Origin of the sequence: Vibrio sp. 10N.286.51.E5, assembly GCF_041469125.1 — a bacterium.
Lineage (GTDB): Bacteria > Pseudomonadota > Gammaproteobacteria > Enterobacterales > Vibrionaceae > Vibrio > Vibrio crassostreae_C.
Genome location: NZ_JBFRJZ010000019.1, coordinates 1 through 57,671 on the forward strand (window position 1 = coordinate 1; position 57,671 = coordinate 57,671).

Sequence of the window (57,671 nt, forward strand, 5' to 3'; positions counted from 1 at the left end):
GACATCGCCAGGCTTTAAATATCGTTACCTGTGTATACATGTAACAACATCTACAGTGTACTAATCTGTTGATGACAATTTTTTGGAGGGATGGCTGAGTGGTCGAAAGCACCGGTCTTGAAAACCGGCAACCGTTAATAGCGGTTCTAGGGTTCAAATCCCTATCCCTCCACCACCATTAGAAAGCCCGCTGAGAAATCAGCGGGCTTTTTTCTTATCTGCGATATACATAAATAAAAGGGGAAGGGCACTGACGTGCTCTTCCCTTTTTTGTATTTAAAACAATGACGACTAGTCCGCTAAATATTTCCCTTCTGCAACTTGCCAGAACGCTCGAATTAGAGGGTTATCTAGCTGTGCTCGCTTACAACATACGCCTAACTCAAATAGCTTGATAGGTTCTATCTTTAAGCGGCTAACTTTATCTCTTACTGGACTGTTGTTTATGACCACATCAGGTGCGATGCCAACTCCACATCCTAGTGCCACCATACTTACAATCGCCTCATGGCCAGAAACTTGCGCGTATATGTTGGGTTTTATCTTCATCTTTTTAAACCATGCATTGGCTCGTTCACGCGCTGTTCCTGCTTCTGGGATGATAAAGGGCACTTCATTCCAGTTTGGCTTATCGGATTGCAGTTGTTGGCTAAAGCTACTCACACCAGATGGAATGATGACTGACAGTGGAATATCGCTGATGGTTTCGAATTCTAACCTTGAAGGAAGGATGTCTGGCTTTGCTGAAATCGCGATATCCGCTTCATCGTTTAAGATCTTGTCGATGGATTGAGCTGGATCACCAGTAGAGAGCTTAAATTCAATATACGGATGAATAGCCCTAAATTCGGTTATGAGTTCAGGTAGGTGACTGTAGCTAGCCGTTACTGAACAAAATATACGGATCTCACCTTTAAGTTCTTGCTCTCCGCCCTTCAGGTGAAGGTTATATTGCTGCCACTCTCCCACGATGCTCAATGCTACAGGCAATAGGTGTTTTCCTGCTGGGGTAAGATCAACACTGCGGTTGTCTCTGATTAGCAGTTCTTGTCCTGTTTCCTCTTCAAGCTTTTGTATCTGACGGCTCAGCGCTGAAGGACTGACGTGCATAGCAGCAGCGGTTTTGCTGAAACTCTTGCTGTCGCATAAATGTATAAATAATTGTAGAGATTTTATGTTCATGTTCTGCGATCGTTTCCATGTTGCATTTATTGCAATAACTAATTGTGAATATATCACTTTCAGCAACGGAGTGTCTGTTTTAGTATGAAGTCATTCGATAGAGAGATATCGACCTTACGGACTTATTTTTAAAGGAGTGCCCTAGAATGGCTAACTATTTCAATACATTAAACCTTCGTGAACAACTAGACCAATTAGGTCGTTGCCGCTTTATGGATCGTGAAGAATTCGCGACAGAAGCTGAATACCTTGAAGGTAAGAAAATCGTAATTGTTGGTTGTGGTGCTCAAGGCCTAAACCAAGGTCTAAATATGCGTGATTCTGGTCTAGACGTATCTTACGCTCTACGCCAAGCGGCAATTGATGAAAAGCGTCAATCATTCAAAAATGCTGATGAAAACGGCTTTGTTGTGGGTAGCTACGAAACGCTAATCCCTCAAGCAGACCTAGTAATCAACCTTACTCCTGATAAGCAACACACGAACGTTGTTGAAACAGTAATGCCTCTAATGAAGCAAGGCGCTGCTCTTGGTTACTCTCACGGCTTCAACGTTGTGGAAGAAGGCATGCAATTACGTGCTGACCTTACTGTAGTAATGGTTGCACCTAAGTGTCCAGGCTCTGAAGTTCGCGAAGAGTACAAACGTGGCTTCGGTGTACCAACACTTATCGCTGTTCACCCAGAAAACGACCCTAAAGGCGAAGGTTGGGATATCGCTAAAGCTTGGGCTGCAGGTACTGGTGGTCACCGTGCAGGTTGCCTAGAGTCTTCTTTCGTAGCAGAAGTTAAATCTGACCTGATGGGTGAGCAAACTATCCTTTGTGGCATGCTACAAGCGGGTTCTATCGTATCTTACGAGAAGATGATTGCTGATGGCATCGAACCTGGCTACGCAGGCAAGCTTCTACAATACGGTTGGGAAACGATTACTGAAGCACTTAAGTTTGGTGGCGTAACTCACATGATGGATCGCCTATCTAACCCGGCTAAAGTTAAAGCGTTTGAGCTTTCTGAAGAGCTTAAAGACCTAATGCGTCCGCTTTACAACAAGCACATGGATGACATCATCTCTGGTCACTTCTCTAGCACAATGATGGCTGACTGGGCGAACGATGACGTGAACCTACTAGGCTGGCGTGAAGAGACAGGCGAAACTGCATTCGAAAACTACCCAGCTTCTGACGTAGAAATCTCAGAGCAAGAGTACTTCGACAACGGTATCCTAATGGTTGCTATGGTTCGTGCCGGTGTTGAGCTAGCATTCGAAGCTATGACGGCATCAGGTATCATTGATGAGTCTGCTTACTACGAATCTCTACATGAGCTTCCACTAATCGCAAACACAGTTGCTCGTAAGCGTCTTTACGAAATGAACGTTGTAATCTCTGATACTGCTGAGTACGGTAACTACTTATTCGCTAACGTAGCAACACCGCTACTACGTGAGAAGTTCATGCCTTCAGTAGCAACGGACGTCATCGGCCGTGGTCTAGGTGAGACATCTAACCAAGTTGATAACGCTAAGCTAATTGAAGTAAACGAAGCTATCCGTAACCACCCTGTAGAATACATTGGTGAAGAGCTACGTAGCTACATGAGCGACATGAAGCGTATCGCTGTTGGCGGTTAATCTTCCAGTTCATCACTGAATAAAAATAGCCCTGAACATTTGTTCGGGGCTTTTTTATGCTTGCAACTATTTTACCGGTGAAGGCTTGATAGATTGAGGAAAAAATAAAGGCTTACCCGAAGGTAAGCCTTTATTCGAACTTGAACTGATTGAAAAAAATGACTATTTGTCTGAAAGCTTTGCTTCTAGTTCAGCCAGTTTTTGTTCCATTTCAGTGAGCTTCTGGCGAGTGCGAAGCAGTACTTGTGTTTGAACATCAAACTCTTCACGGCTCACAACGTCTAGCTTGTTGAGTTGGCCTTGGATAACTTGGCGAACTTTTTGGTCTACGTCTGAACCAAGCTCTTTTACTGGTTGAGGCATAGAATCGTGGATCTGCTTAGCAATTTGCTCTAGTTTTTTTGGATCAAACATATCAATTAAAACTCCTGAATATTTATCACTATTCTATTTAATCACATCAAAGATGTCGCCTATGGCGTACAAAAAAAGGCCACCGAAGTAGCCTTTTTATTGTTAATACGACAGGGAAATTACTTATTGTTAGCTAATTCTCTGTGCGCCGCTTTTGCTTCATCAACACGGGCCAGCTTCTCGAGATCTTTATCTTCGAGGAAAACTGGAATTGGTTTATGTTTTTCGGCTAAGTAGCTATAAATAACCGGCAGAACAAACAGCGTAAACAGCGTACCAATCGCCAGACCAGCAACGATAACAATACCGATACTAAAGCGCTGAGCTGCACCTGCACCCGTGGCGTACATCAATGGGATCAGGCCTGCAATCATCGCCGCTGTTGTCATTAGGATTGGACGTAGACGTACCCTTGCCGCCTCCATAACCGCCTCTTTGCGTGATAATTTATTATGCAGCTGCTCTTCTTTTGCTACCTCACAGATCAAGATACCGTGCTTGGTAATCAGACCAACCAAGGTAATCAGCCCCACTTGCGAGTAGATGTTCATCGTCGCTGCGCCCCAAGCGAGCGCAATCAATGCACCACATATTGCGAGTGGCACCGACACCATGATAACCAATGGATCTTTTAACGACTCAAATTGAATCGCCAGAACCAAGAAGATGATCGCCAGTGCTAAACCGAACGTCACATACAGTGCGCTGCCTTCTGTTACAAACTGACGCGACTCACCCATGTAGTCATGGTTATAGCCTGCAGGTAATTTGGTTTGGGCAATGTTTTCAAACCAGTTTACCGCATCACCCATCGCCGCGCCCGGCATAGGAACCGCACCGACCGTCGCTGAGTTCAACTGGTTGAAGTGAGGAAGAGAGCGAGGCTCTGCCACCACATCAATTGTTACCAAGCTACCGAGAGGAACAGCATCACCATTGCTGGCTCGAACGTAGTAATGATTCATTGACTCTGGGTTTAAGCGGAACTTACGCTCAACCTGAGGGATCACTTCATAAGAACGACCGTTGAGGTCAATACGGTTAACGTAACCATCCGACATCATGGTGCTTAGGGTGACACCGATATCTTGCATCGTTACCCCATAAGCGCCCGCCATATCTTTATCAATTTGAATCTTCATCGTTGCTGAATCGTAGTTCAAATCAAGGTCAGAGTAGACAAAGAGAGGGCTATCTTTCACATCCGTTAAAATATCGGTTGCGATAGCGAATAAGCTCTCAAAGCTGCTTGGTGTGGTAATCACAAACTGGAGTGGTAGACCAGAACCGGCACCCGGCAACTCTGGCATTTGGAACGCGGTTACTGCCATGCCTGGGATATCTTGTAGCAATCCACTGATACGGTTCGTTACCTCAGATTGGCTAGCCGTGCGCTCACTCCATGGCACCATTGAGGCAATACCAAATGCTTGGTTTGAGTTTGGTACACCAGTGAAGGATTGAGCGTATTGGATTTCAGGCTGGGTCACCAAGATACCGCTCACGTCATCCATCGTGTTACTTAGGTAGTCTAGGTTAGCCGTTGATTGACCAGTACCAATCATCATCACCACCCCTTTATCTTCTGCAGGGGCAAGTTCACTTGGGATGAATTTAAACAGCATCGGCAAGCTTAAAAATACAATGACCGCAAAGCCAATGATAACCGGACGATGATCCATGATCGCATGCAGCATCTTAGAGTAACGGCCTGTCATACGATCAAGTACGCTGTGTACCTTCAGTTCAAACTTACTCGGCTGTGCATTTTCTTTTAGCAGCTTTGAACACATCATTGGAGACAGTGTTAAAGCGATGATTCCAGAAACAAATACCGCGCCAGCGAGGGTTAATGCGAACTCTTTAAACAGCGAGCCTGTGATACCACCCATCATTGCGATAGGGGCATAAACCGCGCCCAATGTCAGTGTCATTGCAATAACCGGTACTGCAATTTCACGGGTACCAATGATGGCAGCCCTGAAAGGAGATTCCCCCAATTTGACGTGTCGATCGACGTTTTCCAGTACTACGATTGCATCATCAACCACTAGACCGATTGCTAATACCATCGCCAGTAGCGTCATTAAGTTCCATGAGAAACCCATGACTTGCATCACCATCGCAACACCAACCAGCGATAAAGGGATGGTTACGATAGGAATGATAACCGCACGCAATGAGCCTAAGAATAGCGTGATAACCACTAATACAATCAGCGCGGCTTCAACAATCGTGTGTATAACCTCTTGAATGGATTCATTAATCGCAATGGTTGAGTCATACATGATATTCATGCTGATATTGCTTGGTAGGTTTCGCTCCAACTCAGGATACAGCTGCATAACATCAGCAGCAATGTTGATCGGGTTAGCACTTGGCGCTGCATTGATGGCGGTTACAACCGTTTGTTTGCCATTAGCACTTGCGCGAACCACATCGTGGCTTTTTTCTAGTGAAACCTTAGCAATATCACCTAAGCGAACAATAGAACCGCCATTTTGACTGGTTTTGACCACCAACCTTTCTAATTCATCGGTATTGGTTACTTGGGTATTGGCACTGCCGTTGTACAGCATAAACTCACCAATTGCTTGGCCAGTTGCTGATTGGTAGTTGTTTGCATTAAGCACCGTCATCACGTCAGTGGCTGTCAGGTTTAATGCTGCCATTTTGGAAGGATCAAGCCATACACGTAATGCGTATTTGATCCCGCCGTACAAGTCGACCTTTGATACGCCATTAACGGTAAACAGTTGTGGGTTAACCACTCGCTCAAGGTAGTCGGTAATTTGGCTTGCAGAGAGTTCATCACTCGTAAAACCAATGTAGAGTACCGCCGTTGTTGAACCGGTAGACATAGTTACGGTTGGATCTTCGGCTTCTTTAGGAAGCTGAGAACGTACCGAGTTAGTCTTGGCCAGTATGTCAGACAGCGCGGCATTCGGGTCGGTATTGAGCTTCATATTGACCGTAATAGTCGAGCTACCGAGTACGGACTGCGACGTCATATAATCAATATTATCGGCTTGAGCGATCGCTTGTTCTAATGGCTGAGTTATAAAGCCTTGGATCAGATCGGCACTGGCACCGTAATAGCTCGTCGTGACCGTCACGATCGTATTTGTCATGTCTGGGTATTCACGAACCTGCATTTTGAAGATTGCTTGGAAGCCAAGCAATGCGATCAAAAAGCTGATTGAAATAGCCAGAACTGGACGTTTAATAAAAACATCAGTAAAGCGCATGATTCCTCCAATTACAGCATTGGTGTTTCAGCTGGCGGCGTCGTTGCATCACTTTCTACAACTCGAACTTTAGCATTGTTACTTAAACGAACTTGACCCGTTGTCACGACAACATCGCCAGGCTCTACGCCTTCCAGTATGTGAGCAATACTTTCTGTACGTTCACCTACTTTCACCACTTGTTGTTTCACACGCTGCACACCATCTTCTTCACGTAAAATATAAACATTGTCACCGTAAAGTGTGAAAGTGATGGCCGTCTGAGGCAGTGTCACTTGGTTTGCTAGTTTAGGTAGAATGATGTTAGCGCGCGCAAACATACCGCTACGTAACTTACCATCGTTGTTTGGGATATCGGCTTGTACTTGGATAAGACCACTTTGGATGCTAACCGCAGGCTCAATGGCACTAATAGAACCTTTAAACGGTTTTTCTGGGTATGCATCAACGAAGATGTCGATCGCCTGACCAACCTCAATACGAGAGATGTCATTTTGAGAAATAGTGAAGCGTAGGCGCATAACACTGGTGTCTTCTAGGCGAACGATGTCAGTGCCAGATTGTAGGTATTGGCCTAGATACACATTACGAATACCGACAGTGCCGTCAAACGGAGCGCGGATCTCGCGACGGGCAATCGATGCTTTAAGGCTTTCAATATCAGCCGCTAACGATAAGAAATTAGCTTCTGCTTCATCGAAGGCTTCCTTAGAGATAGAGCCTTTCTTGAATAGCCCTTGGTAGCGCTTGTATTTAGCTTCAGCAGCCGGTAAGCGTGCCTCAGAGCTTTTTAGATTGGCTTTCTCTACATCAGAATCAAGGCGGATCAGTTGTTGGTCATTTTTAACCTCAGTACCTGATTCGAAAGAAATTTGATCGATAACACCGCTGGTTTCGTTCGCTAGTGTCACACCTTGGTTAGGTTCGATGAAGCCGATAGCTTCAATCACTGGCACCCAGTCGATCGGCTGAACTTCAGTTACCGTTACTGGAAACTCTGGTTCAGGGCGGTTGGCCATATACTCAGCAATTTTTTGTTGTTTGAACATGTTAAACCCAATAACGCTGCCGAAAAGTAGTACAGCGATGAGTAACATGAAGAAAGTCCACTTTTTCATTATGGTCAAAACTCCGATCTAGTGTTTAATTATTGCGTCCCAACTGGCTTCGATTGCAGATTCTAGTTCTGCCTCATCAAGTTGGTAAAATCCTAAAGAATGCTTGCGTGCTAGAGAAACACTAGCCGCCAAGCTCAATCCACCTAATACTTCATTGTTAAGTGGTTTAAACAATCCTTGTTCTTTCCCCTCATTAAATAGCAGCTCAACTTGGGCAAACATTTTACGTTCTAGTTCCCTGAAGTTTAGGCTATTTGTGATGGGTAGAGAGTCATACTGAACCCGATTTTTTATTGCGGCTAAATTCGTTCCTGCTAAGTTCCATATGTTCAACCACATAGTACGGTAGCGTTGTTTAATTGGATCCGAATCATTAACCCCTTGTTGAACAGCATCAGCTACTCTTTGAGTCACGAGCATTCGAACATCTTCTATCAAATGCTCTTTATCATCGAAGTAGCGATAGATAGTGCCTGCAGCCACTCCCGCTTCTTTGGCTAATTTTTGCATTGAAAGGCCTTGGAAACCGACCTCTGCAATTAGCTTTTCAGCTGCAGAAAGTATTTGCTGGCGTTTATCCCGAGGTGCATGAGTTGTCATATTTCAACCACCAATGAATGAACGTTCATTCATTATAGCCTAATAACCACACACATGTGCAACAAAGTTTTACATAATCAGCGTAAAAATCTTGTATAAGAGAACGTAGCATTCGTGCTGTTGCAGCATTATTATAGGCGCGCAATTGAATTCGCCCCTCTAGACCAAACTGAGAATCAAATGAAACTGAACCCAAGACAAGATGAAGCCGTGAAATATGTTTCGGGCCCCTGCTTAGTATTAGCGGGCGCTGGATCCGGTAAAACACGTGTTATCACCAATAAAATTGCTTATCTGGTTCAGGAATGTGGCTATAAGGCGCGTAATATTGCGGCGGTGACCTTTACTAATAAAGCGGCACGCGAGATGAAAGAGCGTGTTGGGCAAACTCTAGGTAAGGGCGAATCGAAAGGGCTGATTGTTTCGACTTTTCATACCATGGGCTTAACCATCATTCGCCGTGAATACAAAGCGCTGGGTTTGAAAGCGGGTTTCTCTCTGTTTGATGACCAAGACCAGTTAGCTTTGTTAAAAGAGTTAACAGAGAGACAGATCGATGGTGATAAGGATTTGCTACGCGCTTTAATGAGCACCATTTCGAATTGGAAAAATGACATGCTGACGCCAGATCAGGCGAAAGCACGTGCTCAAGGCGAACAAGAGCAGTTGTTTGCATTCTGTTTTGAGATGTACCAGAAACAGATGAAGGCATACAACGCACTCGATTTTGATGATCTGATCGCGATGCCTGTATTACTACTGAAAACCAATCAAGAGGTGCGTGAGCGCTGGCAGTCGCGTATCCGCTATTTACTGGTCGATGAATACCAAGATACCAACACCAGCCAATATGAGTTGGTTCGTTTACTGGTGGGAGAGCGTGGTCGCTTGACAGTAGTAGGTGACGATGACCAATCTATCTATTCATGGCGTGGTGCAAAACCGCAAAACTTGGTGTTGCTGGGTGAGGACTATCCGAATCTTCGTTTGATCAAACTCGAGCAAAACTATCGTTCAACCAGTCGAATCTTACGTGCGGCGAACATCTTGATCGCCAACAACCCACACGTTTATGAAAAGTCACTGTTCTCAGAGATCCCAGACGGTGAAAAGCTCAAGGTACTGAATGCTAAGAATGAAGAGCATGAAGCAGAGCGTATTACCGGCGAGATCATCGCCCACAAGTTTTTGAACCGTACTGAGTACAAAGATTACGCGGTGCTTTACCGTGGTAACCACCAATCGCGCTTAATTGAAAAAGCGCTGATGCAGAACCGCGTGCCCTACAAGATCTCTGGCGGAACCTCTTTCTTCGCGAGAGCCGAAATTAAAGACATCATGGCTTACCTGCGTGTGTTGGTGAACCCTGATGATGACAACGCCTTCCTACGTATTGTAAACACACCGCGCCGAGAGATTGGTCCGGTGACGCTTGAGAAGTTAGGCAGCTACGCCAATATGCGTGGCAAGAGCTTGTTTGAAGCCAGCTTTGAGATGGGCTTAGAGCAGACACTGACGGGGCGTGGTTTAGAAAATTTGCGCCGCTTCGGTGACTGGATTGTTCGTATCTCAGACAATGCCGAGCGTGGTAATACGGTTGAAGCCGTTCGTTCTTTGGTTCGTGACATCAACTACGAAGATTGGTTGTACGAAACCTCAGCGAGCCCGAAAGCCGCTGAAATGCGAATGAAGAACGTCTCTGATCTGTATAGCTGGATTGTGGCCGATCTTGAGGGTGACAACTACGATAAAGAAGAGAAAACCCTGCGCGAGGTGGTTCAACGTTTAACGCTGCGCGATATGATGGAGCGTGGTGAGGATGATGACGATGCAGATCAAGTCCAATTAATGACATTGCATGCATCGAAAGGTCTAGAGTTCCCATATGTATTCCTGATGGGTGCAGAAGAGGGCATCTTGCCGCACCAAACCAGTGTCGATGAAGGCAACGTAGAAGAAGAACGTCGTCTTATGTATGTGGGGATTACTCGAGCACAGAAAGAGCTGACTTTTACTAAGTGTCGTGAACGTCGTCAATATGGTGAATTAATAAAGCCAACACAAAGCCGCTTCCTCGATGAGCTGCCGCACGATGATGTGGAGTGGGAAAGCGTTAAGAAGCCTCAATCCGCTGAAGAAAGAATGGAAAAAGGGCAGGCGCACATTGCGAATATTCGAGCGATGTTCAACAAGAAGTAATGCCCTACTTTAATCGCACTATATAGAAGCCAATAAAAAAGGTGACCATGAGGTCACCTTTTTTGAATCTGGCATTTTTAATTACAGAACGGTAAATTACAGACCAGCAATCATGTGCTCGATAGCATCTTTGATTTCGTCGTCTGAACAATCCATACATGAACCTTTCGCTGGCATCGCATTGAAGCCGTTGATTGCGTGGTCAGCTAGAATGTCGCGACCTTGAGCAATGCGAGGACCCCAGTCACCAGCATCACCTGTTTTAGGTGCGCCACTTACGCCAGATGCGTGACAAGCGATACAAAAGGTACCGTAAACTGCTGCGCCATCACGAGGGCCTGTTGGTTCTGCGGCTACTGGCTCGCTGCCGACTAGGTAAACTTGGCCAACTGGTTTGATGCGTTCAGCAATTGCATCGTGCTCCGCTTCGCTTAGGCCTGCAGCCATTGCGCCAGTTGAAAAGGTTAAAACTGCGATGACAACGCTTAAAATTCGACGAGACATATCCATTAAACTCACTTTACATTCCCAAGGTAAGTACATGCTTACCAATTTATAGTGTTGGAAGGGTGTTTTGGCTTTAACCAGCAAAGAGCAACTGTTAAACCAATGTAAATAATGGGTGATTATATCCCGATAAGTTGTTGCAATAAACAACAACTTATAAGCTGTGGCGGGTTGTAGTACTCAAATAAGGGGTTTATCACATATTAACTGTCGAAAAAGAGACCAAACAGAAAAAAAAGTTAAAAAAGTACTAGACGGCATTGGGTGATATACGTATTATTCCACTCCGCCGACAGGGCATGCGCCTGTAGCTCAGCTGGATAGAGCGTTGGCCTCCGGAGCCAAAGGCCGAAGGTTCGAATCCTTTCAGGCGCGCCATCCGGTCTCTTACTTCGGTAAGTGAGAAATTGGCAAAAAGAAATAATGGTGGCTATAGCTCAGTTGGTAGAGCCCTGGATTGTGATTCCGGTGGTCGCGAGTTCGAATCTCGTTAGCCACCCCATTCTTTCTTTACAAAATATCGGTAGCTTCGGCTTCCAGTGTTGATTCATTATTCCCAAGAGTCGATACAAAACTAGTCGGTGAATAGCGCAGCTTGGTAGCGCATCTGGTTTGGGACCAGAGGGTCGGGGGTTCGAATCCCTCTTCACCGACCACTATTTCAATAATCGCTTTTAAGCGGTTATATAAAAAATTAGTGGTGGCTATAGCTCAGTTGGTAGAGCCCTGGATTGTGATTCCGGTGGTCGCGAGTTCGAATCTCGTTAGCCACCCCATTAATTTTGGTAGCTTCTTTGAGGTTCCCAGTTTGAGAAATCAAACGAAACGTCTCGGTGAATAGCGCAGCTTGGTAGCGCATCTGGTTTGGGACCAGAGGGTCGGGGGTTCGAATCCCTCTTCACCGACCACCTTAAGAAGCCCTAGTCGAAAGACTAGGGCTTTTTTACATCTGAAACTTAGATAACTTGAACAGAGTGGGGGTTCACCTGATGTTCAAAGAATGTCTCTTCACTGATCACTTAAGAAGCCTCAACTAGCCGTCCGCGTCAGAAATGACGGGGCTTCTTACATCTATCTCCCCTTCTTATATAAGACAGATTCCTAACGATCTGCTTGATAATGGTGCTGCTACAGAGTTGCTTTCTTTATCAAATGTACAGTTCTATATCTAATTTTATATAAATGGAGCGCTCAATAATTCGACATATTAATGGGTTTGGTCTAAAGACTTTTATGAAAAGTGAAACCTGACCCTAAATTTGCTCACTAAGGCCTGAATTTGACAGCTTTGTACGCATTTGGTCGTTCAAAAACTCCTCTGATTTATTAGGCCTTTCGTTTGTCTGTTTTGTATTTACCAAAATAATACAGATGGTTAAATGTATGGCTAATTAACGTTTATCTGGTTGTTTTATTTGTTAAAATTAACAAAATTAGCGTTTGTTTCTATAGTGTTAATTGTTTTTTGGAATAATTATTTGTTTTTAGTGACTGGTAGTGAGATCTGCTTTGAAGCACGGCTTTAACTCTACAAGTAAGTAGTGGTAAGGAGTTTGTGAGTATTTCTTGCCGATAATATAATGTTGATTTTTCTTACTATATGCTCTTCTGGTGAATAGTTATGTGGCACTTTTGCTTGCTAAGCGTTTAATGTCGACTTTTTATCCTATTTTTGTTGCTTTTCTGTGAATTATTTGCCAAATTGTCAACCGTATAAAATATCAGAACAATATTCTGGTAAGAATGGATTCAATTTTGCAGACAGGGCAGAAAGCTGCCAAAGCAGTAGAGGTCTGGTAATGTCACTTTTAGAAGTAAAAAATCTTCGTATCGAATACCCATCTCGTCATGGAGTTCACGCCGCAGTTAAATCACTTTCGTTCAACATTGAACGTGGTGAGATTGTTGGTGTTGTAGGCGAGTCTGGTGCAGGTAAATCAACAGTAGGTAATGCTGTGATCGATTTGCTGAGCCCTCCTGGCCGCATTGCTAGCGGCGAGGTATTTCTGGATGGCGAAAAAGTCTCTGGTTTATCTCCTGAACAGATGCGTTCTGTTCGCGGCTCAAAGATTGGTTTTATCTTCCAAGACCCAATGACTTCTCTTAACCCTCTATTCACAGTAGAACAGCAGTTAAAAGAGACGATTCATGCCAACATGAAGGTTTCGGATCAAGAAGCCTACCAGCGCTCATTAGACTTGATGAACCAAGTGGGTATCCCACAACCAGAAAACCGTTTAAAGCAGTACCCTCACCAATTCTCTGGCGGTATGCGTCAGCGTGTGGTTATCGCGATCGCATTGGCAGGTGAACCTGACCTAATCATCGCAGATGAACCAACAACAGCACTGGATGTTTCTATCCAAGACCAGATCTTGGGTTTGATTCGCGACCTATGTATTAAGAAGAACGTAGGTTGCATGTTGGTCACGCACGACATGGGCGTGGTATCTAACGTTACCGACCGCGTAGCCGTTATGTATCGTGGTGACTTAGTTGAGTTTGGCCCAACAGCGAAAGTTCTGGGTACTCCTGAGCACCCATATACACACAGTCTTATCTCTGCGGTTCCTCGTTCGGATCGCAAACTCGATCGTTTCCCTCTTGTTAGCTACATCGAAGAAGCACAAGAGATGGAACCATTGGATGTGAAGAACCACTGGTTAGGTCAAAGCCAAGATCACCGTGATTACACTGGCCCTCTGTTGAACGTTGAGAACGTAAACTTACGCTTTACTACCAAAGATTCTTTCTTTGAGAGCCGTCGTGAGTACGTTCAAGCATCAAACAACGTGAGCTTTGAAGTGCATGAAGGTGAGACGTTTGGTTTAGTAGGTGAATCAGGTTCAGGTAAATCAACGATTGCTCGTGTGATTGCTGGCTTGTACGCACCAAACTCAGGCAAGGTAACGTTTGAAGGCGTTGATCTTACTGGTCTGAAATCTGAAAAAGAACGTCGCCCTATGCGTCGTCAAATGCAGATGGTTTTCCAAAACCCTTACACATCAATGAACCCTCGAATGAAGATATTCGACATCATTGCTGAACCTATCCGATTCCATAAGCTTACTCGCAACGAAAATGAAACTCGTCAGATCGTGAACGACCTGCTAGAGCACGTGGGTTTAGGCAAAATGGCTGGGGTGAAGTACCCACACGAATTCTCAGGTGGTCAACGTCAGCGTATTTCTATCGCTCGCGCTTTGGCGACTCGCCCACGTCTTTTGATTTGTGATGAACCAACATCGGCACTGGACGTGTCGGTACAGGCTCAGATTCTTAACCTACTAAAAGACTTACAAGACGAGCTAAACCTAACCATGCTGTTCATCAGTCACGATCTACCGGTTATTCGCCAAATGTGTGACCGTGTTGGTGTGATGCAGATGGGGACATTATTGGAGGTTGCGCCAACGGAGCAGCTGTTCCAATCACCTCAGCATGAATACAGCAAACAACTGATTTCTTTAATGCCTGAATTTACAGGCTTAAGAGAAGAAAAAGCAGTGGCACAAGCCGCGGTATAAAAATCAGCAGGCTGGAGTTTAGCTTGCTAACAACAATAAACAGACGCAAATACAACAACTAGGGATCTGGATTCCCGCATGAAGGAGTTATGCAATGAAAACCATGAAAAGCAAATTAGCAGTAGCTTTAATGGCAGCTGGCCTAAGCTTTAGTGCAGCAGCAGCAGATATTACCGTTGGCTACGCAGCTGACCCAGTATCACTTGACCCGCACGAGCAGCTGTCTGGTGGCACACTGCAAATGTCTCACATGGTGTTTGACCCTCTAGTACGTTTCACTCAAGAGATGGATTTTGAAGGCCGCCTAGCATCTAGCTGGGAGCGTGTTGATGAAACGACTTTCCGCTTCAACCTACGTAAAGGTGTGAAATTCCACTCTGGTAACGAACTGACTGCTGGTGATGTTGTGTGGACTTTTGAACGTCTACAAGCTTCTCCAGACTTTAAGTCTATCTTCACGCCATACGAAAAAATGGTAAAAGTGGATGACTACACAGTTGAGCTAGTATCAAAAGCGGCTTACCCACTAGTACTACAAACAGCAACTTACATCTTCCCAATGGACAGCAAGTTCTACTCTGGCCAAACAGCGGAAGGTAAAGACAAGTCTGAGCTAGTTAAGCACGGTAACTCGTTTGCTTCGACTAACGTTTCAGGTACTGGTCCATTTATCGTAACGCAGCGTGAGCAAGGCGTTAAAGTAACGTTCGAGCGTTTCAACGATTACTGGGACACAGAAACTGAAGGCAACGTAGACAAGCTAACACTTGTGCCAATCAAAGAAGACGCGACACGTGTTGCAGCACTTCTTTCTGGCGACGTTGATATGATTCACCCAGTAGCACCAAACGATCACAAGCGTGTTAAAAACGCTAAGAACATCGATCTAGTGACGCTACCTGGTACTCGTATCATCACGTTCCAAATGAACCAAAACAGCAACGAAGCACTTAAAGATGTTCGCGTTCGTCAGGCGATTGTTCACGCAATCAACAACGAAGGTATCGTTAAGAAGATCATGAAAGGCTTCGCAACAGCAGCTGGTCAGCAAAGCCCAACAGGCTACGCGGGTCACAACGAAGACCTAGTTCCTCGTTACGATCTGAAAAAAGCGAAAGAGCTGATGAAAGAAGCGGGCTACGAAGATGGCTTTACGCTAACTATGATGGCTCCAAACAACCGTTACGTGAACGATGCGAAAGTAGCGCAAGCGTCTGCGGCAATGCTGTCTAAGATTGGTATCAAAGTTGATCTTAAAACTATGCCTAAAGCACAGTACTGGCCTGAGTTTGACCTATGTTCAGCAGACATGATGATGATCGGCTGGCACTCAGATACAGAAGATTCAGCTAACTTCAACGAGTTCCTAACTATGACTCGTAACGAAGAGACTGGCCGTGGTCAATACAACTGTTCTGGCTACTCAAACCCAGAAATGGATGCGATCGTAGAAGCTTCTAACACTGAAACTGACCCAGTTAAGCGTGCTGAAATGCTGAAAGGCGTTGAAGCAACACTTTACAACGACGCAGCATTCGTACCGCTACACTGGCAAAGTGAAGCGTGGGGCGCGAAGTCTAACGTTGGTGCAGCAGACGTAGTAAACCCAATGGTTATGCCTTACTTCGGCGACCTAGTTGTAAAATAATCTAGCTTGCTAGAATCGAGAGCCTGAAGCTTTTCAGGCTCTCAAATTATTAAGATATAGATTTAAGTTTCGGTATTTGGTCTTCCTTCAGTCTGGCTAAATACCTTTTTTAAGACTGAATTTTGTTATCTAGTCGCGGATTTCGACTAGATAGTCATGGATAGATAAGGGGCAAGGAATGGTTACGTTTCTGGTCAAGCGCCTGTTTCAGGCACTGATAGTGATGTTTGTGATCAGTTTGGTGGCGTTTGCCATTCAGGATAACCTGGGCGACCCGTTGCGTGAGTTAGTCGGTCAATCTGTTTCAGAATCGGAGCGTCAAGCGCTGCGTGATGAACTCGGCTTAAATGATCCCTTCATTACAAAATACACTCGCTTTGTGGGCGCAGCTCTACAAGGTGATCTTGGTACTTCATATTTCTTTAAACGCCCAGCTGTGGACGTAATCTTAGATAAACTAGTCGCAACGCTTGAGCTTGTGTTCGGCGCTTCTCTGATCATTGTTTGTCTGTCGATTCCACTTGGCGTTTATTCTGCAATACACCCAAAAAGCTTCTTCACTAAACTGGTGATGGCGGGCAGTAGTATCGGCATTTCTGTGCCTGTTTTCTTAACCGCAATCATGTTGATGTATGTATTCTCTATTGAGTTAGGTTGGCTGCCGTCGTTTGGACGTGGTGAGACCGCAAACTGGTTTGGCTGGGAGTCTGGTTTCTTAACGCTCGATGGCCTTGCACACTTAGTGCTGCCGAGTATTGCTCTAGCATCTATCATGCTGCCTCTGTTCATTCGTCTAGTACGCTCTGAAATGCTAGAGGTTCTTAGCTCTGAATATATCAAGTTTGGTAAAGCAAAAGGCCTAGCGCTGAACAAGATTTACTACCAACACGCTTTGAAAAACACAATGCTGCCAGTACTAACGGTAGGCGGTGTTCAAATCGGTACTATGGTGGCTTACACCATTCTTACTGAAACTGTATTCCAGTGGCCGGGTACCGGCTTCCTATTCCTTGAAGCGATTAACCGAGTGGATACACCACTGATTACCGCATACGTTATCTTCGTTGGCCTGATCTTCGTAGTAACTAACACCATTGTTGACCTGCTATACGGCATCATTAACCCAACAGTGAACATCACAGGGAAAGGAGCATAATCATGGAACAAACAACAACAGCTCCATCTCGTTGGGAGCGATTCAAGCAGTCAGACATTCTGTACTACTTCTTACGTGACAAAGTGGCAATGGTGAGCTTCGCTATCTTTGCAGCTTTCCTTGTTATGGCATTAGCGGCACCTATTCTAGCGCCAACAGACCCGTATGACGTGACGTCTATCGACATCATGGATTCTGAGTTGCCACCATCTTGGATGGAAGACGGCGAAGAACGCTTCCTACTGGGTACTGATGAGCAGGGTCGTGACATCTTATCTACGATGCTTTACGGCTCGCGTCTGTCATTGACGATCGGTTTCCTAGCGGTAGGTCTTCAGCTGACTCTCGGTATCATCATTGGCTTGTCTGCAGGTTACTTCGGTGGTCGTATTGATAGCTTCCTGATGCGTTTTGCCGATGTTCAGCTTTCGTTCTCAACCATGATGGTTGCGATCATTGTCTCGGCCATCTTTAAGGCGAGTTTCGGTAGTGACTTCTACGCGCAATATGCGGTTGTTATGCTGGTGGTGATCATCGGTATTGCTGAATGGCCGCAGTATGCTCGTACGATTCGTGCATCGGTATTGGCAGAGAAGAAGAAAGAGTACGTAGAAGCGGCACGTGTGATGGGCTTTAGAGCGCCTCGCATCATGTTCCGCCATATTCTGCCTAACTGTTTATCACCGATTTTGGTTATCTCTACGGTACAGGTGGCAAATGCCATCATGTCAGAAGCGGCACTTTCTTTCCTCGGTTTAGGTCTTCCGGTAGACCAACCGTCACTCGGTGCCCTGATCAGTACTGGTTTTAACTACATTTTCTCAGGAGCATGGTGGATCACAGCATTCCCAGGTGTGCTTTTGGTAACATTGGTTCTCGTTATTAACCTATTAGGCGACTGGCTACGTGACGTGTTTAACCCGAAAATTTATAAAGGGTGATAGCCCGGTTTGATTTTTAGTAAAAAAAGTCACTAAATTAAGAGCCGTAAGCAATTACGGCTCTTTTTTTGCTTAATGGATCTGGAACTTAGTATTATTGACAGTGTCAATAATAGTTAAAATGGAATTCATGTTTTATCGACATAGATTCGGTAATAATTAGCCCGCAAGGGTTTAAGTGGTGGTTATGAAATTGACAATGAATGCTGTATGTCGTGCTGTGACGAGAAATTATCGTATGGGACTTATCGCTGCATCTCTTTTGGTATCGAGCCAAGTGAATGCAGAGTCGGTTCTATGTGATGCAACTCAGGCAAGCACCAACCAATTACCACAGCTAGAGCAATCATGTCCGATCGGTAAGGGCGTGTGGGGCAGTAAAGCACCAAAACGTCATTCAGATAACGAACTGTTTTGGGTTCAATGTGGCCTGCTGAACAAGCCTTTGTCACTGAGCCGAGCAAAGCCTCTGTATGAGAAGATCTCGACCAACGTTTGGATGAAGCCGGAAGGCGGAGACTACCGTTGCTTAATCGGACCTTATTCTACCTTCTCTGATGCGAGAAAAGACCTAGCTCAGGTGCGTAAGGTTTCTGGTTACGGTGAAGCCTTTATTCGTATGGTCGATAAGTCGAAAACCTCATCACAGCCTATTGTGGCAAAACCAGCAGAGCCAAAAGCGGTGACGCACAAGGCTCCTGCAAAAGTAGAAGCTAAGCCTGCACCGAAACCTGTGGCTACTAAGCAAGTGGCGGCGGTAGCGAGCGCTGCAGCAATTCAGACGCTACCAAGCGGTAACGCGAGTTCAGACAATGATCTAGAGATCGAGATTCGCGTGAAAGCAGACATTGCGGGTAGCCAATATGCTATTCCTTACCTTCTAGATCATCAACAACAGTTCTACATGGAGCAAGGTAAGCCTTGGAGCCGCCTAGATTACGATAGCGCTGAATTGGTGTGTAATCAGGTCAACATGAAGCTGATGAGTGAGAAGCAATGGCAAAGCATCTTGAGCTCAAAGGTTATGGAAAAACAGAACTGGCCAATGCATCTCCCTTATTGGGGCGCAGATAAGAAAGGTCTGTTTACCAACGGTAACGTCAACCAGTTGAAAGGTTCTTCATTGCTTAATGTGATGTGCGTTAAGTAACGACGACCGTTACCAAACCAAATAAGCCTCAGCCATTGCTGGGGCTTTGTTGTTTATACGCCTCTCTTTTTCGACATCGGTTCGACTTTTAGACACTCGTTCTTCAAGACGAATTTGATTAAAAATCGTTAAAAATTGTTCAAATAGCGCGGCTGATGCGTAGAAAACCATAACTCAAGCAATAAGGTGATTGAGATTATGAGTTTAAAAAAACGATTAGAAGACGTGGCTCCACGCTTTGAAGCCGGTGGTAAGTACGAAAAGCTCTACCCAGTGTATGAAGCTTTCGCGACAATATTCTATACACCCGGAAACGTAAACCGCGGCATAACCCATGTTCGTGACAGCATTGACCTAAAGCGCATTATGATTTTGGTGTGGTTGGCGACCTTCCCGGCAATGTTCTGGGGAATGTATAACGTCGGACACCAAAGCGTTCTCGCACTCACATCCATTTATCAATTAAATGAACTTGCCTCGGTTATCGAGAGTAGCTGGCGTCTGTCGTGGGCATTTGGTGATGCGCAGTCATTGATGGCAAGTGGCTGGGCAAGTCAGATGTTGCTTGGTGCACTCTATTTCCTACCCGTTTATGCCACGGTGTTTGTTGTGGGTGGCTTCTGGGAGGTCTTGTTTGCAGTCGTTCGCAAGCACGAAGTTAATGAAGGCTTCTTTGTTAGCTCGGTGCTGTTTGCACTAATCCTCCCGCCAACCATTCCGCTCTGGCAAGCCGCATTAGGTATCACTTTTGGTATCGTTGTCGCCAAAGAGCTGTTCGGTGGTACAGGACGAAATTTCCTTAACCCAGCCCTTGCAGGCCGCGCGTTTCTCTATTTCGCCTATCCAGCCAACATGTCGGGTGGGCTTGTGTGGGTTGCCGCTGACGGCTATTCAGGCGCGACACCGCTGAGTCAATGGTATGAAGGCGGCAGCACGTCACTCATCAATAACATGACTGGCGAGGCGATCACCTGGATGGATGCCTTTATCGGTAATATTCCAGGTTCGATGGGTGAGGTGTCGTCACTGCTTATCATGCTGACGGGGTTGATTCTGATAGCGATGAAGATAGCGTCTTGGCGCATTGTCGCCGGTGTGATTATTGGTCTCGTTGTGACATCTAGCTTGATGAATTGGATAGGGTCAGAAACCAACACGATGTTTTCGATGCCGTTCTACTGGCACTTTGTGTTGGGTGGTGTAGCGTTTGGTACCTTCTTCATGGCAACAGACCCTGTATCTGCCGCGTTTACCAATCAGAGTAAGTGGGCTTACGGGATCTTGATTGGTGTTATGACGGTCGGTATCCGAGTGCTCAATCCTGCTTATCCAGAGGGCATTATGCTGGCTATCTTGTTCGCCAACCTGTTCGCTCCGCTGTTCGACTTTGTAGTGAAAGAGCAGAACATTAAACGAAGACTTAAACGGACATCGCGCTAATCTAAGTGGTTAAAAGGGAAAGTCAATCCCATAAGAAAGGCTTGCATTGATGCAAGCCTTTCAATTTTTATCGCGATTGATTTGAGGTTGATTTAACTCCACTTCAAATCAATCTCGAAAGGTTGTGTGCTACCACAGTGTTCACCACACATTTCGTCGTAGGCGCTGTTATGAACCAGCATAGCTGATGCGACACCTTGGTCGCTAAAGTGATCGCGTGCTTGGTTAACACTCAAAAACTTCATAGGATGCTGGTGGTCATCTTTAATTAATTGCTTTTGCTCGCCAATAACTTGGTAAGCCAAGTAGATCCCGCCTTCAAATGATTCAATTAGTAGATTCATCACAAACTCCATTGCTGATCTAGATAGGTGGATATTTGTGTTACGTCGAATCGAGAACCAAGGTTCAAAGCGGGCATAAAAAAAGCAGGCACAAGGCCTGCTTCTAAAGAGAGCTCAACTAAGACGTTGATTATCTCATCGTAACACTGTACCAACACAGGTGGCTTCTGAAATAAATCTGGAAAGGCAAAAAGGAAAAGGTATTGGTGCCTTTTCCAGAAAAACCGACTTTTGAATCAATTTTTCCTAAAAATGTTAGATTCACTATATCACTTTCCAGAAATTTCACTATAGGTAACAATTCTATTTTTACCTGTCCTAAAATCATTTTTGCCCTCACCATTGCAAGTGGCAGCGTGAAGTCTAGATATAATTCCAATCTTAATCTGATAGAAACTCTACAAGTCACAGAATCCAATTTCACATATGATACGCTACTGAATGCGTTTGATTTGGTTTTAGTAAGGAAATTAATTGTCGATGATTACAACTAGAAAGTATCAGAATGAAAAGCCTGTTGATACTGACTTATTTAATGGGCAGGGGCACAAGCAAGTTGCCAAAGCGATTGCCAGCGTACTGATATCTGATAGTAGCCAGCACATCATCGGCATAGAAGGTAACTTGGGTTCAGGCAAAAGTACTGTAATCAGTATTTTGCAGCAGCAGATTGAAGATAGAGGTTTCCACGTAGTAACGTTTGATGCTGACCAATATCATAATACGCTCAAACCAGCGTTAATACAGAGTATCGAAACTGAGCTTGAGGCTTTAATAGGAAAAAAAGACAAATATAAGTTAGCCAAGCTTGGAAGCGCTGTCGAGATAGCACTCGGAAAACGTCTTGAATACACGAAAAACACTACCAGCCATATCTCTCTCTCGGCCATCATATTTGCTTTTTCCTTGGGTGTGTCTGCTTTACAAATAAAGTCCTCACTCAAGTTTTTGGCAGAGCTTGCTAAGGGTGTTCCTAGCTTAGACATGTTGAGTGGGTGGTTGTCTATCGCTTTATTCACTTCGCCCCTATTAGTCTATATAGCTTTAAGAGTTTTTGGATGTAAAACTCGTTTAGGTGACCTAGTGAAGCGAAATAGCACCGACACAATCAGTGAAACTGTCGATGTAAATCGAGAAGTTGGAGCAATTGAACTTAAAGAGGCTTTCGGGACGTTTTCCAACCTCATACCGAAAGGAAAAACTTTGTTGTTAGTGGTCGACAATATTGACCGCGTATCACCTGACACTGCTCGAGAGCTTTGGAGTGATATAGAGATATTGACCTCTCTTGGTAGCGAGCGATTTCGTATTTTGCTTCCATATTCAGAAGAACATTTAGCCAAAGCCCTTGAGAAAAGCGCTGTCGATGAGAGTCAATCTGGCAAAGAGTTTATAAGTAAACGTATTCCTGTTCCATTCTCAGCTCCTCCCATTGTTACTACAGGGTGGCGACGCCAGTTTGAGGTATATTGGAACGAAACCCTTCCAGACATAAAAGGACAAGAAGGTGTTAAAGATCTAATCGAAGTATGGGCACAAAAAATTACTCCTCGCTATCTAAAAAGTATCGTGAATCGTATTGGAGCTAAGATAGATAGTTGCCCTGAGCCTAACGAGCAATTAAGTGGTGTTTCATGTGCTGCTTATCTTATGGCAGTAAGGGACAACAAAATTACGGTTAATAGGCTTCTAAGTGATCCAAAAAGTGGTAAGTATAACGATGAGAACCCATCTGATATTGAGCGAAAACTTAAAGCCACTCATAAGCTACTTCTTAAGTTCGGTGGAGAGAAGGGGGAGTGGACTAAGCAAGTAGCAGCACTCCACTTTCAGACATCATTTACGATTGCACAAAGTGAGTTGATAGCTGAGCCGATTCGGACAGCGCTAAAAACTTATGACGCTGAGATGTTGGTAGAGCTTAGCTCATTACTTGGGTTTGATGTGCTATTTAGACAGCAACTAGCGGTTAAAAATGCAAGTGATTTAGTCAAAATAACAGACTCTTTAATTCAGGTAGACAATGGTACTGAGATTGTTAAAAAATACCTCAATGACATCAATCATGAGATCAAACACTCTGTAATTGAAGATTATGATTTTGATGAGGATTTGATCGAGAGTTATCGAAGCCTTCAAAGTAATGGCGTCAGTATAGATCGTAAAATAATCAATGAACGTCAAAAGCAAATCACAAAATCCATTAGGAAAATATGGAGGGTTATGGACTCTTTAGAGTCCCCTTCGGACATAAATGACGCTGAATATCAGTGGGATGACCTCGAAAAGGCAATTAAACAATGCTTTGCATTCTATCTGGTTACAGGCATATCTCCATATTTTGTCAATAAACCAACTAGTTCCTTTGTTGTTAATGCGCTCTTCCCTATTAAAGAGCAAATTAAAGAATGGAATGTACTTAAACTTATACAATCGTTGGCTACAGGTGACCTTGTTATTGCTGCATCTAAGCGTCAGAAGCTACTAGAGAGTGAAGATGCTATCTTCTCAGTGCTATTGGAGAAAAAGCGTATTGGTGATCTTGAGGAATTGGGTTCTGAAGACTTTTTAGCTGATATCAACATAAATTCGACTGAAGAGGACGTACTGATAACCACGCTTCCTTTTACCAATCAGTGGAATGAACCTCAAAATAAGACTTGTTACCAGCAATTAGTTAGTGGACTTGAAAGCCATAAAAGCTCTGGCTCTTTAAATGAGGCTACATTAAACGCTTATACTGCTATGTGTGCAGCGTCTTTAGTCAACGAGCTAAATCCGACAGAAAATGTAACAGCTAGGCGACCGAATGGTCAAAATCACCATAAGCAGGCTGCTGTATGGCTGTCAGAAAAATTAAAAGATCAACCTGATTTTTCTCAACACTTAACGGATTACCTAAGCTTTTGTAGGTTCGATAAAATTATAACTTGGTGTAAAGATAATACTGTAGGCAGCTATCTACTACCTCATCTAGAGGAACTTATTGATAGTCATCGCATCAATAGAATGAATGTTGGTTCTTTACTAACTGGTGATTATGTTTTTTTGAAAGAAAATACTGAGAATTTAACACCAAAAGAAATTTTGAAATGGATGGAAGGTTGGCATATCCGTGCTAAGGATCCTTTGAAATGGGATCAAACGGTTGTAGAAGATATTATCCAGTGTAAGTCATCCCCATTCTTATCTGTACTTAGTAAGTATTTTGATAATCCCAATGTTACGAAAGAAGATTGGGTGGAAAGAGCCAAAGAGAATCATCCGGTATTCAACAAAGTAGCTCATTACCTTCACAGTAATAGCTGTATTTTGGAGTGTCAAAAAACGCTTCAACAAGCCCTCAAAGTTTTTCCCGAAGGGCACCACAATTACAGTGTAGAGTTGGTACAAATACTGACTCACCTTATAGATGGAAATCAGAGAAACGGAATGCGAATAAGCCTGACGTCTACTTTCTTTAAGAGTGATACGGCTCTCGAAAAACGATATCGAATAATCAGATACTTTGGTTCGCTAATCAACATGCCGACTATCAACGATAGTGCGCTAGAAATTGAGGTAACAGCGCTACTCGATGACTCGATTAATAATGGTCACAAAGATGAAAGGGATTGGCTATTGGAACAGCCTGTAGATGGGGCTGGTTGGAATATAACCAAATGGTCGCTAGATGGCCTGAACGCACTTTATGATGTTTTGAATGATCATCCTGATATCAAGAAAGGTAAGCTAACAGCTGCTGTTGCTAATAGAGTTAATGAACTTAAAGACAATGATAAGGCTGATAGCGCGGCTTAGTAAAAGAGCCAGAAGTTGGTGCCTTGCTTAAGTGAATCTTATATCGATAGATTGGCATGTATTTCGCTTTTTTAAGCGAGGCTTACCCTTTAGAGTTATTCATATTTCAGTTTTCTCATAAAGAGCTAACCTTTGATTGTGCGAAACTCATTTTTCCAGAACCTTCCATAATTGGCACTTCGTAACTCTGAAGTGCTTTTTCCCGCATACAGTTTGTCTTTCCATGTGTTCATGACTCTATCGGAGGGTTAGCCTTTGAACTATGGCATCGGCTGCTTCTGCACTCTACGCAATGATGAAAAATTGGATTGGCTTCTCCGTACATTACCTATTCGTGAAGAACGAGCATGCCGCGCTAAACGCAAAGCAGGGGGACATTGCTACTATGATATTTGCACGCCTCATTCAAATCGCACTGAGACTCCTATTTTTATATGGTTTGAGCACCTGCGTGGAGAACCATGACTCAAATGCCTTTGATTACTGCGCACCTCGGATTGACTGTTAAGTTACGGGAGAAGTGTGTGTGGACAGATCTTTGATAATGTTAACTACTATATCCCGTTAGTCTAAAATGGCTTTGGTAAAAAGGTGCTTTGGGATTCGCGAACATCTTTAGTAGTGACGCTTTAGTTGCGATGAATACTGATTGTGTATTGTTCCCTTGCCGTGTCGTCAATACGGTACGCAGAGAATAAGTCACATCAATATTTAAAGGAGCAAGTGAGTCGCAATTTACAAACCATAATAACGATTTTTTGCTTCCATTTTCGATAGCTTCAAGAAAACCTAAATTTTCTTTTGCGGATAATGCAGTCGCAGCATTGCTGTATTCAGAAAAGTCCAAATAGTGAACACTGATATCTTTTTTTTCGGCAATTAGGGTGGCAACTTTAATGAAATCTGGGTGGATTATTGACGAATCAGCGGTAGAGATTCTAAAGTCCATATCCCATGCATTATGCACAAAAGTTTCAGGAGTTATTTGATGTTCATGAAGGGCGCTTTTTTTGTTCTTATTCAATCTAAACTCTGGCTAGGTTGTATTGGTTACTTTAATAGAATAAATCATGAGCAGCCAATGTACCATCAGCCATACTGAGATCCGCATTTGTGGCGTTTACCTAGCATTGCTATGACTCAACCAGTACAGGTGGTTCCTGAAATTTAACTACTGCTGAGAATCTGACCTAGAGATAGAGCTTGTTTTTAAGTGTGACTCTCGAGCCTGTCTCAGTCTCTAAATTCTACTTTCTTTGTTATTTGGCGTGGATGAGTAGTTAGTCAGCTCCGAAAGTAAGATCCAGTACTTCCCGAAAGTAAGATCCAGTACCCCCGAAAGTAAAGAATTTTCTACCCCAACAATATCATCTAGCCCTCGTGTTTTTAATACGGCTTTTAATTTTATTATTAATAATAATCAATAGGTTAATTATGAGATGTGTTGCTTTGTAACTTGTAATCTAACAATTGAGCTATAAGTTCATCTGTATAAAAAGTTAGATTTAGATAAGTTTATCTGTCAATCAGGTGGACGATTGAACCTTTAATCTACTATGGGTTGAGTTGGTTCTTAGAGGGTTAATTAGAATTTAAATGATGAAAAGCCAAGTTAATCATTCACTCCCTTTATGTGTCGGTATCACTCAACTCACTATTGTTCCCCAGTCGCTTTGAGTTCTTCTAGCTACTAATTTTTTGATCCAGTAGATATATTCCTTTAGTTTTATATGTCAAAATCAATGCAATAAGTTGGTTATGGAACAATTAAATGAACACGATTTCAAAAGCTAAAAGTCTATCTCGCTCTTTGTTATACCGAATGGCATGGGAAACCCAGTGCAAGCCTTTGTTACATCTCAATTCAATCAAAACTGGCCTCGGTACTGAGCGTACTCTAGATAAGCTATTTGGAGACTTCGGTGACGAAAAATATGCTCAAAAGTTCCTTGAACTATACGATGGCTACTACATGCAGTCTTTGCTGGCCGGTAATCGAACGATTAAGATCTTCCAGTTGTCGGCAGATAAGTTTGAAGCTGTTAATAATGCTTATGCTGGCGCGATACCAGCAAAAGGTATAGATACAGATTACTTCCCTTACTACATTGATGACGAGCGTGTGGATGATCTTGGCAGAGATACAAAGCTAACTAAAGTTATGCAAGTGTACGAAAAAACATATTTCTTCTTCTCTACAAACCGCTCAATTACAGAAAAGAATGACCTGAGTGCAAGTGTCTATGGTGACAGTCCAGAAATAGTTGAATTTCTAGAAAAGTTCTCTAAGGTTACGGCATTCTCAGATCAATCAAGACAATACATCGATATTGTATGCTTGAATGCGAAGGACAATACTCTTGAGCTTCGTCTCGATACATCATCGGCTGTTGCTGCGAAAGACATCAGTTTGCTATTCAGAAGTGTACAAGAAGCGTTTATCGAACTTGTTCCTGAAAGGCTGGATTTTGCGGTATTCGTTAATTCAACGAACTTCTTTCCATTAGTGAAAAGTGTCTGCGGTTCTGAGATGTGCAGAGTTGTTGAGCTAAGTTTTACCACTGATGATGGCTATATCCATCATGAGCGTGACCGAAATGGTTCAAAAGGTGGAGATGTTCGTATGGGAGAGTTCCACAAGGGTGGTGTTGAAAAATGTGACATCAATCCATACAGAATTTCAGCTCGATGGGCAGGCAGCTTCTCCGCTGAACTACAATATGAATACGAAGTGTCGTTAAATGCGAGTGTTAGAGAACTCAGTAAAACAGGTGGTGGACAACTTAATCATGCGATTGTGTCTATGTGTCCATGCGAAACAGATTTAGATGCATTACTAGATATCTTGAAGACGCCAAATGAGCTACCAGAAACTGCTTGAAACAGTCAGAACTGACTTGGAGAGTATGCCGAACTTAGTTTCAGCATGCGAAATGATTATTGATAATATTAGCCAAAAGGATGCTAAGGCTTGGCAGCACCTGACGTTTGCATCAATCAATAGTCTCTCTGACTCTATGCTCGAGCCACATGATGTAGTTCGAATTACTCAATATCTAGCCGGTGAGCGAGTTGGGCTTTTTAAAACTGGCTTTGAGTACATAGGTGACGAAGGTCAGTTTATTCTAGATAGTGAAAATAGCTATTGTGCGTATCATGAAAACGCTATAGCGCACCCTGAAACAGGCAAATTAATTGAAGATGTTAAAAACGATGTTTTTATGTTCTTCACTGTCGACGAAGGGGTTCTAAAGTGAAACCGATAGAATTTGAAGATATGTCAATCGGTCAATTGGCTGCGCTAGAGACAATGATGCCCGAGATTGGCGGTTTTCCTAGTAGGGTCATTGCTTTGCGTTCTGGTTATGATAATTGGTTGGCACGACTTTATAAGGATCTTGATTACATTATTAAAGAAGTAATCTTTCCTTCTGCAAGCTATCGACAAGATGACGGTGAGGATCGTTTCAACCTCGAAATCGGTAACTCTTTGAAGCTCATGGGTTATCAGGCCTCTCACGACAGGTGGAATAACGGTCACCCAGATATTTTTGTCGAAAGTCCTGGTTATGGCTTCAAATGGACTGGTGAGTCAAAGATTCATAGCACCTACGATTATTTACTTGAAGGTTACAAACAACTTTGTGAGCGCTATTCATCTGGTTTTGAACATCAAGATCAAGGCGCAGTTTTGGTTATTACGAAGAATGTTGATATCAAGGCTTTGATGGAAAACTGGCGTAAGAAGCTAGCGGATGATGTTGATTATCAAGCTGTGGGGGTATCAGTTTATGATTGTAAGTTCGATAAAGCGTGCTTTATGTCCTCTCATAAACACAGTGTGTCGGGTGAGGAATTTGAAGTCAGACATGTACCGATAAGTATAAGGTTTCAGCCGACTGATAAGAGTGCAATGAACCGAAAAAAATGAATTTAAAGGCTCTGGGTTAGAGCCTTTATTCTTGAATGAGTATCAAGCAGGATATCGACTCAACTATTTGATGGCTATAACCTTACTGCGCTTGAGTTTCATAAGTTGCTCCTTTAGTTCTGTATTTTCATACTCTAATTCATTAATACGAGCTAATGCCTGAACTAGCTTGTCATTGAGGTGGTGCTGAGCCGCTGCAAATAAAGCCAGCTTTTCCTTTTCAGATTCAAACCTTTCTTTGAAATTTTGCTTGATACGTTTTTGTTCGTTGAGCTTAATGCGTACGATCTGAATTTCTGGCTGCACATAGTCACCCTTGGCTTCGACTATGTCTGTCTTACATTGCTTTACCTTTTCAACAAACTCAGGGTAGTAGTAACCACTGCCATTCCCCAGATTAGCCTCCTCCTCCACAGCCCTGACACTGAGTTTACGAGAGGTAGGTATTCGATTGGGTTTACCTTGAATTATTCGCTGTAATGCTGTTTCTAAGGTGGTTAGAGTGCTTTCACTTTTCCCCATTACAAGTTCCCCGCGATTCTTAGCTCCGCTTCAAAAGGCGAAAACTCCATATCAAAATCAGACATTACATTCTCTGCCGCTCGTATTTGAGTGATGTAGTGGCTACGTTCGCTGACGGAAATATCGTTACTTAATGCCATGTAAGCAACTAAACTACGGTGTTTTTTTTGCCACCACTTTGCTTGTTGCTCATCAATGATACTACTGCCAGAGCTGCAATCTACGCAGAATTGAGGGGTAACGACTCCGTCCATATCACAATCGTAGCCTGATTTACAATAGCTATGGGCTGTGCCATGGAGGGTCAACTCTCCATCTTTGACGGCTTTATAAATTATTTCCCAAGAGCTATAGATGTGTGGTGTATCACCTCGCATCTTTAAAATAGCTTTGCCATGTGAACCTGATAGTTTTTCGTCTGAGTGCCACTGCTGAAATATCTTATTGGCAATCATTCCGACGTTAATATTATCTAGTGTTTGCTGAATATTTTTATCTGTCGTTAAATTCAATAAACTGGCTACTCGGCCTCCATTGGTATACCACTCAGTCATTGTTAGATAAAGGTGCTTAAACTGCTGCTTTAATGCCACTACGGTACTGAGTCTCTTCTGTATGCAGTAAAATGCCAATGTGCGTCTAAATTGGTGTGTAGTCATAGGCCAAGGTTTACCTATCTTGACTTCTTTATTCACTCTTGCAATCGAATTAGGATTTGATCTAATGCACTCTTGGTAGTCTTCATTGGTGACAATAAAGTTAAACTGTTTGCAGAAACGTTTTAACCGATGATTCCAATCGGTAATGAGCTTAGGACGTTGTGAGCGAGCACCGTGATTTACCCAGAGAGAGTTAGCATATGCGTCATCGGGATATTTAGTATTCTTACGCCAATGTTTCGTCAGCTCTGACATCAATTCAATCGCCTGTTTAGATGAAGAGGCTGTAACCCATGTCTCTCGCTTTTCCCCTAATTTGAAAGTGTGAGACTGCAACATGTGAAATGTACGACCTTCAAATACATCCATGTAATAGCTATTGGGGGTGAGCTTATCTAACTCTGAATCGCGCATGCCACTAAAACCGCCGCAAATGACGTAGCACGATGTAATAAGTTGCCCTAGATAACGCTGAAATTCACTACCATTTCTCAGCGGAACCCCTTTAACTTTTTCCCTCAATGGGGCAATTATGTCTTTCGGCTTTTGAGGTTGATTGTCTGTAATTGTTAAAGCTAATTTGTGGTGCTTAATTTCATCTCTTTCGTCCATAAAAGCGAAAGTGCGACCTTGTTGTATTTTTCGCTCAACTTTTGCCTTCCCTTTTAAATAGTTGCTTTGAAGATCAGCTTCTACATCGGCAATTATTTGCTTGTGTGGCAAAGCAGCATTTACTAAATCTATCGCTTTACCATAAATGGAATCACATAATTGCTCTGGGATGACAAGCGTTTGCTGCCCATCTCTATCGCTTATTGCCTTGGTTCGAATAGAGGATTGAACCAGCATTAGTCCTAAATTGAGTTGATGCCAAGGTTCTAGCCAGATGCTTGCATTGATGGCAATAAATGCTTTTCTAACAGTGCTTTGTGAGTAGTTTTTTGATTTCAAATAATCTTCAAAATTCGACCAGTTTACAGGGTCGGAAAGAGCTCCTAGTGACTCTAACTGGTTATTTCTCAAAAACTGACAAGCTATTTTCAGATCTGTTAAGCGAGAGTGGCATCCTGTGAAACTCAGAGCTTTTCGTCCTCGTGGGTTTTTATTAAATAGCCACCCAAAAGCGAGGAGTTTCATTTCCAGTTGTAGCTTTGGGTGGTTGTTCCAATGATTAAAGTCCAAGCTGTTTTTCTGTTTATTTCTTGAAAAAGGTATGCAATCCCAGCGATTATCTCCAAAGGTTGCAGTCACATTCCCGTAAGAGTCCTTACAAACAATCACTCGGTAGAGCTCTTCCAACTTACCACTATGGTAAAGACCGACAACATCTATATCCTCAATCTCATGCTCTTTGGGGAAGTCTAAAATGTAGAGTTTAGAAGTATCCATTATGCCTCCCTGCTTAATGGTTGTGGAATAAGCTCAAGAATTGATTCGCTATCATTCCACAAAGGGTGATAACCATCATTCAATTTAGATTCCGCTTGTTTCAATATGTTTGTTTTCAGGTGAGGAAGTATCTTTGTCTCAATAAATGTCACAACTGATTCGAAATTTTTCCGATAATGGTGGGCGTCTAGGTGAAGGTAAAGTGATTCTTCAATACATGCTTTAAAGGATAATAGGCACCAGATGTCATCCACTGCTTGGACAATAACTTGGTCAGGGCAACCAAAACAACCTAACAAATCTGCACATGCCAACTTCTCTCCTTTTTTGAGTAGACCTCGACTTTGTGCTTTTCTCGTATATTTCTCTGACTTCTTTCCAAATGGCGTGGCGCAGCCGCTCCCACTCGGTGTACGACTTAAATTAGGGATAGAGGCCTTATATTCTTCTTCAACTACTAATACATCGATTCCTAAGTTCGCTTGGGCATGCTTGGCATCGGTTTGGCTTTGTATTTGCTCCTGCCTGATGGATAGGGCGTCTTGCAACATTCCATTATTAGTATGTTTGTTGCCCTTACTGTAATGACGTTTGCGAATCTTTTGGGTGTTATTTAGCATCATGTCATTAACGAACTCGCCTTGATGATAAGCGGTTAGTTGAGCCCCTGTTTCTCTGAATCGGCTAACTACGGGTCGCAACCTTCTCCCTGTTTGATCTGTGAAGGTGAAATATTTTTCAACCCAGTCTTTTAAAAAAGAATTGAGGGTTGTACTTTTTATCGGTTGTGTTTTATTTTTCACCACCGTTTTAAGTAGTAGGGCACCTTCATCATCGTTAAGAATTTTTGAAGCGTGTAGAAGTTTATCAAAGAAGCTCATCGCATATTTTGGTACTTCTAATACGTCATGTCCCCCCATTTCTACTTGAATAGTTTTAAACGCGCGACGCTTAAAAGCGGGCATGGTGTACCAAACTTCATCTAGAGATGTTGAGACATTTTTAGGTTGCTTTAACTTAAATAAATCCCCTGTATTGGTATAGGTGTAATACGCTAAAAGAAATGTGCCTGCGCACATCATTTTTGATACACCACCACATAATTGATAACTCTTCCCTTGCCAAGTAAAAGACATGGTTCGAGTACTATTTCCTACTTTTATATGCTTTTCAGGTTGATTAACAAATTGCTGATAAGTTTGGTTGAAAATACGTCTTAAAAACGGGAGTAGTTGGTTCAAATCACTACGAGTATAAGCTTGAAATGGCTCTGTATCTGCTCTCCCCATAATTGCAATGTTGTTAAAATAATCTCTTGGCAAATCAAGGTATCTTGTCGCTAAAATATTTAACTTTGAGCTAATCTGCGAGTAAGTGCTACGCTTTATTTCATGACACATAACGCGATTCTTCTGATATGTCATGTAACCTTCGATAGAAACTTTGGAGAAAGCTTCAACATTATTCTTGTCACACCACTGAAGAAAGTGTGAAACAAATGAAAATAAAGCATAGAGTGTTAAGTGACTTTCACCCTCTTTGATTGCTTCATCGAACTGATGTTTTAATTTACGAACACATGTTTCACGATTGGCTATTTCAAAACTACCACTTTGTTGCAACTGACTAGTTGTTGCCCCCCCAATGACAAGTAGGCGGTTGAAGTCCGCAATTTGGTTGCATTCTGTTTTCAATTGAATGCATAGTTCTGGGTTCCAATTACTTAGGTAAGTCAGTTTACTCATTAGCACCTCCAAGTGCTTCATGCATGATGGTGTCTAATATTCCAAACTTCACTTTAAATGCTTCTTTGCGTTGAAGGTAATGTACATACTTCCAAGTGGTGTAGTCGTTTCTGTGCCCCATCCAACCCATGAGTAGTCCTATACATTCTGAAGCAAGCAGTCCAACTTCAAGTAAGTCACTTAATCGGTACGTTGCATACGTTGAACGTAGATCATGAAAGCGATGAACGAATGAAGGGTTAATGTCTTTGATTGAAGCTCTTAATTCTGTCCATCTAGCTTCAATAGACTTAGCGGTAACAGGGTTGCCTTGCTCACTCACAAAAAGAGGCTCATGGCGCTGACACAGTTCAAGCCTTTCGATGACATCGTGTTTTAGAGTTAATGAGTTATCAGATAAGGACTCTAGCTTACGATTGAGTTTGTTTACTCGTTTAATTCTACGTTCAGAAGTCCGGTATTCATTAAGAGCGGTTAATAACTCTGATGATATTTCAATACGCCTTTGCTTTAGGTATTTCGTTTGCACACCTGTTGATTGTGGCGATAGGACTATTTCGTAACGATGCTCACTTTCAGCCAAGGGTATTGCTGTATCAAGGGCACTCAGAGAGAGCGTAGCCACCTCTTGAATTCGCATTCCCGTATCAATAGATATCAACACTTGAAAGCGTAATTCTTCTGATGCGCGAGGCAGGTGCTGTGTCAGGATATTTAGTGACTCACGAGTGAGTGGAGATAAAGGTCGAATGTTATTACTGCTGGCGTCCTTCGGTATTTTTATTCGCAAGTCGCTTGTTTCAACGGTGAACGTTGGTGATATGTGAGCCAGCATTCCAGTACTTTGGACGGATACAAACTCCATCTTAAACGGTGCTTCCTTTTCATCCTTTACGCGTAAGTAACCATCATGCATTAGCCACTTATAGTAATTGACGATTTGGTTCATACGAACACTGGCAGTGCTATGTGCCAATTCACCATTCTTGATTTTTTTTAATAAGTGAGATCGAAAAAGGTAAGTGGGTTTGAGCCTCTTGACTGGCGGAAACTGATCCCATGCTAAATCATTGTCTTCAAGAAATTGATAATAGGCGTGTAGAGCTTGAGCGCAAGGTGATAGGTCTCGTGCTGTTTTTACCGTTTTTAGATAGAAAAGGTAGCTATTAGCTTCATGGTTAAATATGCCTTCTTTTGTAAATAGAGTAGGCAAGGAACCAATATTGTTTTTGAGGGGAGAGCAGTGGAGAACCCCATTGCTTGATGTGTGTAACTTTGTTTCTTTGAAAATATCGCTTGAATGTATGAGTGATGACATAAATATACCTAGAAAAGATCACTGGCTATGCATTGAGCATAGTCAGTGATGGGTTGTTTTCCAGATTTATTTATGTGTGGAAGATACTTTTCCTACACTAACCTGTCATGGTAACAAACTCTTCGCTGCCCGTTGGGTGAATTGCCACAACAGAGTCGAAGTCTGCTTTGGTTGCGCCCATCTTCATTGCAACGCCGAAGCCTTGAATCATCTCATCAACCGTGAAACCGATGCCGTGTAGGCCAACGACAGTCTCTTCTTCGCCAGCACATACTAGCTTCATCTTACAAGGTTGACGGTGCTTGGTTACTGCTGTGTACATAGCCGTGAAGCCAGATGTGTAAACCTTGATGTTGTCTTTGCCGTACTTCTCTTCAGCTTCTTGAGTCGTTAGACCAATCGTGCCGATAGGTGGGTGGCTGAATACGACAGTAGGCACTAGCTTGTAGTCCATTTTCGCGTTAGTTTGACCGTTGAATAGACGCTCAGAAAGCTGACGACCTGCTTTAACCGCTACAGGAGTTAGCTCGATACCGCCTTCCATGATGTCGCCAACACAGTAGATGCCAGGAACGTTAGTCGCTTGGAACTCGTCTACCTTGATGTAGCCACGATCGTTCGTCTCAACGCCAGTTGATGCTAGGTTGATAGCGTCAGTTGCTGGATGGCGACCGATAGCCCAGATTAGGTGGTCAACGTTTTGAGTGTTGCCGTTCTCTAGGTGTAGAGTCAGTGTGCCATCCGCTTCTTTCACAACTTCTTTAGGCACTGAGTGCGTGTGAAGTGTTGGACCTTCTGCTTCCATTACTTCTACTAGCGTTTCGATGATCATTGGATCGAAGCTACGTAGTGGAGATTCTTTACGACAGAACAAGTGTGTTTCTGTGCCTAGTGCGCTTAGTACACCTGCGATCTCAACTGCGATGTAGCCAGCACCGATAACCGCAACGCGTTTTGGTTGCTCCATTAGGTCGAAGAAGCCATTTGAGTCGATGCCGTATTCTGCACCTGGGATGCTTGGAATTGTTGGACGACCACCTACCGCGATCAGGATGTGATCTGCTGTGTAGTGTTCACCGTTCACTTCAACAGTCTTTACGTCAACACCTTCCCCTGAAACAAAGCGCGCAAAGCCTTTGATTACGTTTACTTTGTTGTTACCTAGTACGCGGTCGTAAGATTGGTGGATACGACCAATGTACGCTTGGCGGTTTTCAATCAGCTTGCTCCAGTTAAAGCTTTTTACTTCAACGTCGAAGCCGTAGTCCTCAGAGTATAGGTTGATTGCTTCAGCGACTTGAGCGCCGTGCCACATTACCTTTTTAGGAACACAACCAACGTTTACACAAGTGCCACCAAGGTCTTGAGCTTCGATAAGTGCAACTTTTGCACCGTGCATAGCTGCGCGGTTAGCCGATGCGATGCCGCCTGAACCGCCACCGATACAGATGTAATCAAAATGAGTCGCCATTACTTTCTCCATTTATTGAAGGTTGTAGTCACAGTGAGAGCACTGGATACCTACGTCCTATAGATTCTTAAATTGTCTAATTATTATATTGAGGGCAGATCGGTTGAACTCAATCTCCCTGTTTAAAATTTATTCGTCCACATCACAGTCTGTTGAAGATTCTTCAGTCTATGATGTGGACTCGAGATTACTCGGGTACGATCCACTCTACTTTGAAGTGACCGGTCGCTGGCGCAATTGCTTCCTTCAAGAATGGAAGAATCTCTTTCATTTGGCTTTCTAGCTTCCAAGGCGGGTTAATCACGATCATGCCTGATGCCGTCATGCCACGCTCGTTGGTGTCTGGTGATACGCCAAGTTCGATTTGTAGAATCTTGTTGATGCCTAAGCCTTCGAGACCTTCGATCATATCTTCGATATCACAGCGATTTACTACCGGGTACCAAATTGCGTAGATACCGGTTGCCCAGCGCTTGTGGCTTTGAGCGATTGCAGTCACGACATCACGGTACTCTTTTGCCAGCTCGTAAGGCGGGTCGATCAGTACTAAACCACGACGTTCTTTTGGTGGCAGGCTGCCCTTTAAGCGCTTAAAACCATCTTCTTTGTAGATAGATACCTGACGATCACGGTGGAACTCTTGCTCAAGCAGCGGGTGATCGGCTGGGTGAAGCTCAGTCAGTACCATGCGGTCTTGGTCACGCAGGTGTGCACGTGCAACACGTGGAGAACCCGGGTAGTAACGCAGTTTCTCGCCATTATTGAGAATGGAAATAGACTCAAGGTAGCTTTGAATGTCTTCAGGAAGGTCTGTTTGCTCCCACACACGAGCAATACCTTGCTTGTATTCACCGGTTTTTTCAGACCATTCATGCGTTAAGTCGTAACGACCTACACCAGAGTGAGTGTCATGATAAACAAAAGGCTTATCCTTCTGTTTCAAAGAATTAAGAATAAGGCTCTGTACGATATGCTTTACTACGTCGGCATGGTTGCCCGCGTGGAAGCTGTGGCGATAACTTAACAAATTAAACTCTCGTAACACTCTCGAATTAGAGTGTGGTTAGTGTAGGTGGGGTTAATCAGACTATTATAACCCTCAATGGACCATAAATTCTCGAACAATTCAGGAACAGTCGCTAGCAATATGCAGTTAGTTATTGGTTCTACTATTGAAATTTGCCTTTATGGGCACTATTTAATAACTATTCGCAGGTGATTTTTTAGGGCGAACTTTAGCCTGATGACTGTAAGACGACCTCATTACAAAAAAGACGAAAGTCTCTAAAGCCAAAGGAATGTTTATATGTCTAATCCGCTATTAACCTTCACGGACTTACCTCCGTTTTCACAGATCAAGCCAGAGCACGTAAAGCCTGCAGTTGAGCAAGTGATTGAAGCGTGTCGCAACAAGATAGAACAAGTACTTGAAGGTAATACTTCACCAAGCTGGGACAACCTAGTTGCTCCAATTGAAGAAGTGGATGATCGTTTAGGTCGCATTTGGTCACCTGTAAGCCATATGAACTCTGTCGTGAACAGTGACGAACTGCGTGAAGCGTATGAGAGCTGCTTACCTGTGCTATCTGAATACGGCACTTGGGTTGGCCAACACAAAGGCTTGTTCGAAGCGTATAAAGCGATCAAGGCGAGTGAAGCATTCTCTGCACTGAACCGAGCTCAACAAAAAACTATTACCGACGCACTGCGCGACTTTGAATTGTCGGGCATTGGCTTACCTGCAGATGAACAGCATCGTTACGGCGAGATCAGCAAGCGCCAGTCTGAGTTAGGCTCTCAATTCTCAAATAACGTGCTTGATGCAACCATGGGTTGGAGCAAGCAGATCACAGACGTAGCTGAGCTGGCAGGTATGCCTGAATCAGCACTGGCGGCAGCTCAAGCGGCGGCTGAGTCTAAAGAGCAAGAAGGCTATCTACTGACTTTAGATATCCCATCATACCTACCTGTGATGACCTACTGTGATAACCAAGAACTGCGTAAAGAGCTTTATGAAGCGTACGTAACGCGCGCTTCAGATCGCGGTCCAAACGCAGGTAAGTGGGACAACACTGAGATCATCACCGAGCAACTTAAGCTGCGCCACGAGATCGCGCGCATGCTTGGTTTCAGTACTTACAGCGAAAAATCACTGTCGACTAAGATGGCAGAAACGCCAGACCAAGTGCTTGGCTTCCTAAACGACCTAGCAGTAAAAGCCAAACCGCAAGGTGAGCGAGAAGTTGAAGAGCTACGCCAGTTTGCTGAGAAAGAATTTGGTGTCTCTGAGCTAAACCTGTGGGACATCGCTTACTACAGTGAGAAACAAAAACAGAACCTGTTCGAGATCTCTGATGAAGAGCTTCGCCCATACTTCCCTGAATCGAATGTGGTTTCAGGCCTGTTTGAGGTGCTTAACCGTGTGTTTGGTATGTCGGTAACAGAGCGTGAAGGTGTCGACACATGGCATGAGTCAGTGCGTTTCTTTGATATCTTTGATGCGACTGGAACACTGCGTGGTAGCTTCTACCTAGATCTATACGCACGTGAACACAAACGTGGTGGCGCTTGGATGGATGACTGTCGTGGTCGTCGCATTACCGAATCTGGCGAGCTACAAACGCCCGTCGCTTACCTAACGTGTAACTTCAACAAGCCAGTTGGTGATAAGCCAGCACTGTTTACTCATGATGAAGTCGTGACTCTGTTCCACGAGTTTGGCCACGGTATCCACCACATGCTGACGCAAGTAGAAGCGGGCGCAGTTGCGGGTATCAATGGCGTGCCTTGGGATGCGGTTGAATTACCAAGTCAGTTCCTAGAAAACTGGTGTTGGGAAGAAGAAGCGCTGTCGTTCATCTCTGGTCACTTCGAAACGGGTGAAGCGCTACCAAAAGAGATGCTAGAGAAGATGCTAGCGGCGAAGAACTTCCAATCTGCGATGTTTATCCTGCGTCAGCTAGAGCTTGGTTTGTTCGATTTCACGCTACACACAGAATACGACCCTGAAGTGGGTGCTCGCGTACTAGAAACGCTAGCGGATGTTAAGTCTAAGGTGTCGGTACTGCCAAGCCTAGATTGGAACCGTTTCTCACACAGCTTTGGTCATATCTTTGCTGGTGGTTACAGCGCGGGCTACTACAGCTACCTGTGGGCAGAAGTGCTATCGGCAGATGCGTTCTCAGCATTTGAAGAAGAGGGTATCTTCAACACTGAAACGGGTAATCGCTTCCTGAACAACATCCTTGAAATGGGTGGCAGTGAAGAGCCAATGGAGCTGTTCAAACGCTTCCGTGGTCGTGAGCCACAAATCGACGCAATGCTGCGCCACGCGGGAATCAACGCATAATCACGGTAACTATCTAGTTTATTGCGAAAAGAGCCTCTAGTTAGAGGCTCTTTTTTTGTCTGTGCGTTATGCCAAGCAAGGCGAATCAATGTTATGGATTCACATTGCGGTTGATAGGGTTCTGCAATGAAATCAGTGTCTCTGTCGACTGAACTTCATCGATCGCTTGCAGCTTATCGATCAATACAAACTGCAGCTCTTCTATCGACTTACACATCAGCTTTACAAAGATATTGTAAGCACCAGTGGTGTAGTACGCCTCAACCACTTCGTCTAAGGCATTCAGCTTAGCGATCGCCGAGTGGTAATCTTTGGCAGCATTAAGGTTGATGCCAATAAAGCAACACACGTCGTAACCCAGTTTTTTGGTGTTTACCACAACTTCCGTTCGCTCGATAATGTCTGCCGATCTCATCTTTTCGATGCGAACGTGAATCGTCGCAGGGCTGACATCGAACTGCTTTGCCATTTCAGCGTAAGGAGTTCGTGCATCTTCCATCAAGGTTTTGAGAATGGCACGGTCTAGATCATCTAGACGAGCTGTGGTTGTGGACATGCATAATCCTTAGGTTGAATGAAAAACATACCGGCTTGAGTACACATCATAGCCAAGGGTGATAATATTAGCAGTAACTATAGGGTTAGGGTGAATTCAGTGCGATTTTCGTTATTTTTTATTGTGATGTGTTGGAGTGTTTTTGCTTCAGCTCAGGCAAAAGATGTGTTGGTTATTCACTCTTATCATCAAGGCTTTTTCTGGACAGATGATTTCCATAAAGGACTATCTGATGAGCTCGATCGCGATGGGTTATCTTACCGGGTTGTTTATCTCGATACCAAGCGAACTCAAAACGCTGAATACTTAGAGCGAATTTATCAGCTATACCGCACTAAGCTGTCGCATGAAGAGTTTGCCGCTGTAGTCGTCAGTGATAATAACGCCCTCAATCTGATGAAACGCTTAGCGCCCGAACTCAATGGCACGCCCGTTATTTTTGGTGGCATTAACAATTTTTCTCCGCAAATGGTTGAAGGCTTGCATACAACCGGTATCACTGAAGATATTGATATAGCAAGCAATATCGAGTTGATTAAGCGACTGCAATCGACGGTTAAAAAAGTATATGTGGTTACTGATCACTCGGTAACGGGTGAAGCTATTCGCGCCCAAGTGGATTTTTTCCTACAAAATCGTCCTGATTTTTCTGGGCTGGTGGAGCAATATACGCCTGATTCTTATCAAGAACTGATGACGTTCGTGCAACGCGCTGATCTAACCAAAAGCTTGTTGTTCTGGGCCTACTACCGCGACATCAATGGTCGTGTCAGTAGCAAAGAAGACTGGCGTCAGCTCAATAAAAAAACTCAGATGCCATTGTATATCGTGCATGATTTAGGACTTGGGTTTGGTGCGATTGGTGGCGTGATCCACAGTGGAGAAACGCAAGGTCGAGACACGGGGCGCGTGCTGTTGAGCGTGCTGAACAATCCTAAGGCTCCATTGCCATTGGTGGTTGCTGGCGCGCCAGAAATCAAACTCGATTACCAACAGATCTCACGTTGGGATTTGGGTGCAGAGAATGAAGCCTCAGTAACCTTCCTCAATAAGCCGAAGTCATTCTTAATGCGCTATCGCGATGAAATTCGCACCATCGGTTTAATGTTCTTGAGCATGTCGTGTGTTATCGCGGTGTTGGTGTATTACCTTAACCGTCTGAAGAAGAGCGAACGTGCAAGTCGCCAAAGCCAACGACTGTTGGAGTCGATATTTGATCAGAGCCTGCAATTTATGGGCATCATTGATAAGGGTGGCGTGCTGCTGTCGAGTAACAGCAAGTTACATGAGCTGCTTTATAATCAAGGCTATAAACTGGGAACGCCGCTGCAACAACACCAACATTGGGAAAGTTCTGCGCGAGAAGTGCTAGCCGAATATTTCATCGCAAAAAGTGAGCGCCCAGCCTTACGATTTGAAGCCGAGGTGTGGTGTCGAGATCGCGGTGCGATGGTGTTGGATATTTCATTGAAGCCGATGCCGGGCAGTGAAGACGAAGACATTCAGTTTCTCTTTGAGGCGCGCGACGTGACCTCACGTAAGCTTGCTGAGAATAAGCTGTTCCAACGTGAAGCAAACTTGAAGCTGTATTACGACAAACAGCCGGTGATGATGATTACGCTCGATGGCAATAATCGCATTCAACAAGTGAACCAGTTTGCCGAAGAGCTTTTGGGATACCCTCTCGATCAGTTGTTGGGCCATCGCCCTAGAGAATTCTATGTTGATGAGAACGCGATGATTCCTCGTCATATCTTGCTGCAACCTCAGCATAAGATTCGTGGTGTGTGGCGTCGTGATATCGAATATCGCCATGCCGACGGCAGCAAGAGCTGGATTCGTGAAAATATCCGCCCGTTGGTGGAGTCTGATCAGCTGTTGATTGTGGGTGAAGACATCACCGAAACGCACGAGCTTTCTGAAAAGCTAGAGTATCAGGCTCGCTATGACCTACTGACTGACACCTTTAACCGCAACCACTTTGAGCAAGAGCTGCAAAAGGCGCTGAAAGAGGTTGAGAGCCACATGCGAACTCACGCAATGTTGTTCCTAGATTTGGATCAGCTGAAAGTGCTGAACGATACCGCAGGACATGAAGCGGGTGATGCTGCGATCTTGTTTAGCGCCAAACTGCTAGAAGACGTACTGCCTTACAATGCGGTGTTAGCGCGAATGGGTGGCGATGAGTTTGCTGTGCTGATGAAAGACTGTACTGAACGAGATGCGGTGAATGTGTGTCGCAGTATTATCTCGATGATGAGTGAGAATCCATTCTTGTGGGATGATATTCGACTCAACCTGACGTGCTCTATCGGTATTCGATTGATCGACCATACAGCAGCTTCACCACAGATGGTGCACGCTCAGGCGGATGCAGCTTGTCATGCCGCTAAAGAAGAAGGTCGCAATCGCTATCATCTTTACCATCAAGATGATGAAGACCTGCGTCGTCGCCATCTTGAGATGGAGTGCGTTAACCTAGTGCATGAGGCCTTGGCTAACGATCGCTTAGAGTTGTTTGCGCAGCGAATTCTTGGCCTAGATGAAGACAGCGATAAAATGCACTTTGAAATCTTGGTCCGCATCAAGAACATCCAAGGGGAATACATCTCCCCGGGGATCTTCATGCCAGCCTCAGAGCGTTATAACATCGCGCATTTGATTGACCGCCAAGTCGTCAGTCAAACCTTGGGTTGGTTGGAGCAACGCCCTGAGGTTATTGAGGAACTGGGGATGTGTTCAATCAATCTTTCCGGTCACTCGATGGGTAACCGTGAGTTTGTCGAATTTTTGATAGATAGCCTGAGCGATTCATCGATACCGTGTCATAAGATTTGTTTAGAGATCACCGAAACAGCGGCCATGAGTAACATGAAGCAGGCGATCAAGTTCTTCACTCGAATCAAAGAGCTTGGCTGCATGATTGCATTGGATGATTTTGGCTCAGGGCTATCGTCATTTGGCTATCTGAAAAAGCTGCCTGTCGATATTGTAAAGATCGATGGCTTGTTTGTACGTGATATTGATGTGAATGAGATGGACCATGTGATGGTTCGCTCGATCAATGATCTTGCCAAGCAGATGGGCAAGCACACCGTGGCTGAGTTCGTTGAAAATACCCAGATTATCGACAAGCTTATCGAACTGGGTGTGAACTACGCGCAGGGCTACATCATAGGGCGACCTAAGCCACTCGCAGAGCTTGTTGAAGAGTTAAGACAAGAGCGAGAGACAGAGCCATTGGTTTAGGTAAGCCGACTTTAGCTGGGAATACTTTTCACCGCTAATATGTATTGTTGAGGCAATCAGGTAAACTGGTTGCCTCTTTTGTTTTGAATACTACTGTCTGTTGGAGACGACCTTGCAACTACAACTGATTTGCGAAGATGCTACCCAAATCGATCATTTGAATGACTTAACGACCCGCTGGAACTTATCTCATGATGAAAGCAGTGATTTTGCTTTGGTACTGACTAGTGAGCGACTTGAGCTACGTAAAGTCGATGAGCCTAAGCTTGGCGCTATCTTTGTTGATTTAGTGGGAGGCGCTGTTGGTCACCGACGTAAGTTTGGCGGTGGTAAAGGTCAGGCGATTGCCAAAGCAGCTGGTTTAAACAAAGGCGCAACGCCAACTATTCTTGATGGTACTGCAGGCTTAGGGCGCGATGCGTTTGTGTTGGCTTCTCTAGGTTGTAAGGTGCAAATGGTCGAGCGTCACCCCGTTGTGGCCGCACTGCTTGATGATGGCTTGCAGCGAGCGCAACAAGACCCAGACATCGGTGGTTGGGTAAGTGAGCGTATGAAGCTGATTCACGCATCCAGTCACGATGCGTTGGATAAGCTCAGCAACGATCCTGACTTTGAACAACCTGATGTGGTGTACCTCGACCCTATGTACCCACACCCAGAGAACAAAAAGAAATCGGCTCTGGTCAAAAAAGAGATGCGCGTATTCCAATCTTTGGTGGGTGCCGATCTGGATGCTGATGGCCTATTTGAGCCAGCGATGAAGTTGGCATCGAAGCGAGTTGTGGTTAAAAGACCGGATTACGCAGCTTGGTTAGACGAGCAAAAACCGAGCATGGCGATCGAAACCAAAAAGAACCGTTTTGACGTCTATGTGAAAGCATCAATGACTTAATTGAAGCATCAATAACTTAGATACACGCTAAGAAAATTTCCCGTCATAAATACGATAAATTGCCATTTAACACTTGCGATAGTCGCGTTACAGATGTATATCTAACTAAGAATCATTATTATTCTTAGCTGGAGTTGAAGCATGGCTAAACGCTTTTGTAAGTTAAACCGTCGAGATATCACCGAACACTTGGGCGAGATCCACAGCTTGGTGACTGAACCTAAGTTCGTGTGTCGTTCTTGCGCGCGTTCTTCGGCGGATCAAGCGAATCTATGCAAACCCACCGCAATTCCACCTCTTGGTTGTCAAAACAAACCCGTTGAAGAGAAAGTCGCATGCGGCCTGCTAGCGGAAACATTACCTGCACCAGAACTGTCGCTTGCGGAAATCAACGAGGCAATTGAACCGAGCGTACAAATGTTCGATCCAGCCGCCGCTGATATGGCCCCTGAGCTTGCCAAAAAAGAAGCCGCACAGAAAAAAGCCAAGCTGAAAAAACTGATGGCGAAGGCGAGCGGTGATGAGAAAGCTGAACTCAAACAAGCGAAGAAAGCGGCTAAGAAACAAGAGAAGTACAATAAGAAACTGGCGAAGATGATTAAGAAGCAGCAAAAGCTGTTTAAGAAAAGTCAGAAGCTGGAAAGTGAATTGGAACGAATCAACCTACAACTTGATGATGTTGCCTTTACTGAAAGTAAGACTCAGGTAGTGAGCCACAATCAAATCCACTGAAGTTGATTTGAATGGTTTATTGCTACAGCGATGATTTAAAAAGAGCGACCTTAGGTCGCTCTTTTGCTTTTTGGGGTTATCCGAGCTGACTCATGTAGCTCGTTCAAATCAGCTAAGCGTTGCTTGCGGATCTTGCTACGCGCTTCTTCACCCACGTCTCATTGACGAATAAAGAGAATAAGATAACGGCGCCACCAATAGACAAGCGAACCAAATCGACATCTCTGTTCCAAATCAGGATATTCACCACCAGACCAGCAGGAACCAAGGCATTGTTCATCACTGCCAGCGCGCCAGCATTGACCATGCACGCGCCTTTATTCCACATAAAGTAACCCAGCCCCGACGCAATCAAGCCAAGGTAGATCAGGATTCCCCATTGAAGTGTGGTGGTGGGCAGTTTCTCTGGGTTGCCTAGTAGCATGAAAGCCACTGACGCGACACATAGCGCCCCTAAGTAGAAGTAACCAAATACGGTTCGCTGAGGCAACTCGGTCGATTCCTTCTCCATCACCACCTTGTAGCCCACCTGACCAATAGCAAAGCACAGGTTCGCGCCTTGCACGACGAGGAAGCCGACTAAAAAGTTTTCGTTAATACCTGCGAACTTAATGAATACCGCGCCCAATACCGCAATTGCCGCTGTCACTAGGTACCACGGAGAGAATTGCCCTTTGAGAAAGTCATAAATAAGCGTGACGTAAATTGGCGTGAAAACGGTAAACAAAAGGACTTCAGGAACGGATAGCAGTAAGAAAGATTGATAGTAGAAGCAGTACATCAGGCCAAGCTGGATACCACCAATTGCCATCAATTTAGCGATCAGCTTACGCGATACGCCGCGAAACTTTAGGAAAGGGAGAAATACGACGCCGGCAAGGGAAACACGCATTAAAACAGAGAACCAAGAATCAACCTGACCCGCAAGGTAAACGCCGATCAGGCTAAAGGAGAAGGCCCATAGGAGGGTAACACCAGCTAAATAGCTCATAGTAAAACTTCGTTAATAAGATATGAGCTGTATGTTACCTAACCTTAATTCATTAGTCTTCTGAATCTCTTAGAGGCACGACCAGCATATCAACCGGAGAGGCGTTGATCAGTTGGCGTGTTGAAGAGAGCAGCTTGCTCCAAAAGTCTTGATGGTGACCGCAAACCACGAGATCAACATTGAACTCGTTGATGGTGTCACACAGCTCATGACTCAAATCACCACTGCCTACTAGGGTATGGGTGATCGGGTATTGGGCGTGCTCCGCAAAATTTTGCAGCTGAATACGAGACGCTTCCATCGCGTTGTGCTGGGTTTCGGCCATGTTGATATCAATCAGGCCGGTATACAGCTCTGCGTAGTTAATATCGATATGGATAAAAGAGACTTTGGCTTCCAATGGCTTAGCCAATGCTACCGCTTTATCCACAATTAATTTGCTGTCTTCTGATAAATCGACCGCGACCAAAATATGTTTGTAACTCATATCGCTACCTCCTTTATTCATTGTCTGATTTAAGATTAGCACTATGCGATGGCTTTTTTTGCTGAAGTGATCTCATATCCACTGTCTTGCGTAATGACAGCTCGAAATATTGGTTAACTAATGGCCTGCGAGATATTCATTAAATAGTGATATAGTAGAGAAAATTGAGGATGTAATTAGGAGTCTTAAATGCTGTCAAAAACTATGGTTGAGCAACTGAATGATCAAATTAACCTAGAATTTTTCTCATCCAATCTATACTTACAAATGAGTGCTTGGTGTGAAGACAAAGGATTTGAAGGTGCAGCAGAGTTTCTGCGTGTTCATGCAGTAGAAGAAATGGAACATATGCAGCGTCTTTTCACTTACGTAAGTGAAACAGGTGCAATGCCAATTCTAGGTGCGATTGAAGCGCCAAAACATGAATTTGATAGCCTTGGTGCTGTGTTCCGTGAAACTTATGAACATGAGCAAATGATTACTCAAAAGATCAACAAACTGGCTCACGTTGCTTTCAGCACACAAGATTACTCAACCTTTAACTTCCTGCAATGGTACGTTGCAGAGCAACACGAAGAAGAGAAGTTGTTTAAAGGTGTATTGGATAAGCTAGAGCTTGTTGGTGAAGACGGTAAAGCACTGTTCTTTATTGATAAAGACCTAGCGCAATTGGCAAAAGATGGTTCATCTTCAATTATGGAAGCTCCTGCCGTTTAGGTAGTACGGGAAAGACACTGATTATCTTTTTCTTTTGAGTTTTCTTATGAAGATGTAGGGAGGAAAGGATGATCAGCGGCGACACTATTCTATTTGCACTAATGGTTGTGACTTGCGTGAACTGGGCGCGATATTTTACTGCGCTAAGAACACTCATTTATATAATGCGAGAAGCACATCCTCTACTTTATCAACAAGTAGACGGAGGTGGATTCTTCACAACTCATGGCAATATGACCAAGCAGGTTCGCTTGTTTAGTTACATCAAAAGCAAAGAGTACCACCATCATCACGACGAAGTGTTTATGTCGAAGTGTGATCGCGTAAGACAGTTGTTTATACTTTCTTCCGCTCTGCTGGGTGTAACGTTGCTGTCTTCTTTCATCGTCTAAGTTATTTAGTACGTGTGAAGTAGAGTTTAGGTTTTGGTGTAAAGCTTCGGTTGTTGGTTCGCTAAGCCAAGTAGTGGTTTTGCTGCTGTCTGCAAATTGTACATCAATTGCAAAGTTTAAAATTGCCGCTAGAATAGCGAGCAATTAGTAAGGATGTGCTGTTTATGCACATCCTTTTTTATTGATGGCATTTCGAGAACAGGGCGTACTCGAGGTGCAAAAGTGAAGAAAGCAGAACCCCAATGAGTGAAAAGTTTGATGTAATCGTAATTGGTGCGGGCGCCGCGGGCTTAATGTGTGCTGCGGAAGCGGGTAAACGCGGCCGACGAGTGCTGGTGGTTGATCATGCAAAGAAACCAGGCAGAAAAATTTTAATCTCAGGTGGCGGTCGTTGCAACTTCACTAACTATTATGTTTCAGCCAACAACTTCCTGTGTGACAACCCTCATTTCGTGAAGTCAGCTTTATCTCAATACACCAACTGGGATTTTATCTCGATGGTGAGCAAGTACGGTATTGAGTTCGAAGAGCGCGATCACGGCCAGTTGTTCTGTGTCAATGACCACACCGCAAAAGACATTGTGAGCATGCTGCTTGACGAGTGTAAGCAAGCGAAAGTCGAACAACGCTACCGTTGTGATGTTCACTCTATCGAAAAAACAGATGCTGGCTTCAAGATGCACCTCAATACCGACGAAGTTGAGTGTGACTCGCTAGTTGTCGCGACAGGTGGTTTGTCGATGCCTAAGCTGGGCGCAACGCCATTTGGCTATAAGATTGCCGAGCAATTTGGTTTGTCTGTGATGCCAACTACCGCAGGCTTAGTGCCATTCACTCTGCATAAAGAAGATAAAGAAGCTTTCGCAGAGCTTTCTGGTATCGCAATTCCTGCTGAGATCACCGCGCAAGACGGAACCTTGTTCAAAGAAGCGTTGTTGTTTACTCACCGCGGCCTATCGGGTCCTTCAGTTCTGCAAATTTCTTCGTTCTGGAAAGCGGGTCAGTCGGTTTCGATTAATCTAGTACCAGAAGTGGATGTGGCTGAGTTGCTAGCTAACTCTCGCGAGAAGCACCCAAATCAGAGCCTGAAAAATACCTTGGCAAAAGCACTACCAAAGCGTTTTGTGGAAGTGCTGATTGATCGTAAAGAACTGGAAGACAAGCCGCTCAAGCAGTTCAATGAAAAACAGCTGAATGACATCGCAGAGTATCTAGAAAACTGGAAAATTGCGCCAAACGGCACCGAAGGCTACCGAACGGCTGAAGTAACTCTAGGCGGCGTAGACACCAATCACCTATCTTCAAAAACCATGGAATGTAAGAGCGTGTCTGGCCTCTATTTCATTGGTGAAGTGATGGACGTAACCGGTTGGTTAGGCGGCTATAATTTCCAATGGTGTTGGAGTTCTGGCTTTGCAGCAGGTCAGTGGGTTTAAGTTTACCCATTAGATTTTAAATGACATAAAAATGGCGAGTCATAGGACTCGCCATTTTTGTATTCAAAGCTTGTTATCGTTGATAATTCGGGAAGTCGCGTAGTGCGATAATCCTAATCTTTCTGGGCATTAACTTTCAGGGCTGAGGTTGTTTTTCTTCTTTCCCCATTTGATCTGCTGGATAACAAGGCCGGCAATGATCAGTACCAAGCCAAACAGGGTCGCTGGGTGAATCTCTTCGCCGATAATAGTGGAAAGTAGCATCAGTGAGATAAATGGCGAGGCAAAAATTAGGTTGCTGATACGCGCCGTATTGTTGGTTAGCTTGAGTGCTGATAGCCACAATACAAAGGTAATGCCCATCTCGAACAGACCAACGTAAGTCACCGCCATCCAACCCTTCGCCGTAATTTGGCTAAAGCTTTCGCCCTCAAAAAGGGTTAAACCGATCGCGAAAGGTAATGCCACTAAGAAACCAAGCAGTACGCCAACCACTGGGTCAGCCTTGTTTTTGGTGTTGAGAATCCAATATCCCGCCCAAAGCAGAGTAGAAAGCAGCGCCAGTGCCACACCGAGCGGGCTATCGAACTGCATGCCTAACACATCTCCTTTGGTGGCAATAACCACCACACCCGCATAGCTGAAGGTACACGCAATCCAGTCTTGTTTACGAATCTTTTGCCCCAGAAAAACCGCCGCCATTAAGGTTAGCGTGATAGCCCAGCTGTAGTTGATGGCTTGAGCTTGAGAAGCGGGCAGCAGGTCGTAGGCTTTGAATAGAATCAGGTAATAAGCCAATGGGTTAACCAAGCCGAGCAGCAGGTAATACCAAGGGTTTGAAAGGAACGTTGTACTCAGCTGAGAAAGCTTGCCTTGAAAGGCGCAGACTGCGATCAGCGCAATCGACGACACAATACTGGCAATGGTCAGCATTTGAATCGGTGAAAACTCAGCAAGGGTCAGCTTAAAAGCAGTAGCGACCGTTGACCACAGCAGTACTGCGGAAAGGCCAAAGCCCAAGGCACGACGTTCGTTCATGGCAACTCATTCTAATTTGATGGGACAGAATACGGAGCGCCTAGTCTATCTGTCGAATTTTAATACGGCAAACTGGACATTTATCCAGTATCAAAATACCATTTAATGAGTTATTTCAAATTAGGCTAAATCATTATCATGCAATGGATTATCGAACATCAGGCAACGCTTATTGCTGCAATTTCTGGCGCGCTCGTCAGCGGCGGTGTCGTGGGTTGGTGGATTAAACAGAAGCTCTCTTTTCAGCAGCGATTGCTCGAGCAGCAGCTAGAGTCCGATCGTTTGTTGCATGAATCTCAGCAAGCTCAGCTCAAAGCATCACTCGCAGAGGCGCAACAAGAGCTCGATGAGTTAGATGATGACCGAGACAAAGCGGCATTCGAGCTCAAGCAGGCGCACGGTAAGGTGATGGCTGCAATGGAAAAACTGCGCTACTTTGAGGCGGTAAAGCAAGAGCGCCAGCAGTACGCTGATGAGATCAATGTGCTTAAAGATCATAAGTCTGAATTAGAAGCCGAGCTGCGCGAGCAAGAAGCAAGGCATGACCAAGAAAACCTCGCCAATAGCGAAAAGCTGCAGTTGCTAGAGCAAGCTGAATCACGACTTAAGCAGCAGTTTGAATTGTTAGCGAACCAACTGTTTGAAACCAAAACCGCCAAGGTCGATCAGCAGAATAAGCAGAGCCTAGAAGGTTTGTTGTCTCCACTAAGAGAGCAGTTGGAAGGCTTTAAGAAACAAGTGAACGACAGCTTCAGCCAAGAAGCCAAAGAGCGTCATACTTTGGTGCATGAGCTTAAAAACCTGCAGCGTCTTAATGAGAGTATGACGCGTGAAGCGGTGAACCTGACTCAAGCGCTAAAGGGTGACAACAAACAACAAGGTAACTGGGGCGAGGTGGTGCTGGCTCGCGTGCTTGCTGAATCAGGACTGCGCGAAGGCCACGAATACCAAACGCAAGTGAACCTGCAAAACGATGCGGGCAAGCGTTATCAACCGGATGTGATTGTGCATCTGCCACAAGACAAGCAAGTGGTGGTCGATTCAAAAATGGCGCTGGTGGCATTTGAACGCTATTTCAATGCCGAAACCGATCAGCAACGCGATGCTGCATTGCGCGATCACTTGGTGTCACTGCGAGCGCACATCAAAGGCTTGAGCCAGAAAGATTATCATCAGCTCAAAGGCATACAGAGTCTGGATTACGTGTTGATGTTTATCCCGGTTGAACCAGCATTCCAAGTGGCGATTCAGGCGGATCCTAGCTTGGTGAAAGATGCGATGGAGCAAAACATCATCTTGGTCAGCCCAACCACTTTGCTGGTGGCACTGCGTACAATTGATAACCTGTGGCGTAACGACAGACAGAACCAGAACGCACAGGTTATCGCAGAACGTGCGAGCAAGCTTTACGACAAGCTGCGCCTGTTTGTTGATGATATGGAAGGCCTTGGCAGCTCACTTGATAGAGCAAACCAAAGTTATCAAGGGGCGATGAATAAGCTAGTCACAGGGCGAGGCAACGTGATTCGTCAGGCCGAAAGCTTCAAGCAATTGGGTGTTGAAGTGAAGAAACCGATCTCGATTGGTTTGGCCGAAATGGCGCAAAATGAGGCTTTTTCAGAAAATGCCTCCTTAGTAGAAAGACAACCCGCTGAGGATAAAGTAAACTAATCGGCCGCAGCGCCTCTAAACACGGAGCGTGCTGTCGATGAGAACTTACCATGGTAGATAACAGCATTATGGACACAAGCGTGCAGACAAATTCAGCAGTAGAGTCAGAAACCACACACTTTGGTTTCGAAACAGTCGCGAAAGACGAAAAAGTCGCGAAAGTAGCAGAGGTATTTCACTCTGTAGCCGCTAAATACGACATCATGAATGACTTAATGTCGGGTGGTGTTCACCGTTTGTGGAAACGATTCACGATTGATTGCAGTGGCGTTCGCCCTGGTCAGCGTATTCTAGACCTTGGTGGTGGTACTGGTGACCTGACGGCGAAATTCTCGCGCATCGTTGGTGAAAAAGGCCACGTAGTTCTTGCTGATATCAACAATTCAATGCTGAATGTTGGCCGCGATAAGCTGCGTGATAGCGGTATTGTTGGCAACGTACATTACGTACAAGCGAATGCTGAAGAGTTGCCTTTCCCAGACAACTACTTCGATTGCATTACTATCAGCTTCTGTCTGCGTAACGTAACCGATAAAGATAAAGCACTTCGTTCTATGTACCGCGTGCTTAAGCCGGGCGGTCGTCTATTGGTTCTAGAGTTTTCTAAGCCAGTGCTTGAGCCTCTTTCTAAAGTGTACGATGCATACTCATTCCACCTATTGCCAAAAATGGGTGAGTTGATTGCTAACGATGCAGACAGTTACCGCTACCTTGCAGAATCTATCCGCATGCACCCAGACCAAGAAACACTGGAAGGCATGATGCAAGAAGCCGGCTTTGAGAATACGAAATACTACAACCTAACGGGTGGCATTGTTGCGCTGCACCGAGGTTACAAGTTCTAGTTGAACTTGGTAGCAAGCGCTTTGAGCGTGTTAGATCGAAAATAAGAATAAAGATAGAACGGATAGGTTAAGGCTTATCCGTTTTCAAAGGTAAGGACAGTCATGCCATTTGATCCATTGGTAACCGCGGTTATTGAAACCTCTTTGAATACGCTAGTAAACGATGACCTAGCACTGGTTCGTCGTTTGTCTCGTTTAAAAGGGCAGATCATTCAAGTCAATTTGAAAGAGTTGAATAAAACACTTACGTTCGTTTTCAGCCAACAAATTGATGTGTTGTCAGAGTACGAAGGGCAACCTGATTGCTACTTATCTTTGAACCTATCCGTATTGCCAGAACTGCGTGAGCAATCGAATATCACTAAGCTTATCAAGCAAGATAAGTTGATTTTGGAAGGTGATATTCAGTTGGCACAGAAGTTTTCTCAGCTGATGACAGACTGCAAACCTGACTTGGAAGAGTGGTTGTCTCGCGTGACAGGTGATGTGGTGGCTCATACCTTGGTCCAAGGCGTTAAGAATGTTGGTGGCCTTGTGGCTAAGCAAGCGACCAAACATCAAAACCACTTCGCTCAGGTTCTGACTGAAGAGTGGAAGATCGCTCCAGCGCCATTAGAGGTGGCACATTTTTGCGATCAGGTTGACGACGTGAAAAGCTCAGCTGCACGCCTTGAAGCTAAGTTGAACGCTCTGTTGGAGAAAGCATGACCCCAACAGAACTGAAACGTCTTTATCATATTATCAAGGTACAGTTGGAATACGGCCTTGATGAGTTGATGCCGGAACACCAACTGACTAAAGCCCCTTTGTTGGCGCGAAAGTCACTGTTTTGGCTCAAGAACAAGCATCAAGATAAAGAGTTGGGTCATCGCTTGCGCCTTGCGCTGCAAGAACTTGGTCCAGTGTGGATCAAGTTTGGACAGATGATGTCGACACGTCGTGATCTGTTCCCTCCTCATATCGCCGATCAGTTGGCGTTGTTGCAAGACCAAGTTGCGCCGTTTGATGGTCAACTGGCGAAGCAAGATATGGAAAAGGCGTTGGGTGGCAGTTTAGACAACTGGTTTACCGACTTTGATATCGAGCCACTGGCTTCTGCTTCTATCGCTCAGGTGCATACCGCAAAGCTTAAAGAGAGCGGTCGTGAGATTGTTCTGAAGGTAATTCGACCTGATATTCGCCCGGTGATTGACGCAGATCTAAAACTGATGCACCGAATGGCGCGTATAGTCGCTAAGTCGCTTCCTGAAGCACGTCGTTTGAAACCGGTTGAAGTGGTTCACGAGTACGAGAAAACGTTACTTGATGAACTCGACCTGCGCCGTGAGGCGGCCAATGCCATTCAACTGCGACGTAATTTTGAAGGCAGTGAAGAGCTGTATGTTCCAGAGGTTATCCCTGATCTAAGCAGCGAAACCCTGATGGTGTCAGAGCGAATCTATGGTATTCAAGTCTCCGATATTGAGACGCTAGAAGCCAACGGCACCAACATGAAATTGCTCGCGGAACGCGGTGTGACGGTATTCTTCACCCAAGTATTCCGAGATAGCTTTTTCCATGCAGACATGCACCCGGGCAACGTATTTGTTAACCCAGAGAATCCAGATAACCCTCAGTGGATTGGTTTGGATTGTGGCATTGTTGGTACGCTCAATAGCGAAGATAAGCGCTATTTAGCAGAGAACTTGTTGGCTTTCTTCAATCGAGATTACCGTAAAGTTGCTGAGCTACACGTTGATTCGGGGTGGGTGCCACACGACACTAACGTCAATGATTTTGAGTTCGCGATCCGTATGGTGTGTGAGCCCATCTTTGCAAAACCACTTGGCGAGATCTCATTTGGCCATGTGTTGCTAAACTTATTTAATACAGCAAGACGTTTCAACATGGAGGTTCAACCTCAGTTGGTGCTTCTGCAAAAGACCTTGTTGTATGTCGAAGGCCTAGGCCGTCAGCTGTATCCGCAACTTGATTTGTGGGCAACGGCGAAGCCTTTCCTTGAAACCTGGATGATGAATCAGGTGGGGCCGCAAGCTGTGATCAACGCAGTAAAAGAGCGTGCGCCATTCTGGGCAGAAAAACTGCCAGAGCTGCCAGAGCTACTTTATGACAGCTTGCGCCAAGGTAAAGCGATGAACCACAGAATGGATCAGCTTTATCAAGGTTACCGAGATAGTAAGCGTCAGCAAGCAACTGGAAAGTTTTTGTTTGGCGTTGGAGCCACTTTAGTCGTATGCTCCGCAATATTAGTTTCAAGCCCTTATGAGCAGCTATCTATGGGCTGTGGCATCGCAGGTGTCACATTTTGGTTGCTTAGTTGGCGAGCTTACCGTCGTTAGACAGTAGACTCTCTTAATATTTTTATGTGTAGACAGACCCGAGGACAATGACAATGGGTGGTATCAGTATTTGGCAACTTCTAATCATTGCTGTAATTGTAATTTTGCTATTCGGAACAAAGAAACTGCGCGGTATGGGTGGTGACTTAGGTTCAGCGGTTAAAGGCTTCAAAAAAGCGATGAACGATGAAGACAAGCCTGCAGATAAGAAAGATGCAGACTTCGAACCAAAGAATATTGAACAGCAGAAGACAGAAGCTCACGCTGAAACAACTGCTGAAACAAAGAAAGACAAAGAGCAGGCGTAAATCGTGTTTGATATCGGTTTTTGGGAACTGGTATTAATATCTGTCGTTGGGTTAGTGGTTTTAGGGCCTGAGCGTTTGCCCGTGGCGATTCGCAGTATTTCCAAGTTTGTTGGACAAGCGAAAAGCATGGCAAACAGTGTGAAAGATGAACTTTCTCATGAGCTTAAGGTGCAAGAGCTGCAAGAAAACCTACGCAAGGCGGAAAAAATGGGTATGGAAGATTTATCTCCAGACCTTAAAGCGTCAGTCGATGAACTCAAGCAGGCCGCTGCTGAGGTTCAACGTCCGTATGCTAAGCCTGAGTCTGATAAGCCAAGTGAGACTAAACCTAGTGTCATGGAAACTGTGGAATCTGAAACCATTCAGGTCAACAGTGAAGCTTCAGCACCGTCAGATAAGAAAGCCGAATAGTCTCGCAAGGAGGAGTCGCCGGATACTTGATTCGCTAGATGTTTAAATAGATATCTATTCAAGTAAATAACTATTCAAGTGGATACCAATTCAACTGGATAGATACACGCGCGGCTCCTTTTCGATCTTCCTGTTTAAGAGGTTTGACATGTCTTCGACTGAGCAGACACAGCCTTTAATTAGCCACCTTCTAGAACTACGTAATCGCCTACTACGTGCGATTGTCGCGGTGCTAGTGATATTTGTCGGGCTAATTTATTTTGCTAATGATATTTATGAATTCGTATCAGCACCTTTGGTAGATCGTCTACCGGAAGGGGCGACGATGATCGCAACCGATGTTGCATCGCCATTTTTCACACCGCTGAAATTAACCTTGATCGCGTCTATATTCCTCGCGGTTCCGTTTATTTTGTATCAGGTGTGGGCTTTTGTTGCTCCGGGTTTATACAAGCATGAAAAACGCTTGATTATGCCGCTATTGGCTTCAAGTTCATTGCTGTTTTACTGTGGTGTGGCGTTCGCTTACTTTATTGTATTCCCGTTGGTATTTGGCTTTTTTACGGCCATATCATTAGGGGGAGTAGAGTTCGCAACCGACATCTCAAGCTATCTTGATTTTGTACTCGCGCTGTTCTTTGCTTTTGGTATTGCCTTTGAAGTGCCTGTTGCGATTATCTTGTTGTGTTGGACGGGGGCAACAACGCCTCAATCTCTGTCTGAAAAGCGTCCTTACATTGTGGTGGGTGCTTTCATCATCGGTATGATGCTGACACCACCAGATATGATCTCGCAAACACTGTTGGCGATTCCAATGTGTATTCTGTTTGAGATTGGTCTGTTTTTCGCACGCTTTTATACGCGTAAGCCAGATGCGGATGAAGAGGAAGAAGCTGAATCTTGATTCGGAATGCTTCAGTAAAAATCACATAATAAAAAAGCGGCCTAGGGCCGCTTTTTTATTATGTCTGTTTATCGAATCTTTAACTGATAGCCACAGTTCTGACATATATAGAGCTCTTTGATGCCCAAAATTTTATGCCATAGGGTTCGATGTTGACGTTGTAAGTGTTGTGAATGGTCACACATAATCAACTACCTCTATATGCAGGTGGTTGATACTATACATGTCACTTAGCTTTCTCAAATAAATTCAGGAAAAATCCGTAATAATTACTTATTAATAGATTTGTCATAAATTAAACAATGCCTTAGCATTTTTGGTGGTTATGTTTTCGACTTCTTCAAGGGTAATTCCGCGTAATTCGGCGATGCGTTTTGCTACTAATTCTGTGTAGGCTGGTTCATTGCGTTTACCGCGATTCGGTGTTGGTGCCAAGTATGGGCAATCTGTCTCTAGAATGACGTAATCCATATCGAGATGTGGAATCACCTTGTCCATCCCAGAGTTCTTAAAGGTCGAAACGCCGCCTAAACCTAAATGAAAGCCTAGCTCGTTGATCGCTTGAGCTTCCTCTAAGCTGCTACCAAAGCAGTGGAATACCCCGCGTAAGCTGCCATCTTGTTCTTTACGAAGTAGGGCAAGTGTCTCTTCAATGGAATCACGAGTGTGGATCACCACAGGTAGATCAAGCTCTTTTGCCAACTGCAGTTGAGTCACAAACGCCATCTCTTGTTCAGCCTTGAAGGTTTTATCCCAGTACAAGTCGATACCAATCTCACCCACGGCGATAAAGTCATGCTTATCAAACCAAGCTCGAATGGTTTTGAGGGTTTGCTCGATATTCGCATCCACATAACAAGGGTGTAAGCCCATCATTGAACGGCACACATCAGGAAACTGCGCTTCCGTCGCTAACATTGGCTCGATAGATTCTAAATCGATGTTCGGCAATAGAATGGTATCAATCCCTTGAGCCAGTGCGCGCTGCACGACTTGTTCGCGGTCTTCATCGAATTCACTAGCGTAAATATGAGCATGGGTGTCGATCATTGTTTTGTCCTGAAAGCGGTCTTTACTGAGTTGTCATGAGTATACGGCAGTGTGAGGAGAAGGTCATTTTTTGCCATTTATCCCTATTTTTGAGTGGGTTTCATATTTTACTGCTAGCGTCCTGAGCCATCAGTGATATGCTTTTGCCTGTATTTAGCACTTTTCATATCTAAGCATTTCGGTGCTTAGACTAGGCAAGGAGAATCTAGTGTCTGTTTCAATTCAAGGTCAATTCCCAGGTCGCCGTATGCGCCGTATGCGTAAGCACGACTTTAGCCGTCGCCTAATGGCAGAAAATCAATTGTCTGTGGATGATCTAATCTACCCAATGTTTATCCTGATGGGTAAAGACCGCCGCGAGCC

46 protein-coding genes and 6 tRNA genes (1 of these 52 running past the window's edge) are annotated in these 57,671 nt (G+C 44.4%); 33 read left to right on the forward strand and 19 right to left on the reverse strand.

Going from position 1 to position 57,671, the window contains the following annotated elements:
- The first annotated feature begins 84 nt into the window (after window positions 1–84).
- Window positions 85–175, forward strand: a tRNA-Ser gene (locus AB4161_RS06260).
- A 116-nt stretch (window positions 176–291) separates the two neighbouring features.
- Here the strand turns inward: AB4161_RS06260 and ilvY are convergent.
- A complete protein-coding gene (ilvY, locus tag AB4161_RS06265; protein WP_017071469.1) occupies window positions 292–1,182 on the reverse strand; it encodes an HTH-type transcriptional activator IlvY in 891 nt (296 codons plus the stop codon).
- A 146-nt stretch (window positions 1,183–1,328) separates the two neighbouring features.
- Here ilvY and ilvC point away from each other — a divergent pair, with 146 nt between their 5' ends.
- Window positions 1,329–2,813: a ketol-acid reductoisomerase gene (ilvC, locus tag AB4161_RS06270; protein WP_017061965.1), complete on the forward strand. Its 1,485-nt coding sequence runs from the start codon at window positions 1,329–1,331 to the stop codon at window positions 2,811–2,813.
- Between the two features lie 162 nt (window positions 2,814–2,975).
- On the opposite strand, the gene ubiK is transcribed toward ilvC, so the two are convergent.
- From ubiK to AB4161_RS06290, 4 genes are all read right to left on the reverse strand, one after another.
- Complete coding sequence (ubiK, locus tag AB4161_RS06275; RefSeq protein WP_017061964.1) at window positions 2,976–3,227, reverse strand: ubiquinone biosynthesis accessory factor UbiK; 252 nt, start codon at window positions 3,225–3,227, stop codon at window positions 2,976–2,978.
- Between the two features lie 119 nt (window positions 3,228–3,346).
- The gene (locus AB4161_RS06280) at window positions 3,347–6,475 is read right to left on the reverse strand and encodes a multidrug efflux RND transporter permease subunit (RefSeq protein WP_017061963.1); all 3,129 of its coding nucleotides are present in this window, start codon (window positions 6,473–6,475) and stop codon (window positions 3,347–3,349) included.
- An 11-nt stretch (window positions 6,476–6,486) separates the two neighbouring features.
- Complete coding sequence (locus tag AB4161_RS06285) at window positions 6,487–7,593, reverse strand: efflux RND transporter periplasmic adaptor subunit (RefSeq protein WP_017069625.1); 1,107 nt, start codon at window positions 7,591–7,593, stop codon at window positions 6,487–6,489.
- 18 nt (window positions 7,594–7,611) lie between these two features.
- On the reverse strand, window positions 7,612–8,193 hold the full coding sequence (locus tag AB4161_RS06290) for a TetR/AcrR family transcriptional regulator (protein ID WP_017061961.1): 582 nt from the start codon (window positions 8,191–8,193) through the stop codon (window positions 7,612–7,614).
- A gap of 180 nt (window positions 8,194–8,373) precedes the next feature.
- On the opposite strand from AB4161_RS06290, the gene rep reads away from it, so the two are divergent.
- The gene (gene rep / locus AB4161_RS06295; protein ID WP_017061960.1) at window positions 8,374–10,392 is read left to right on the forward strand and encodes a DNA helicase Rep; all 2,019 of its coding nucleotides are present in this window, start codon (window positions 8,374–8,376) and stop codon (window positions 10,390–10,392) included.
- A gap of 96 nt (window positions 10,393–10,488) precedes the next feature.
- Here rep and AB4161_RS06300 read toward each other — a convergent pair whose 3' ends face one another.
- The gene (locus tag AB4161_RS06300; protein WP_017063036.1) at window positions 10,489–10,902 is read right to left on the reverse strand and encodes a cytochrome c5 family protein; all 414 of its coding nucleotides are present in this window, start codon (window positions 10,900–10,902) and stop codon (window positions 10,489–10,491) included.
- Window positions 10,903–11,200: 298 nt separating this feature from the next.
- On the opposite strand from AB4161_RS06300, the gene AB4161_RS06305 reads away from it, so the two are divergent.
- The 11 genes from AB4161_RS06305 to AB4161_RS06355 all read left to right on the forward strand — a co-directional run bounded on the left by AB4161_RS06305 (window position 11,201) and on the right by AB4161_RS06355 (window position 20,761).
- Window positions 11,201–11,277, forward strand: a tRNA-Arg gene (locus AB4161_RS06305).
- A 48-nt stretch (window positions 11,278–11,325) separates the two neighbouring features.
- A tRNA-His gene (locus tag AB4161_RS06310) sits at window positions 11,326–11,401 on the forward strand.
- A gap of 77 nt (window positions 11,402–11,478) precedes the next feature.
- A tRNA-Pro gene (locus tag AB4161_RS06315) sits at window positions 11,479–11,555 on the forward strand.
- 44 nt (window positions 11,556–11,599) lie between these two features.
- Window positions 11,600–11,675, forward strand: a tRNA-His gene (locus AB4161_RS06320).
- A gap of 55 nt (window positions 11,676–11,730) precedes the next feature.
- Window positions 11,731–11,807 (forward strand) — tRNA-Pro (locus AB4161_RS06325).
- Between the two features lie 891 nt (window positions 11,808–12,698).
- The gene (locus tag AB4161_RS06330; RefSeq protein ID WP_017060132.1) at window positions 12,699–14,426 is read left to right on the forward strand and encodes an ABC transporter ATP-binding protein; all 1,728 of its coding nucleotides are present in this window, start codon (window positions 12,699–12,701) and stop codon (window positions 14,424–14,426) included.
- A 94-nt stretch (window positions 14,427–14,520) separates the two neighbouring features.
- Complete coding sequence (locus AB4161_RS06335) at window positions 14,521–16,074, forward strand: ABC transporter substrate-binding protein (RefSeq protein WP_372083029.1); 1,554 nt, start codon at window positions 14,521–14,523, stop codon at window positions 16,072–16,074.
- Between the two features lie 178 nt (window positions 16,075–16,252).
- Window positions 16,253–17,230 (forward strand): ABC transporter permease, encoded by a 978-nt coding sequence (locus AB4161_RS06340; protein ID WP_017060134.1) that lies wholly within the window; start codon window positions 16,253–16,255, stop codon window positions 17,228–17,230.
- Between the two features lie 2 nt (window positions 17,231–17,232).
- Window positions 17,233–18,171, forward strand: coding sequence for an ABC transporter permease (locus tag AB4161_RS06345; RefSeq protein ID WP_017060135.1), 939 nt, complete (start codon window positions 17,233–17,235; stop codon window positions 18,169–18,171).
- A 187-nt stretch (window positions 18,172–18,358) separates the two neighbouring features.
- Complete coding sequence (locus AB4161_RS06350; RefSeq protein ID WP_029235875.1) at window positions 18,359–19,321, forward strand: SPOR domain-containing protein; 963 nt, start codon at window positions 18,359–18,361, stop codon at window positions 19,319–19,321.
- Between the two features lie 198 nt (window positions 19,322–19,519).
- Window positions 19,520–20,761, forward strand: a complete 1,242-nt coding sequence (locus AB4161_RS06355; protein ID WP_372083030.1) for an NADH:ubiquinone reductase (Na(+)-transporting) subunit B — start codon at window positions 19,520–19,522, stop codon at window positions 20,759–20,761.
- A gap of 92 nt (window positions 20,762–20,853) precedes the next feature.
- Here AB4161_RS06355 and AB4161_RS06360 read toward each other — a convergent pair whose 3' ends face one another.
- Window positions 20,854–21,105, reverse strand: coding sequence for a DUF6482 family protein (locus tag AB4161_RS06360; protein ID WP_017067233.1), 252 nt, complete (start codon window positions 21,103–21,105; stop codon window positions 20,854–20,856).
- Window positions 21,106–21,585: 480 nt separating this feature from the next.
- Between AB4161_RS06360 and AB4161_RS06365 the strand changes: the two genes are divergently transcribed.
- On the forward strand, window positions 21,586–24,906 hold the full coding sequence (locus AB4161_RS06365) for a P-loop NTPase fold protein (protein ID WP_372083059.1): 3,321 nt from the start codon (window positions 21,586–21,588) through the stop codon (window positions 24,904–24,906).
- A 547-nt stretch (window positions 24,907–25,453) separates the two neighbouring features.
- Here AB4161_RS06365 and AB4161_RS06370 read toward each other — a convergent pair.
- Window positions 25,454–25,930, reverse strand: a complete 477-nt coding sequence (locus AB4161_RS06370; RefSeq protein ID WP_372083031.1) for a hypothetical protein — start codon at window positions 25,928–25,930, stop codon at window positions 25,454–25,456.
- A 747-nt stretch (window positions 25,931–26,677) separates the two neighbouring features.
- Between AB4161_RS06370 and AB4161_RS06375 the strand changes: the two genes are divergently transcribed.
- From AB4161_RS06375 to AB4161_RS06385, 3 genes are read left to right on the forward strand one after another with little or no spacing between them, the layout of a single operon-like run.
- Window positions 26,678–27,787: a hypothetical protein gene (locus AB4161_RS06375; protein WP_372083033.1), complete on the forward strand. Its 1,110-nt coding sequence runs from the start codon at window positions 26,678–26,680 to the stop codon at window positions 27,785–27,787.
- Complete coding sequence (locus AB4161_RS06380) at window positions 27,765–28,163, forward strand: hypothetical protein (protein ID WP_102271232.1); 399 nt, start codon at window positions 27,765–27,767, stop codon at window positions 28,161–28,163. Before AB4161_RS06375 ends, AB4161_RS06380 begins: the two co-directional genes overlap by 23 nt.
- Window positions 28,160–28,837 (forward strand): hypothetical protein, encoded by a 678-nt coding sequence (locus tag AB4161_RS06385; protein ID WP_102271231.1) that lies wholly within the window; start codon window positions 28,160–28,162, stop codon window positions 28,835–28,837. The genes AB4161_RS06380 and AB4161_RS06385 overlap by 4 nt, the downstream gene beginning before the upstream one ends.
- Window positions 28,838–28,900: 63 nt before the next feature.
- On the opposite strand, the gene AB4161_RS06390 is transcribed toward AB4161_RS06385, so the two are convergent.
- From AB4161_RS06390 to AB4161_RS06415, 6 genes are all read right to left on the reverse strand, one after another.
- Complete coding sequence (locus AB4161_RS06390; RefSeq protein WP_372083034.1) at window positions 28,901–29,359, reverse strand: hypothetical protein; 459 nt, start codon at window positions 29,357–29,359, stop codon at window positions 28,901–28,903.
- The gene (locus AB4161_RS06395) at window positions 29,359–31,407 is read right to left on the reverse strand and encodes a hypothetical protein (protein ID WP_372083035.1); all 2,049 of its coding nucleotides are present in this window, start codon (window positions 31,405–31,407) and stop codon (window positions 29,359–29,361) included. The genes AB4161_RS06390 and AB4161_RS06395 overlap by 1 nt, the downstream gene beginning before the upstream one ends.
- A complete protein-coding gene (locus AB4161_RS06400; RefSeq protein ID WP_372083036.1) occupies window positions 31,407–33,152 on the reverse strand; it encodes a hypothetical protein in 1,746 nt (581 codons plus the stop codon). Before AB4161_RS06400 ends, AB4161_RS06395 begins: the two co-directional genes overlap by 1 nt.
- Window positions 33,145–34,470, reverse strand: coding sequence for a tyrosine-type recombinase/integrase (locus AB4161_RS06405; protein ID WP_372083037.1), 1,326 nt, complete (start codon window positions 34,468–34,470; stop codon window positions 33,145–33,147). The genes AB4161_RS06400 and AB4161_RS06405 overlap by 8 nt, the downstream gene beginning before the upstream one ends.
- A 97-nt stretch (window positions 34,471–34,567) precedes the next feature.
- Window positions 34,568–35,941, reverse strand: a complete 1,374-nt coding sequence (gene gorA, locus AB4161_RS06410; protein WP_372083038.1) for a glutathione-disulfide reductase — start codon at window positions 35,939–35,941, stop codon at window positions 34,568–34,570.
- 187 nt (window positions 35,942–36,128) lie between these two features.
- Window positions 36,129–36,968: a 23S rRNA (adenine(2030)-N(6))-methyltransferase RlmJ gene (locus AB4161_RS06415; RefSeq protein ID WP_017060143.1), complete on the reverse strand. Its 840-nt coding sequence runs from the start codon at window positions 36,966–36,968 to the stop codon at window positions 36,129–36,131.
- Window positions 36,969–37,247: 279 nt separating this feature from the next.
- On the opposite strand from AB4161_RS06415, the gene prlC reads away from it, so the two are divergent.
- Window positions 37,248–39,290: an oligopeptidase A gene (gene prlC / locus AB4161_RS06420; protein WP_136977233.1), complete on the forward strand. Its 2,043-nt coding sequence runs from the start codon at window positions 37,248–37,250 to the stop codon at window positions 39,288–39,290.
- Window positions 39,291–39,381: 91 nt separating this feature from the next.
- Here prlC and asnC read toward each other — a convergent pair whose 3' ends face one another.
- The gene (gene asnC / locus AB4161_RS06425; protein WP_008218581.1) at window positions 39,382–39,846 is read right to left on the reverse strand and encodes a transcriptional regulator AsnC; all 465 of its coding nucleotides are present in this window, start codon (window positions 39,844–39,846) and stop codon (window positions 39,382–39,384) included.
- A gap of 126 nt (window positions 39,847–39,972) precedes the next feature.
- Between asnC and AB4161_RS06430 the strand changes: the two genes are divergently transcribed.
- From AB4161_RS06430 to AB4161_RS06440, 3 genes are all read left to right on the forward strand, one after another.
- On the forward strand, window positions 39,973–43,095 hold the full coding sequence (locus tag AB4161_RS06430; RefSeq protein WP_372083060.1) for an EAL domain-containing protein: 3,123 nt from the start codon (window positions 39,973–39,975) through the stop codon (window positions 43,093–43,095).
- Window positions 43,096–43,207: 112 nt separating this feature from the next.
- Window positions 43,208–43,987, forward strand: a complete 780-nt coding sequence (locus AB4161_RS06435) for a class I SAM-dependent methyltransferase (protein ID WP_372083039.1) — start codon at window positions 43,208–43,210, stop codon at window positions 43,985–43,987.
- A 141-nt stretch (window positions 43,988–44,128) separates the two neighbouring features.
- Window positions 44,129–44,719, forward strand: a complete 591-nt coding sequence (locus AB4161_RS06440; protein WP_372083040.1) for a hypothetical protein — start codon at window positions 44,129–44,131, stop codon at window positions 44,717–44,719.
- Between the two features lie 112 nt (window positions 44,720–44,831).
- On the opposite strand, the gene AB4161_RS06445 is transcribed toward AB4161_RS06440, so the two are convergent.
- Both AB4161_RS06445 and uspA read right to left on the reverse strand, forming a co-directional pair.
- Entirely contained in the window at window positions 44,832–45,710 is an 879-nt protein-coding gene (locus AB4161_RS06445) for a carboxylate/amino acid/amine transporter (RefSeq protein WP_372083041.1), read from the reverse strand.
- Between the two features lie 52 nt (window positions 45,711–45,762).
- Window positions 45,763–46,197 carry a universal stress protein UspA gene (uspA, locus tag AB4161_RS06450; RefSeq protein ID WP_017060149.1) on the reverse strand — a complete coding sequence of 145 codons (435 nt, stop codon included), beginning with the start codon at window positions 46,195–46,197 and terminating at the stop codon, window positions 45,763–45,765.
- Window positions 46,198–46,386: 189 nt separating this feature from the next.
- Between uspA and ftnA the strand changes: the two genes are divergently transcribed.
- From ftnA to AB4161_RS06465, 3 genes are all read left to right on the forward strand, one after another.
- Window positions 46,387–46,914 carry a non-heme ferritin gene (gene ftnA, locus AB4161_RS06455; RefSeq protein WP_004735556.1) on the forward strand — a complete coding sequence of 176 codons (528 nt, stop codon included), beginning with the start codon at window positions 46,387–46,389 and terminating at the stop codon, window positions 46,912–46,914.
- Window positions 46,915–46,982: 68 nt separating this feature from the next.
- Window positions 46,983–47,306 (forward strand): universal stress protein UspB, encoded by a 324-nt coding sequence (gene uspB / locus AB4161_RS06460; RefSeq protein ID WP_004735557.1) that lies wholly within the window; start codon window positions 46,983–46,985, stop codon window positions 47,304–47,306.
- 242 nt (window positions 47,307–47,548) lie between these two features.
- Window positions 47,549–48,742, forward strand: a complete 1,194-nt coding sequence (locus AB4161_RS06465) for an NAD(P)/FAD-dependent oxidoreductase (RefSeq protein ID WP_372083042.1) — start codon at window positions 47,549–47,551, stop codon at window positions 48,740–48,742.
- Window positions 48,743–48,871: 129 nt separating this feature from the next.
- Here the strand turns inward: AB4161_RS06465 and AB4161_RS06470 are convergent, their stop codons facing one another.
- Window positions 48,872–49,780, reverse strand: a complete 909-nt coding sequence (locus AB4161_RS06470; RefSeq protein WP_017063048.1) for a DMT family transporter — start codon at window positions 49,778–49,780, stop codon at window positions 48,872–48,874.
- Between the two features lie 138 nt (window positions 49,781–49,918).
- Between AB4161_RS06470 and rmuC the strand changes: the two genes are divergently transcribed.
- The 7 genes from rmuC (at window position 49,919) to tatC (ending at window position 56,258) form a co-directional block, all read left to right on the forward strand.
- Window positions 49,919–51,451, forward strand: a complete 1,533-nt coding sequence (gene rmuC, locus AB4161_RS06475) for a DNA recombination protein RmuC (RefSeq protein ID WP_017063049.1) — start codon at window positions 49,919–49,921, stop codon at window positions 51,449–51,451.
- A gap of 65 nt (window positions 51,452–51,516) precedes the next feature.
- Window positions 51,517–52,296: a bifunctional demethylmenaquinone methyltransferase/2-methoxy-6-polyprenyl-1,4-benzoquinol methylase UbiE gene (gene ubiE / locus AB4161_RS06480; protein WP_032554326.1), complete on the forward strand. Its 780-nt coding sequence runs from the start codon at window positions 51,517–51,519 to the stop codon at window positions 52,294–52,296.
- A 102-nt stretch (window positions 52,297–52,398) separates the two neighbouring features.
- Window positions 52,399–53,004 carry an SCP2 domain-containing protein gene (locus AB4161_RS06485; RefSeq protein WP_372083043.1) on the forward strand — a complete coding sequence of 202 codons (606 nt, stop codon included), beginning with the start codon at window positions 52,399–52,401 and terminating at the stop codon, window positions 53,002–53,004.
- Window positions 53,001–54,635, forward strand: a complete 1,635-nt coding sequence (gene ubiB, locus AB4161_RS06490) for a ubiquinone biosynthesis regulatory protein kinase UbiB (protein ID WP_052880270.1) — start codon at window positions 53,001–53,003, stop codon at window positions 54,633–54,635. The genes AB4161_RS06485 and ubiB overlap by 4 nt, the downstream gene beginning before the upstream one ends.
- A gap of 53 nt (window positions 54,636–54,688) precedes the next feature.
- Window positions 54,689–54,943 carry a Sec-independent protein translocase subunit TatA gene (gene tatA, locus AB4161_RS06495; protein ID WP_372083044.1) on the forward strand — a complete coding sequence of 85 codons (255 nt, stop codon included), beginning with the start codon at window positions 54,689–54,691 and terminating at the stop codon, window positions 54,941–54,943.
- Window positions 54,944–54,946: 3 nt separating this feature from the next.
- Window positions 54,947–55,354: a Sec-independent protein translocase protein TatB gene (tatB, locus tag AB4161_RS06500; RefSeq protein WP_017060155.1), complete on the forward strand. Its 408-nt coding sequence runs from the start codon at window positions 54,947–54,949 to the stop codon at window positions 55,352–55,354.
- A 148-nt stretch (window positions 55,355–55,502) separates the two neighbouring features.
- A complete protein-coding gene (tatC, locus tag AB4161_RS06505) occupies window positions 55,503–56,258 on the forward strand; it encodes a twin-arginine translocase subunit TatC (RefSeq protein WP_017060156.1) in 756 nt (251 codons plus the stop codon).
- A 288-nt stretch (window positions 56,259–56,546) separates the two neighbouring features.
- On the opposite strand, the gene AB4161_RS06510 is transcribed toward tatC, so the two are convergent.
- Window positions 56,547–57,308, reverse strand: a complete 762-nt coding sequence (locus tag AB4161_RS06510) for a TatD family hydrolase (protein WP_372083045.1) — start codon at window positions 57,306–57,308, stop codon at window positions 56,547–56,549.
- Window positions 57,309–57,516: 208 nt separating this feature from the next.
- Here AB4161_RS06510 and hemB point away from each other — a divergent pair, with 208 nt between their 5' ends.
- On the forward strand, window positions 57,517–57,671 hold the beginning of the coding sequence (gene hemB, locus AB4161_RS06515; protein WP_372083047.1) for a porphobilinogen synthase. 889 nt of this gene lie beyond the right edge of the window; only the first 155 of its 1,044 coding nucleotides appear in the window; it begins with the start codon at window positions 57,517–57,519; its stop codon lies beyond the right edge, outside the window.

Coding starts and splice junctions, on each gene's coding strand:
- AB4161_RS06430 (WP_372083060.1), top strand. CDS start 39,973: ATGTGTTGGAGTGTTTTTGCTTCAGCTCAGGCAAAAGATGTGTTGGTT.
- AB4161_RS06485 (WP_372083043.1), top strand. CDS start 52,399: ATGCCATTTGATCCATTGGTAACCGCGGTTATTGAAACCTCTTTGAAT.
- AB4161_RS06365 (WP_372083059.1), top strand. CDS start 21,586: ATGATTACAACTAGAAAGTATCAGAATGAAAAGCCTGTTGATACTGAC.
- AB4161_RS06405 (WP_372083037.1), bottom strand. CDS start 34,470: ATGTCATCACTCATACATTCAAGCGATATTTTCAAAGAAACAAAGTTA.
- AB4161_RS06375 (WP_372083033.1), top strand. CDS start 26,678: ATGAACACGATTTCAAAAGCTAAAAGTCTATCTCGCTCTTTGTTATAC.
- AB4161_RS06470 (WP_017063048.1), bottom strand. CDS start 49,780: ATGAACGAACGTCGTGCCTTGGGCTTTGGCCTTTCCGCAGTACTGCTG.
- AB4161_RS06390 (WP_372083034.1), bottom strand. CDS start 29,359: ATGGGGAAAAGTGAAAGCACTCTAACCACCTTAGAAACAGCATTACAG.
- AB4161_RS06345 (WP_017060135.1), top strand. CDS start 17,233: ATGGAACAAACAACAACAGCTCCATCTCGTTGGGAGCGATTCAAGCAG.
- uspA (WP_017060149.1), bottom strand. CDS start 46,197: ATGAGTTACAAACATATTTTGGTCGCGGTCGATTTATCAGAAGACAGC.
- prlC (WP_136977233.1), top strand. CDS start 37,248: ATGTCTAATCCGCTATTAACCTTCACGGACTTACCTCCGTTTTCACAG.
- AB4161_RS06300 (WP_017063036.1), bottom strand. CDS start 10,902: ATGGATATGTCTCGTCGAATTTTAAGCGTTGTCATCGCAGTTTTAACC.
- ubiB (WP_052880270.1), top strand. CDS start 53,001: ATGACCCCAACAGAACTGAAACGTCTTTATCATATTATCAAGGTACAG.
- AB4161_RS06335 (WP_372083029.1), top strand. CDS start 14,521: ATGAAAACCATGAAAAGCAAATTAGCAGTAGCTTTAATGGCAGCTGGC.
- AB4161_RS06280 (WP_017061963.1), bottom strand. CDS start 6,475: ATGCGCTTTACTGATGTTTTTATTAAACGTCCAGTTCTGGCTATTTCA.
- AB4161_RS06290 (WP_017061961.1), bottom strand. CDS start 8,193: ATGACAACTCATGCACCTCGGGATAAACGCCAGCAAATACTTTCTGCA.
- AB4161_RS06355 (WP_372083030.1), top strand. CDS start 19,520: ATGAGTTTAAAAAAACGATTAGAAGACGTGGCTCCACGCTTTGAAGCC.
- AB4161_RS06510 (WP_372083045.1), bottom strand. CDS start 57,308: ATGATCGACACCCATGCTCATATTTACGCTAGTGAATTCGATGAAGAC.
- ftnA (WP_004735556.1), top strand. CDS start 46,387: ATGCTGTCAAAAACTATGGTTGAGCAACTGAATGATCAAATTAACCTA.
- AB4161_RS06380 (WP_102271232.1), top strand. CDS start 27,765: ATGAGCTACCAGAAACTGCTTGAAACAGTCAGAACTGACTTGGAGAGT.
- AB4161_RS06330 (WP_017060132.1), top strand. CDS start 12,699: ATGTCACTTTTAGAAGTAAAAAATCTTCGTATCGAATACCCATCTCGT.
- AB4161_RS06440 (WP_372083040.1), top strand. CDS start 44,129: ATGGCTAAACGCTTTTGTAAGTTAAACCGTCGAGATATCACCGAACAC.
- AB4161_RS06395 (WP_372083035.1), bottom strand. CDS start 31,407: ATGGATACTTCTAAACTCTACATTTTAGACTTCCCCAAAGAGCATGAG.
- asnC (WP_008218581.1), bottom strand. CDS start 39,846: ATGTCCACAACCACAGCTCGTCTAGATGATCTAGACCGTGCCATTCTC.
- AB4161_RS06445 (WP_372083041.1), bottom strand. CDS start 45,710: ATGAGCTATTTAGCTGGTGTTACCCTCCTATGGGCCTTCTCCTTTAGC.
- AB4161_RS06350 (WP_029235875.1), top strand. CDS start 18,359: ATGAAATTGACAATGAATGCTGTATGTCGTGCTGTGACGAGAAATTAT.
- rmuC (WP_017063049.1), top strand. CDS start 49,919: ATGCAATGGATTATCGAACATCAGGCAACGCTTATTGCTGCAATTTCT.
- AB4161_RS06340 (WP_017060134.1), top strand. CDS start 16,253: ATGGTTACGTTTCTGGTCAAGCGCCTGTTTCAGGCACTGATAGTGATG.
- gorA (WP_372083038.1), bottom strand. CDS start 35,941: ATGGCGACTCATTTTGATTACATCTGTATCGGTGGCGGTTCAGGCGGC.
- tatA (WP_372083044.1), top strand. CDS start 54,689: ATGGGTGGTATCAGTATTTGGCAACTTCTAATCATTGCTGTAATTGTA.
- AB4161_RS06360 (WP_017067233.1), bottom strand. CDS start 21,105: ATGAATCTACTAATTGAATCATTTGAAGGCGGGATCTACTTGGCTTAC.
- tatC (WP_017060156.1), top strand. CDS start 55,503: ATGTCTTCGACTGAGCAGACACAGCCTTTAATTAGCCACCTTCTAGAA.
- AB4161_RS06400 (WP_372083036.1), bottom strand. CDS start 33,152: ATGAGTAAACTGACTTACCTAAGTAATTGGAACCCAGAACTATGCATT.
- AB4161_RS06285 (WP_017069625.1), bottom strand. CDS start 7,593: ATGAAAAAGTGGACTTTCTTCATGTTACTCATCGCTGTACTACTTTTC.
- ilvC (WP_017061965.1), top strand. CDS start 1,329: ATGGCTAACTATTTCAATACATTAAACCTTCGTGAACAACTAGACCAA.
- rep (WP_017061960.1), top strand. CDS start 8,374: ATGAAACTGAACCCAAGACAAGATGAAGCCGTGAAATATGTTTCGGGC.
- ubiK (WP_017061964.1), bottom strand. CDS start 3,227: ATGTTTGATCCAAAAAAACTAGAGCAAATTGCTAAGCAGATCCACGAT.
- AB4161_RS06465 (WP_372083042.1), top strand. CDS start 47,549: ATGAGTGAAAAGTTTGATGTAATCGTAATTGGTGCGGGCGCCGCGGGC.
- ilvY (WP_017071469.1), bottom strand. CDS start 1,182: ATGAACATAAAATCTCTACAATTATTTATACATTTATGCGACAGCAAG.
- uspB (WP_004735557.1), top strand. CDS start 46,983: ATGATCAGCGGCGACACTATTCTATTTGCACTAATGGTTGTGACTTGC.